The organism is Pseudomonas sp. HMWF021 (genome assembly GCF_003061005.1).
Lineage (GTDB): Bacteria > Pseudomonadota > Gammaproteobacteria > Pseudomonadales > Pseudomonadaceae > Aquipseudomonas.
Window position 1 is genome coordinate 1 of record NZ_QAIK01000094.1, and the last position, 57,564, is coordinate 57,564.

Annotated in this window: 52 protein-coding genes and 4 tRNA genes; 21 read left to right on the plus strand and 35 right to left on the minus strand. The window is 60.1% G+C overall.

Translation table 11 applies throughout. The annotated features are described in order from the left end of the window. The coding region (locus DBR18_RS12210; RefSeq protein ID WP_158275048.1) for an NAD(P)/FAD-dependent oxidoreductase at positions 1-501 on the plus strand (501 nt) is incomplete at its 5' end. Between the two features lie 175 nt (positions 502-676). On the opposite strand, the gene DBR18_RS12220 is transcribed toward DBR18_RS12210, so the two are convergent. The 7 genes from DBR18_RS12220 to rluD all read right to left on the minus strand — a co-directional run bounded on the left by DBR18_RS12220 (position 677) and on the right by rluD (position 5,768). Next, positions 677-753: transfer RNA gene (locus tag DBR18_RS12220), tRNA-Pro, on the minus strand. Positions 754-850: 97 nt separating this feature from the next. Then, positions 851-926: transfer RNA gene (locus tag DBR18_RS12225), tRNA-Lys, on the minus strand. Positions 927-931: 5 nt separating this feature from the next. Next, positions 932-1,008 (minus strand) — tRNA-Pro (locus DBR18_RS12230). A gap of 9 nt (positions 1,009-1,017) precedes the next feature. Beyond that, positions 1,018-1,093 (minus strand) — tRNA-Asn (locus DBR18_RS12235). A gap of 297 nt (positions 1,094-1,390) precedes the next feature. Continuing rightward, positions 1,391-3,955: an ATP-dependent chaperone ClpB gene (gene clpB, locus DBR18_RS12240; RefSeq protein ID WP_108590505.1), complete on the minus strand. Its 2,565-nt coding sequence runs from the start codon at positions 3,953-3,955 to the stop codon at positions 1,391-1,393. A 131-nt stretch (positions 3,956-4,086) separates the two neighbouring features. Further along, the gene (gene pgeF, locus DBR18_RS12245) at positions 4,087-4,809 is read right to left on the minus strand and encodes a peptidoglycan editing factor PgeF (protein WP_108590506.1); all 723 of its coding nucleotides are present in this window, start codon (positions 4,807-4,809) and stop codon (positions 4,087-4,089) included. Next, entirely contained in the window at positions 4,806-5,768 is a 963-nt protein-coding gene (gene rluD / locus DBR18_RS12250) for a 23S rRNA pseudouridine(1911/1915/1917) synthase RluD (RefSeq protein ID WP_007963852.1), read from the minus strand. The genes pgeF and rluD overlap by 4 nt, the downstream gene beginning before the upstream one ends. A 151-nt stretch (positions 5,769-5,919) precedes the next feature. Between rluD and DBR18_RS12255 the strand changes: the two genes are divergently transcribed. The 4 genes from DBR18_RS12255 to DBR18_RS12270 all read left to right on the plus strand — a co-directional run bounded on the left by DBR18_RS12255 (position 5,920) and on the right by DBR18_RS12270 (position 10,221). Further along, positions 5,920-6,939, plus strand: coding sequence for an outer membrane protein assembly factor BamD (locus DBR18_RS12255; RefSeq protein ID WP_108590507.1), 1,020 nt, complete (start codon positions 5,920-5,922; stop codon positions 6,937-6,939). Positions 6,940-7,065: 126 nt separating this feature from the next. Continuing rightward, entirely contained in the window at positions 7,066-7,299 is a 234-nt protein-coding gene (locus DBR18_RS12260) for a PP0621 family protein (RefSeq protein WP_108590508.1), read from the plus strand. Then, positions 7,289-8,878 carry a PAS domain-containing sensor histidine kinase gene (locus DBR18_RS12265; RefSeq protein WP_108590509.1) on the plus strand — a complete coding sequence of 530 codons (1,590 nt, stop codon included), beginning with the start codon at positions 7,289-7,291 and terminating at the stop codon, positions 8,876-8,878. Before DBR18_RS12260 ends, DBR18_RS12265 begins: the two co-directional genes overlap by 11 nt. After that, on the plus strand, positions 8,875-10,221 hold the full coding sequence (locus DBR18_RS12270; RefSeq protein WP_108590510.1) for a sigma-54 dependent transcriptional regulator: 1,347 nt from the start codon (positions 8,875-8,877) through the stop codon (positions 10,219-10,221). The genes DBR18_RS12265 and DBR18_RS12270 overlap by 4 nt, the downstream gene beginning before the upstream one ends. 88 nt (positions 10,222-10,309) lie before the next feature. Here the strand turns inward: DBR18_RS12270 and thiO are convergent, their stop codons facing one another. Genes thiO through DBR18_RS12305 form a run of 7 tightly spaced genes read right to left on the minus strand, consistent with a single transcriptional unit; the run spans position 10,310 to position 17,071 of the window. Beyond that, complete coding sequence (gene thiO / locus DBR18_RS12275) at positions 10,310-11,410, minus strand: glycine oxidase ThiO (RefSeq protein WP_108590511.1); 1,101 nt, start codon at positions 11,408-11,410, stop codon at positions 10,310-10,312. Positions 11,411-11,467: 57 nt separating this feature from the next. Beyond that, positions 11,468-11,869 (minus strand): type IV pilin protein, encoded by a 402-nt coding sequence (locus tag DBR18_RS12280; protein ID WP_108590512.1) that lies wholly within the window; start codon positions 11,867-11,869, stop codon positions 11,468-11,470. A 15-nt stretch (positions 11,870-11,884) separates the two neighbouring features. Continuing rightward, entirely contained in the window at positions 11,885-14,965 is a 3,081-nt protein-coding gene (locus tag DBR18_RS12285) for a pilus assembly protein (protein WP_108590513.1), read from the minus strand. Continuing rightward, positions 14,952-15,431: a PilX N-terminal domain-containing pilus assembly protein gene (locus tag DBR18_RS12290; protein ID WP_108590514.1), complete on the minus strand. Its 480-nt coding sequence runs from the start codon at positions 15,429-15,431 to the stop codon at positions 14,952-14,954. Before DBR18_RS12290 ends, DBR18_RS12285 begins: the two co-directional genes overlap by 14 nt. A gap of 10 nt (positions 15,432-15,441) precedes the next feature. Beyond that, positions 15,442-16,155, minus strand: a complete 714-nt coding sequence (locus tag DBR18_RS12295) for a PilW family protein (protein WP_108590515.1) — start codon at positions 16,153-16,155, stop codon at positions 15,442-15,444. Beyond that, entirely contained in the window at positions 16,152-16,601 is a 450-nt protein-coding gene (gene pilV / locus DBR18_RS12300) for a type IV pilus modification protein PilV (protein ID WP_108590516.1), read from the minus strand. Before pilV ends, DBR18_RS12295 begins: the two co-directional genes overlap by 4 nt. Beyond that, on the minus strand, positions 16,598-17,071 hold the full coding sequence (locus DBR18_RS12305) for a GspH/FimT family pseudopilin (protein WP_108590517.1): 474 nt from the start codon (positions 17,069-17,071) through the stop codon (positions 16,598-16,600). The genes pilV and DBR18_RS12305 overlap by 4 nt, the downstream gene beginning before the upstream one ends. Positions 17,072-17,202: 131 nt before the next feature. On the opposite strand from DBR18_RS12305, the gene DBR18_RS12310 reads away from it, so the two are divergent. Beyond that, positions 17,203-17,772, plus strand: coding sequence for a GspH/FimT family protein (locus tag DBR18_RS12310; RefSeq protein ID WP_108590518.1), 570 nt, complete (start codon positions 17,203-17,205; stop codon positions 17,770-17,772). Here DBR18_RS12310 and ispH read toward each other — a convergent pair. From ispH to murJ, 6 genes are all read right to left on the minus strand, one after another. After that, positions 17,729-18,673, minus strand: coding sequence for a 4-hydroxy-3-methylbut-2-enyl diphosphate reductase (gene ispH, locus DBR18_RS12315; RefSeq protein ID WP_108590519.1), 945 nt, complete (start codon positions 18,671-18,673; stop codon positions 17,729-17,731). The genes DBR18_RS12310 and ispH overlap by 44 nt on opposite strands. Positions 18,674-18,860: 187 nt before the next feature. Then, positions 18,861-19,298 (minus strand): FKBP-type peptidyl-prolyl cis-trans isomerase, encoded by a 438-nt coding sequence (gene fkpB, locus DBR18_RS12320; protein ID WP_177482376.1) that lies wholly within the window; start codon positions 19,296-19,298, stop codon positions 18,861-18,863. A 7-nt stretch (positions 19,299-19,305) separates the two neighbouring features. Next, positions 19,306-19,818: a signal peptidase II gene (lspA, locus tag DBR18_RS12325; RefSeq protein WP_003228341.1), complete on the minus strand. Its 513-nt coding sequence runs from the start codon at positions 19,816-19,818 to the stop codon at positions 19,306-19,308. After that, positions 19,811-22,642, minus strand: a complete 2,832-nt coding sequence (gene ileS / locus DBR18_RS12330; RefSeq protein WP_108590521.1) for an isoleucine--tRNA ligase — start codon at positions 22,640-22,642, stop codon at positions 19,811-19,813. The genes lspA and ileS overlap by 8 nt, the downstream gene beginning before the upstream one ends. A 13-nt stretch (positions 22,643-22,655) precedes the next feature. After that, a complete protein-coding gene (ribF, locus tag DBR18_RS12335; RefSeq protein WP_177482375.1) occupies positions 22,656-23,594 on the minus strand; it encodes a bifunctional riboflavin kinase/FAD synthetase in 939 nt (312 codons plus the stop codon). A gap of 129 nt (positions 23,595-23,723) precedes the next feature. Next, positions 23,724-25,262: a murein biosynthesis integral membrane protein MurJ gene (murJ, locus tag DBR18_RS12340; RefSeq protein WP_108590523.1), complete on the minus strand. Its 1,539-nt coding sequence runs from the start codon at positions 25,260-25,262 to the stop codon at positions 23,724-23,726. A gap of 252 nt (positions 25,263-25,514) precedes the next feature. On the opposite strand from murJ, the gene rpsT reads away from it, so the two are divergent. Further along, positions 25,515-25,787, plus strand: a complete 273-nt coding sequence (rpsT, locus tag DBR18_RS12350) for a 30S ribosomal protein S20 (protein WP_003228351.1) — start codon at positions 25,515-25,517, stop codon at positions 25,785-25,787. A gap of 177 nt (positions 25,788-25,964) precedes the next feature. On the opposite strand, the gene DBR18_RS12355 is transcribed toward rpsT, so the two are convergent. The 5 genes from DBR18_RS12355 to rplU all read right to left on the minus strand — a co-directional run bounded on the left by DBR18_RS12355 (position 25,965) and on the right by rplU (position 29,775). Next, positions 25,965-26,432, minus strand: a complete 468-nt coding sequence (locus DBR18_RS12355) for a CreA family protein (protein WP_003228353.1) — start codon at positions 26,430-26,432, stop codon at positions 25,965-25,967. 13 nt (positions 26,433-26,445) lie between these two features. Beyond that, on the minus strand, positions 26,446-27,564 hold the full coding sequence (gene proB / locus DBR18_RS12360; protein WP_025108783.1) for a glutamate 5-kinase: 1,119 nt from the start codon (positions 27,562-27,564) through the stop codon (positions 26,446-26,448). Positions 27,565-27,754: 190 nt separating this feature from the next. Next, positions 27,755-28,978 (minus strand): Obg family GTPase CgtA, encoded by a 1,224-nt coding sequence (gene cgtA, locus DBR18_RS12365; RefSeq protein WP_108590524.1) that lies wholly within the window; start codon positions 28,976-28,978, stop codon positions 27,755-27,757. 192 nt (positions 28,979-29,170) lie between these two features. Next, the gene (gene rpmA, locus DBR18_RS12370; protein WP_003228360.1) at positions 29,171-29,428 is read right to left on the minus strand and encodes a 50S ribosomal protein L27; all 258 of its coding nucleotides are present in this window, start codon (positions 29,426-29,428) and stop codon (positions 29,171-29,173) included. Between the two features lie 35 nt (positions 29,429-29,463). Continuing rightward, complete coding sequence (gene rplU, locus DBR18_RS12375; protein ID WP_003228361.1) at positions 29,464-29,775, minus strand: 50S ribosomal protein L21; 312 nt, start codon at positions 29,773-29,775, stop codon at positions 29,464-29,466. A gap of 241 nt (positions 29,776-30,016) precedes the next feature. Between rplU and DBR18_RS12380 the strand changes: the two genes are divergently transcribed. From DBR18_RS12380 to DBR18_RS12390, 3 genes are all read left to right on the plus strand, one after another. Continuing rightward, positions 30,017-30,985: a polyprenyl synthetase family protein gene (locus tag DBR18_RS12380; RefSeq protein ID WP_007963807.1), complete on the plus strand. Its 969-nt coding sequence runs from the start codon at positions 30,017-30,019 to the stop codon at positions 30,983-30,985. 159 nt (positions 30,986-31,144) lie between these two features. Beyond that, entirely contained in the window at positions 31,145-31,486 is a 342-nt protein-coding gene (locus DBR18_RS12385; protein WP_003228364.1) for a zinc ribbon domain-containing protein YjdM, read from the plus strand. Positions 31,487-31,691: 205 nt separating this feature from the next. Then, on the plus strand, positions 31,692-31,949 hold the full coding sequence (locus DBR18_RS12390; RefSeq protein ID WP_105708368.1) for a hypothetical protein: 258 nt from the start codon (positions 31,692-31,694) through the stop codon (positions 31,947-31,949). 136 nt (positions 31,950-32,085) lie between these two features. Here the strand turns inward: DBR18_RS12390 and DBR18_RS12400 are convergent, their stop codons facing one another. The 3 genes from DBR18_RS12400 to DBR18_RS12410 all read right to left on the minus strand — a co-directional run bounded on the left by DBR18_RS12400 (position 32,086) and on the right by DBR18_RS12410 (position 33,756). Continuing rightward, the gene (locus DBR18_RS12400; RefSeq protein ID WP_007963802.1) at positions 32,086-32,703 is read right to left on the minus strand and encodes an FKBP-type peptidyl-prolyl cis-trans isomerase; all 618 of its coding nucleotides are present in this window, start codon (positions 32,701-32,703) and stop codon (positions 32,086-32,088) included. Between the two features lie 122 nt (positions 32,704-32,825). Then, entirely contained in the window at positions 32,826-33,131 is a 306-nt protein-coding gene (locus DBR18_RS12405; RefSeq protein ID WP_108590526.1) for a DUF6482 family protein, read from the minus strand. 136 nt (positions 33,132-33,267) lie between these two features. Next, positions 33,268-33,756, minus strand: coding sequence for a TIGR00645 family protein (locus DBR18_RS12410; protein WP_007963798.1), 489 nt, complete (start codon positions 33,754-33,756; stop codon positions 33,268-33,270). A gap of 174 nt (positions 33,757-33,930) precedes the next feature. Here DBR18_RS12410 and DBR18_RS12415 point away from each other — a divergent pair, with 174 nt between their 5' ends. Further along, a complete protein-coding gene (locus DBR18_RS12415; protein WP_108590527.1) occupies positions 33,931-35,763 on the plus strand; it encodes a hypothetical protein in 1,833 nt (610 codons plus the stop codon). A 6-nt stretch (positions 35,764-35,769) separates the two neighbouring features. On the opposite strand, the gene DBR18_RS12420 is transcribed toward DBR18_RS12415, so the two are convergent. Further along, positions 35,770-36,099 carry a hypothetical protein gene (locus tag DBR18_RS12420; protein WP_007963794.1) on the minus strand — a complete coding sequence of 110 codons (330 nt, stop codon included), beginning with the start codon at positions 36,097-36,099 and terminating at the stop codon, positions 35,770-35,772. A 325-nt stretch (positions 36,100-36,424) separates the two neighbouring features. Then, a complete protein-coding gene (locus DBR18_RS12425) occupies positions 36,425-38,863 on the minus strand; it encodes a Lon protease family protein (RefSeq protein WP_108590528.1) in 2,439 nt (812 codons plus the stop codon). Between the two features lie 300 nt (positions 38,864-39,163). Here DBR18_RS12425 and DBR18_RS12430 point away from each other — a divergent pair, with 300 nt between their 5' ends. The 4 genes from DBR18_RS12430 to DBR18_RS12450 all read left to right on the plus strand — a co-directional run bounded on the left by DBR18_RS12430 (position 39,164) and on the right by DBR18_RS12450 (position 42,903). Next, positions 39,164-39,652 carry a DUF3015 domain-containing protein gene (locus tag DBR18_RS12430; protein ID WP_007909797.1) on the plus strand — a complete coding sequence of 163 codons (489 nt, stop codon included), beginning with the start codon at positions 39,164-39,166 and terminating at the stop codon, positions 39,650-39,652. A 264-nt stretch (positions 39,653-39,916) separates the two neighbouring features. Further along, positions 39,917-41,770 (plus strand): DUF4105 domain-containing protein, encoded by a 1,854-nt coding sequence (locus DBR18_RS12435; protein ID WP_108590529.1) that lies wholly within the window; start codon positions 39,917-39,919, stop codon positions 41,768-41,770. Between the two features lie 211 nt (positions 41,771-41,981). Continuing rightward, complete coding sequence (locus DBR18_RS12445; RefSeq protein ID WP_108590530.1) at positions 41,982-42,338, plus strand: hypothetical protein; 357 nt, start codon at positions 41,982-41,984, stop codon at positions 42,336-42,338. Between the two features lie 70 nt (positions 42,339-42,408). After that, positions 42,409-42,903, plus strand: a complete 495-nt coding sequence (locus DBR18_RS12450; RefSeq protein WP_108590531.1) for a GreA/GreB family elongation factor — start codon at positions 42,409-42,411, stop codon at positions 42,901-42,903. Here DBR18_RS12450 and gdhA read toward each other — a convergent pair. Together gdhA and ettA are read right to left on the minus strand one after the other, a co-directional pair. Continuing rightward, positions 42,900-44,237, minus strand: coding sequence for an NADP-specific glutamate dehydrogenase (gene gdhA / locus DBR18_RS12455; protein ID WP_108590532.1), 1,338 nt, complete (start codon positions 44,235-44,237; stop codon positions 42,900-42,902). The genes DBR18_RS12450 and gdhA overlap by 4 nt on opposite strands. Positions 44,238-44,614: 377 nt before the next feature. Beyond that, positions 44,615-46,279 carry an energy-dependent translational throttle protein EttA gene (gene ettA / locus DBR18_RS12465; RefSeq protein ID WP_108590534.1) on the minus strand — a complete coding sequence of 555 codons (1,665 nt, stop codon included), beginning with the start codon at positions 46,277-46,279 and terminating at the stop codon, positions 44,615-44,617. Positions 46,280-46,705: 426 nt separating this feature from the next. Between ettA and morA the strand changes: the two genes are divergently transcribed. The 6 genes from morA to DBR18_RS12495 all read left to right on the plus strand — a co-directional run bounded on the left by morA (position 46,706) and on the right by DBR18_RS12495 (position 55,979). Further along, positions 46,706-50,554 (plus strand): cyclic di-GMP receptor MorA, encoded by a 3,849-nt coding sequence (gene morA / locus DBR18_RS12470; RefSeq protein ID WP_108590535.1) that lies wholly within the window; start codon positions 46,706-46,708, stop codon positions 50,552-50,554. A gap of 236 nt (positions 50,555-50,790) precedes the next feature. Next, positions 50,791-52,044 (plus strand): serine hydroxymethyltransferase, encoded by a 1,254-nt coding sequence (gene glyA / locus DBR18_RS12475; protein ID WP_007963781.1) that lies wholly within the window; start codon positions 50,791-50,793, stop codon positions 52,042-52,044. A 229-nt stretch (positions 52,045-52,273) separates the two neighbouring features. Further along, a complete protein-coding gene (locus DBR18_RS12480; RefSeq protein WP_108590536.1) occupies positions 52,274-52,804 on the plus strand; it encodes a hypothetical protein in 531 nt (176 codons plus the stop codon). A gap of 365 nt (positions 52,805-53,169) precedes the next feature. Further along, the gene (locus DBR18_RS12485) at positions 53,170-54,483 is read left to right on the plus strand and encodes a C4-dicarboxylate transporter DctA (protein WP_108590537.1); all 1,314 of its coding nucleotides are present in this window, start codon (positions 53,170-53,172) and stop codon (positions 54,481-54,483) included. 84 nt (positions 54,484-54,567) lie between these two features. Beyond that, positions 54,568-55,272 carry a FadR/GntR family transcriptional regulator gene (locus DBR18_RS12490; RefSeq protein ID WP_108590538.1) on the plus strand — a complete coding sequence of 235 codons (705 nt, stop codon included), beginning with the start codon at positions 54,568-54,570 and terminating at the stop codon, positions 55,270-55,272. Positions 55,273-55,295: 23 nt separating this feature from the next. After that, positions 55,296-55,979 (plus strand): GntR family transcriptional regulator, encoded by a 684-nt coding sequence (locus DBR18_RS12495; RefSeq protein ID WP_108590539.1) that lies wholly within the window; start codon positions 55,296-55,298, stop codon positions 55,977-55,979. Between the two features lie 148 nt (positions 55,980-56,127). Here the strand turns inward: DBR18_RS12495 and yjiA are convergent, their stop codons facing one another. The 3 genes from yjiA to DBR18_RS30285 form a co-directional block, all read right to left on the minus strand. Next, a complete protein-coding gene (yjiA, locus tag DBR18_RS12500; RefSeq protein WP_108590540.1) occupies positions 56,128-57,099 on the minus strand; it encodes a GTPase in 972 nt (323 codons plus the stop codon). A 163-nt stretch (positions 57,100-57,262) separates the two neighbouring features. Further along, positions 57,263-57,460: a YbdD/YjiX family protein gene (locus tag DBR18_RS12505; protein WP_003228401.1), complete on the minus strand. Its 198-nt coding sequence runs from the start codon at positions 57,458-57,460 to the stop codon at positions 57,263-57,265. Between the two features lie 15 nt (positions 57,461-57,475). Further along, positions 57,476-57,564, minus strand: an 89-nt coding sequence (locus DBR18_RS30285; protein ID WP_371921091.1) for a hypothetical protein, incomplete at its 5' end; no start/stop codon positions are given.

Sequence of the window (57,564 nt, forward strand, 5' to 3'; positions counted from 1 at the left end):
CTGAAAGTCTGGGCAGCGGGTATTCGCGCACCGGGTTTCCTCAAGGACATCGACGGTCTGGAAACCAACCGCATCAATCAGCTGCAAGTGTTGCCGACGCTGCAGACCACCCGCGATGAAAACATCTTCGCCTTCGGCGATTGCGCGGCGTGCCCGCAGCCCGGCTCGGATCGCAACGTGCCGCCCCGTGCACAAGCGGCGCACCAACAGGCATCGCTGCTGGCCAAATCGCTGAAACTGCGCATCGAGGGCAAGACCCTGCCGGAGTACAAGTACACCGACTACGGCTCGCTGATCTCGCTGTCGCGCTTCTCGGCTGTGGGTAACTTGATGGGCAACCTGACCGGCAGCGTAATGCTGGAGGGCTGGCTGGCGCGGATGTTCTACGTGTCGCTGTACCGCATGCACCAGATGGCGCTGTACGGTGCGTTCCGCACGGCGATGCTGATGCTGGGCAGCAAGATCGGTCGCGGCACCGAGCCACGCTTGAAGCTGCATTGATTTAAAAACGGTGGGAGCGGGCTTGCTCGCGAAGGGGTCGTATCATTCAACATTCATGTCGACTGATACACCGCTTTCGCGAGCAAGCTCGCTCCCACATTTTTTTCTGCGGTGCGGCGAGGTTTTTCGCAGGCAAAAAAAATCCCCGTATCTTGCGATACGAGGATTTTCAATATGGTCGGGGTAAGGGGATTCGAACTCCTGACATCCTGCTCCCAAAGCAGGCGCGCTACCGGACTGCGCTATACCCCGGTAAAAAAAAGGCGATCTTTCAAAGATCGCCTTCTTCGATCAGCGCTTTTGGCCTCTGATCTTAAGATTCGATCCCAGCGTTAACTGGTTTCAAAAATGGTGGGTCGTGTGGGATTCGAACCTACGACCAATTGGTTAAAAGCCAACTGCTCTACCAACTGAGCTAACGACCCAAAAATGGTCGGGGTAAGGGGATTCGAACTCCTGACATCCTGCTCCCAAAGCAGGCGCGCTACCGGACTGCGCTATACCCCGGCTTGAAATTGGCTCCGTGACCAGGACTCGAACCTGGGACCCAATGATTAACAGTCATTTGCTCTACCGACTGAGCTATCACGGAACTACATATTTCAATTTAAAACGGTGAAACTTGAAGCTTCTCGACATCGTTTTCGCATCGCTGCGTTCGTGTGTCTGAGGCGCGCTATTCTACAACCTAGAACACCTCTGTCAACCCCCTAAATTGCTTTCAAGTTAATGATTTGCAACTTATTTCAGTTTTCAACCCAGTGGGTTGAAACGCTGCCGGTGACTGACTGCGGGGCGCACTTTACAAGCCTTTTCCTTAGAGTTCAACAGCCTAACGAAAAAAAGGCCTCGCAAAGCGAGGCCTTCCTTATTTCATTGGCTTTGCAGCTCAGTCGAAAACGATTTCCTCGTTCACCACTTTGCCGGTTGCCGTGTCGCCTGGCAGGAAATGCCCCGACAGGATCAACTGCGCCAACGGGTTTTCGATCCAGCGCTGGATCGCACGTTTGAGTGGACGTGCGCCATAGACCGGGTCGTAACCAACGGCAATCAACTTGTCCATCGCTTCCGGGCTCAGTTCCAGCTTCAGCTCGCGCTCGGCCAGACGAGTGCGCAGACGGCCCAGCTGGATCTCGGTGATGCCCGCGATCTGATCCCGCGCCAATGGCTCGAAGATCACCACTTCGTCGACCCGGTTGATGAACTCCGGACGGAAGTGACTGGTCAGCGCGTCCATCACCGCTGCACGTTGCGCCTCACGGTCACCCACCAGCTCCTGGATCTGCGACGAACCGAGGTTCGAGGTCATGACGATCACGGTATTGCGGAAATCCACTGTGCGCCCGTGACTGTCGGTCAGACGGCCATCCTCCAGCACTTGCAGCAGGATGTTGAACACATCCGGGTGCGCCTTCTCCACCTCGTCCAGCAGGATCACCGAGTAAGGCTTGCGGCGTACCGCTTCGGTCAGGTAACCGCCCTCCTCGTAGCCCACGTAGCCTGGTGGTGCACCGATCAGCCGTGCCACGGAATGTTTCTCCATGAACTCGGACATATCGATCCGCACCATCGCCTCTTCAGTATCAAAGAGGAATTCGGCCAATGCCTTGCAAAGCTCGGTTTTACCGACACCGGTCGGGCCGAGGAACATGAACGAGCCGCTCGGACGATTCGGATCCGCCAGCCCGGCACGGGAGCGACGTACCGCGTTAGCCACAGCCACCACCGCCTCGTCCTGACCGATCACACGTTGATGCAACAGGCTTTCCATCTTCATCAGCTTGTCGCGCTCGCCTTCAAGCATTTTCGAAACCGGAATACCGGTCCACTTCGAAACGACTTCGGCAATTTCCTCTTCGGTCACCTTGCTGCGCAGCAACTGGTTTTCGCTCTTGCCGTGCTGGTCGACCATCTGCAGGCTGCGTTCCAGATCCGGGATCACCCCGTACTGCAATTCGGCCATGCGGTTGAGATCGCCTTTACGGCGCGCCGCTTCCAGTTCCTGACGCGACTGTTCGATCTTTTGCTGAATCTGCGCCGAACCCTGTACCTCGGCTTTTTCCGAGTTCCAGATTTCTTCCAGATCCGAGTATTCACGCTCGAGTCGGACGATTTCTTCCTGGAGTTTTTCCAGGCGTTTCATCGCCGCTTCATCGCTTTCTTTCTTCAGCGCCTGGGATTCCACCTTCAACTGAATCAGGCGACGTTCCAGACGATCCAGCACTTCCGGCTTGGAGTCGATCTCCATGCGGATACGGCTGGCGGCCTCGTCGATCAGGTCGATGGCCTTGTCCGGCAACTGCCGGTCAGTGATGTAGCGATGGCTGAGCTTGGCCGCAGCGATGATCGCGCCGTCGGTGATCGCCACTTTGTGGTGAACCTCGTAACGCTCCTTGAGGCCACGCAGGATGGCGATGGTGTCTTCTTCGCTCGGCTCGTCCACCAGTACTTTCTGGAAGCGCCGCTCAAGCGCCGCATCCTTCTCTATATATTGGCGGTACTCATTGAGCGTGGTTGCGCCGACGCAGTGCAGTTCACCGCGCGCCAGTGCCGGTTTGAGCATGTTGCCGGCATCCATCGAGCCTTCGCCTTTACCGGCGCCGACCATGGTGTGCAGTTCGTCGATGAACAGAATGATCTGCCCTTCCTGCTTCGACAGCTCGTTGAGCAGCGCTTTCAGGCGTTCTTCGAACTCACCGCGATACTTGGCACCGGCAATCAGTGCGCCCATGTCCAGCGACAGCAGACGCTTGCCCTTGAGGCCGTCCGGCACTTCGCCGTTGATGATGCGCTGGGCCAGACCTTCGGCAATCGCGGTTTTACCCACGCCAGGCTCACCGATCAGCACCGGGTTGTTCTTGGTGCGACGTTGCAGTACCTGAATGGTGCGGCGAATTTCGTCGTCACGGCCGATAACAGGGTCGAGCTTGCCGTCTTCGGCACGTTTGGTCAGGTCGACGGTGTATTTGTCCAGCGCCTGACGCGACTCTTCGTGGTTGGCGTCATTCACCGCCTCACCACCGCGCAGGTTGTTGATGGCGTTCTCCAGGGCTTTCTTGCTCACACCCTGGCCAAGCAGCAGCTTGCCGAGCTTGCTGTTCTCGTCCATTGCGGCGAGCAGCACCAGCTCACTGGAAATGAACTGGTCACCCTTCTGCTGGGCCAGACGATCTGCCTGATTGAGCAGACGCGCCAGATCCTGCGACATGTTGACGTCGCCGGTCGGGTTCTGGATTTTCGGTAATTGGTCGAGCTCTTTGGTCAGCTCTTTACGCAGGCTGTTGACGTCGAAGCCTACCTGCATCAGCAGAGGCTTGATCGAACCACCCTGCTGTTCAAGCATGGCTTGCATCAAGTGTGCCGGCTCGATGGCCGGATGATCGTGGCCGACGGCCAGGGATTGGGCGTCGGACAACGCCAATTGAAGCTTGCTGGTTAAACGGTCTATACGCATGGGGTCACCTTCCTTTTGAGCAGGCCGGACCTGAAAACCATCCTGAATAAAGAAACCTGCCAGATACCACTGTAGATGCGGTCGATTCTGGAAGATTCAAGCGTCGGAGCGTTGATGCAAGTCAGACAAGTCTAGCGGGTGAGCCAGACCAGGGAGGCGAATCGACCAGTGCGCGACGCACGGCGATAAGAAAAGAAGCGCGGGTCGGTCACCGTGCAGAAACCGCCGCCATAAACAGCAGTGACACCGCGTTCAGCCAGACGCAGGCGCGCCAGCAGATAGATGTCGGCCATGAACTTGCCAGCATTGTGGCTGGGGACGAAGGCGGATGCCGCCTCGGGGAGTTGATTGACGAAGACTTCCCGTACTTCCGGGCCGACTTCGAAGGCTTTCGGGCCGATGGCCGGGCCGAGCCAGACCAGTACGTCCGCCGCAGCGGTGTCGAGATGGTCGAGGGTGGCTTCCAGTACGCCCGCCGCCAACCCGCGCCAACCGGCGTGAGCCGCCGCGACGCGAGTACCGGCACGGTTGCAGAACAATGCCGGCAGACAATCCGCGGTCATCGCCGTGCAGGCAATGCCGGGAGTCGTCGTCCAACTGGCGTCAGCGGTGGCAACCACGCCCGGATCAGCATGGGCCACGGCAATTCCGTGCACTTGCTGCAACCAGGCAGGCTTTATCGAGAAGTGTTCGGTCAGACGCCGACGATTCTCGGCGACTGCTTCCGGGCGATCATCGACATGATCACCCAGATTGAGGCTGTCGAACGGCGCCTCGCTGACACCACCCTCGCGGGTGGTGACACAGGCCCTGACGCTGGCCGGCGCAGGCCAGTCCGGCGTCAGCCAGTTCATCCGACGAAGGCCTCGCGATCCTGCTTGAGCAGGGTCAGCAGCCAGACGAAATCTTCTGGCAGCGGCGATTCCCAGCTCATGCGCTCACCGGTGGTCGGATGATCCAGCTCAAGGAAGCGCGCGTGCAGGGCCTGACGCGGGAAGTGCTTGAGCGACTCGACCATGGTCGGGTTCGCGGCAGGCGGAATGCGGAAACGCCCGCCGTACGCCGGGTCGCCGACCAACGGGAAGTTGATGTGCGACATGTGCACACGGATCTGGTGGGTGCGGCCGGTTTCCAGTTTGACCCGCACATGCGTGTGGGAACGGAAACGCTCCAGCACGCGGTAGTGACTGACGGCGGGCTTGCCACCCTCCATCACTGCCATGCGCTGACGCTGCTGGCCGTGGCGACCGATCGGGGCGTTGATCTTGCCCCCGGCAGTCACCACGCCGATCACGATGCACTCGTAGATCCGGCTGACGCTGCGGCTTTGCAGCTGGGCAACGAGCTTGGTCTGCGCCTGAATGGTCTTGGCCACGACCATCAGACCGGTGGTGTCCTTGTCCAGACGATGCACGATACCGGCGCGCGGGACATTGATGATGTCCGGCACGTGGTGCAGCAAGGCGTTGAGCAAGGTGCCATCGGCGTGGCCGGCAGCCGGGTGCACCACCAGGCCCGCAGGCTTGTTGATCACCAGGATGTCGTCGTCTTCATAGACGATGTCGAGCTCGATGTCCTGGGCGATCCACTCGCCCTGGGCTTCCTGCTCGGCAGTCAGCTCAAGGATGGCACCGCCGTGCACGATGTCGCGCGGGCGGATGACCGCCCCGTCCACAGTCAGGCGACCTTCTTTGATCCAGGCGGAAAGGCGCGAGCGTGAGTGCTCAGCGAAGAGTTGGGCGGCGACTTGATCGAGGCGTTGGCCGCCCAAATCGGACGGCACCTCTGCGCGAAGTTCAATTTTATCGGACATGCTCTGACTGGGCGTCGGCACAGCCTTTGGTTTCGGCTGCGCGCTTGTGGTTAAATACGGCGTCTTTTGCCCCGAGGCTTTTCAACGGGGCGCTCATCATAACAGGACGGCCCCGCCCAAGACAGCGGCCGTCATAGGGACGCAAGCCGCCATGCAAGTGAAACACCTGCTGCTGATCGCCATCCTCGCATTGACCGCTGCTTGCTCATCGAAGGAAGTCGTAGACGAAAACCTCAGCGAAGCCGAGCTGTATCAGCAGGCTCAGACTGACCTGGACAACAACAGCTACACCAGCGCCACAGCCAAGCTGAAGGCCCTGGAGTCGCGTTATCCGTTCGGTCGCTACGCCGATCAGGCGCAGCTGGAGCTGATCTACGCCAACTACAAGAACGCCGAGCCGGAAGCTGCAAAGTCCGCCGCCGAGCGTTTCATTCGTTTGCATCCGCAGCATCCGAACGTGGATTACGCGTACTACTTGAAAGGTCTGACCTCTTTCGACCAGGACGTCGGCCTGCTGGCGCGCTTCCTGCCGCTGGACATGACCAAGCGTGACCCGGGTGCTGCCCGCGACTCCTACAACGAGTTCGCCCAGCTGACCAGCCGTTACCCGAACAGCCGCTACGCGCCGGACGCCAAGCAGCGCATGATCTACCTGCGCAACCTGCTGGCGGCCTACGAAATCCACGTGGCCGACTACTACCTGACCCGTCAGGCGTACGTTGCTGCTGCCAACCGTGGCCGTTACGTGGTGGAAAACTTCCAGGAAACCCCATCGGTCGGCGACGGCCTGGCGGTGATGACCGAGGCTTACCAGCGTCTGCACCTGGACGAACTGGCCGCCACCAGCCTGGAAACCCTGAAGCTCAACTACCCGAACCACCCAAGCCTGAAGGACGGTCAGTTCGTGCCTTCGGTTGCCGAAGCCGACAACCGTTCGTGGCTGAGCAAGGCCACTCTGGGCCTGATCGAGTCGCGTCCACCGCTGCCGCCGGGAGAAACCCGCGCCAACCAGGACGTGCAGAAGCAGTTCCAGGACGCGAAAGACGCGATCCCGAACGAGCTCAAGCCTAAAGACGAAAACGGCGAAGTGATCGAAGAAACCCACGAAGCCGCCGGCAACAACGACGACCGCTCGTGGTTCAGCTACATGACTTTCGGTATCTTCGACTGATCACACGGGCTGGACAAAAAAGGGAGATCTGCGGATCTCCCTTTTTTATTGCCAGGAATTAATAGTCTGTGCGCCTGCCGACTCCTTGGCTAAACTGCCGGATCATTAGTTGAAAAGCCGCCCATCATGCTTCGTTTACTGTTCTGGATTGTCCTGATTTTTGCTGCGGTGTGGCTGTGGCGTAAATTCAAGGCCCCTGCCTCATCGGCGCAATCGCACCGCGAGCAGGACGCCGCGCCAATGGTGCGTTGTGCCCATTGCGGCGTGCACCTGCCCCGCGACCGCGCGCTGAGCCTCGATAAACAGTGGTATTGCAGCCAGGCTCACCTTGAGCAAGGCCCGGGCAACAGTGATCGCTGAGGCCGCCAGCGCCGACAGCAAACAGGCTCAGCGTCTGCTGCGCCTTTATCATCTCTACCGTTTGAGCGTCGGCATCACCCTGGTGCTGCTGATCTCCAGCAACATGGACAACCGCCTGCTGACGTCGGCCGATGACGAGCTGCTGCGCAGCGGCAGTTGGCTGTATCTGGTACTGAACATTCTGCTGGTAGTGTTTCTGGAAAACACCCGGCGGCCGGCGCAGCTGTTCACGCTGGCTTTGCTCGATGTGCTGTTGCTGTGCAGTGTGTTCTATGCGGCGGGCGGCGTGGCCAGCGCTATCGGCAATCTGTTGATCGTCTCGGTGGCGATCGCCAACACGTTACTGCGCCGACGTATCGGCTTGCTGATTGCCGCCATCGGCGCACTCGGCATTGTCGGCTCAAGCTTTTTGCTGAGCTTCAGCCATCCCCTGAGCGCGAATGACTATCTGCAAGCCGGGACCCTCGGCGCGCTGTGCTTTACCGCATCGCTGCTGGTTCAGGGCCTGGTTCGGCGTCTGGAAGTCAGCGAACACCTCGCCGAACAGCGCGCCAGCGAAGTCACCAGCCTTGAAGCCCTCAACGCCCTGATTCTGCAACGCATGCGCACCGGCATACTGGTGCTCGACGAACAGCTGCGAGTGCAACTGGCCAATCACGGCGCAAAAAACCTGTTGGCCCAGTCGCATCTTGAAGGTCATTTGATCAGTGACCATTCGCCGGCATTGGTCGAGCGTCTGCAACTGTGGCTGAGCAACCCGACCCTGCGCCCCCAGAGTCTGAAGATTCCCGGCAACGGGCTGGAACTGCAACCGAATTTCATCGCCCTCGAACAAAGCCCCAACCAGCAAACCCTGGTGTTTCTCGAAGATCTCGCACAAATCGCCCAGCAGGCCCAGCAACTCAAACTGGCCGCGCTCGGGCGCCTGACCGCTGGCATCTCCCATGAAATCCGCAATCCGCTGGGCGCCATCAGCCACGCTGCGCAGCTGCTGGGCGAGTCCGAGGAACTCGATGGTGCGGATCGGCGTCTGACACAGATCATTCAAGACCACTCCCAGCGCATGAACCGAGTCATCGAAAATGTCCTGCAACTGTCGCGTCGCCAGCAAAGTGCCCCGCAGCGCCTGGATCTCAAGCCGTGGCTGGAACACTTCGTTGCCGAGAGCCGCGAACAGGCCACCGATCGACAGTTGATTCATCTGCGCATCAACTCCGGGGACTTCATCACCCTGATGGATCCCGACCAGCTCACGCAGATTCTCGACAATCTGTTACGCAATGGCTGGCGACACAGCGCCCTGCTGCATGAGCAGGCCGAAGTCTGGCTGGCGCTGTTCATCGATCCTGACAGCCAGCTGGCCGTACTTGAAATTCAGGATAACGGCCCCGGAGTGCCGCCCGATCAGCAGTCGCATCTGTTCGAACCGTTCTTCACCACCAGTAGCCAAGGCACCGGCCTTGGGCTTTATCTGTCCCGTGAGCTGTGCGAAAGCAACCAGGCACGCCTAGACTTCAAACCACGCCAAGGCGGCGGCTGCTTTCGCATCACCTTTGCTCACGGACGGAAACAAAGTTGAACACGAGCCCACGGCAAAAAATCCTCATCGTCGACGACGAGCCGGATATCCGCGAACTCCTGGAAATCACCCTGGGACGGATGAAACTCGACACCTTCAGCGCACGCAATCTTGGCGAAGCGCAAGCGTTGTTACAGCGCAATGCGTTCGACCTGTGCCTGACCGACATGCGCCTGCCCGACGGCACGGGGCTGGACCTGGTGCAGCACATCCAGCAGCGTTATCCACAACTGCCGGTGGCGATGATCACCGCCTACGGCAGCCTGGAAACCGCGATCAACGCCTTGAAGGCCGGAGCTTTCGACTTTCTCACCAAACCGGTGGATCTCGCGCGCCTGCGCGAACTGGTCAGCACCGCATTGCGCATGCCGGCGGTGGGTGGCGCCGGCACGTCGATAGATCGGCGCCTGCTGGGCGACTCGCAGCCCATGCGCGATCTGCGCAAACAGATCGACAAACTCGCGCGCAGCCAGGCACCGGTCTATATCAGCGGCGAATCGGGCAGCGGCAAAGAGCTGGTCGCGCGGCTGATCCACGAACAGGGGCCACGGGCCAGCAAGCCGTTTGTGCCGGTCAACTGCGGGGCGATCCCGTCCGAATTGATGGAAAGCGAATTTTTCGGTCATCGCAAAGGCAGCTTCACCGGTGCGGTCGAGGACAAACCGGGGTTGTTCCAGGCTGCCCACGGCGGCACCCTGTTTCTTGATGAGGTGGCCGATCTGCCGTTGTCGATGCAGGTCAAACTGCTGCGCGCAATTCAGGAAAAAGCCGTGCGCAGCGTCGGTGGCCAGCAGGAAGCGGTGGTCGATGTGCGCATTCTCTGCGCCACCCACAAGGACCTGGAAGCCGAAGTCGCTGCCGAGCGCTTTCGTCAGGATCTGTATTACCGCTTGAACGTGATCGAATTGCGCGTTCCATCCCTGCGCGAGCGGCGCGACGACATCGAAGTACTGGCGGGGCACATGCTCCAGCGGCTGGCCAGCGGCAGCGGCCAACGGGCTGCCCGCCTGCATCCGCAAGCGCTGGATGCGCTGAAGAGTTACCGTTTTCCGGGGAATGTGCGGGAGCTGGAAAACGTCCTTGAACGGGCGCACACGTTGTGTGAAAACCAGTTGATCGAGGCCGCGGACTTACGTCTCAGCGAAGGCAATTGCGCGGTCGAGGGCGGTATTGCCGACCTGACGCAGATCGACAATCTTGAGGACTATCTGGAGAACGTCGAGCGCAAGCTGATCCTGCAGGCGCTGGAGGAAACCCGCTGGAATCGTACGGCGGCGGCGCAGCGGTTGAGTCTGTCGTTTCGGTCGATGCGTTATCGGCTGAAAAAACTCGGTTTGGATTGAGTCTTAAAAGATCGCAGCCTGCGGCAGCTCCTACATTGGAATGCGATTCCTGTAGGAGCTGCCGCAGGCTGCGATCTTTTGCTTTTGCTTAGATGCGCCCCTCTGGCGCATAAGGCGCCGGATCAATAATCGGCGCCCGCCCCAGCATCACATCGACAAACAACTGACACGACGCCGGCGCCAGCACCAGGCCGTTGCGGTAATGCCCGCAGTTCAGCCACAAACCCTCAAACCCCGGCACCCGGCCGATATACGGAATCCCTTCGGGCGACCCCGGACGCAAACCCGCCCAATGCCCTACCACCTCGGCATCCGCCAGCGCCGGCAACAGCTCGACCGCCGAAGCCTTGAGACTCTCCAGCGCCACATCGGTCGGGGTCTTGTCGAAGCCTTCATGCTCCAGCGTACTGCCGATCAGGATGTGCCCGTCGCGACGCGGAATCGCATAACGCCCCTTGGCCAACACCATGCTCGGCAGAAAATCCGCCGCACACTTGTAGAGAATCATCTGCCCCTTGACCGGCTCCACCGGCAGCGTCAGGTCCAGGGTCTTGAGCAAATCACCGCTCCAGGCCCCGGCTGTCAGCACCACCTGATCGCCGCTGATCAAGCCCTTGGACGTCTCGACGCCCACTACCCGCTCGCCTTCGCGAACGAACCCGCTGACTTCACATTGCTCGTGAAGGGTCACGTTCGGCAGCGCCAGCAGAGCGGCTTTCAACGATTTGACCAGGCGCGGGTTACGCACGTTGGCCACATCGGCCATGTAGATCGCCCGTGAGAAACCGCCGCCCAACACCGGCACCGCGTCGTGCGCCGCCGAGATATCCACAGCCCGCAGCGGGCGGTTCTCCCGCGCAGCCCAGGCCAGTGCCTCGGCTTCATCGTCCAGATCCAGCCAGTACAGGCCGGTGGTGTGCACTTCGGGATCAACGCCGGTATCAGCAAACAGCCGCTCACCGAGCTGTGGATAAAAATCCTGCGACCAATGCGCCAGCGCGGTGACCGCCGGGCTGTAGCGCCACGGGTACAGCGGCGAAACGATACCGCCGCCGGCCCAGGACGACTCCTGGCCGACATTCGAGCGATCCAGCAGCACCACGCTGCGAACTTCGGAGGCGAGGTTGTAGGCGGTCAGCAGGCCAATCACCCCGCCACCGACAATCACCACTTGCTGTTGCCTGGTCATGTTTGATCCAACCGTAAAAAAGACAGTGGGCGCAAAAGGCGCCCTGAAGAAAGTACCTCAGCGGCCCCAGCAATCCTTGGTGGTCAGCCCGGTGGTAGCGTTGTTCATGCTCCTGACGCCAGTGTTGGTCAGGGTGAAATCCCCGCACTTGTCGGTCGCCATGGTGGTGCCGGCCTTGCGCGTGGCGGTCAGCAGAAAGGTCTGGTCGGCGATCGTCGGGGTGATGGTGTAGAAATCATTGCCCGTGCTCAGCCCGGTGATACCGGTGTAGACATTGTTTTTGGTGTAGAAGCGCTCGAGGATCTGCGCCTGCTCCGAGAGCAGCGACACCACTTCGCCGCGCCGGCCCTTTTTCAGGTATTCGGTGTAGCTCGGTGCGGCGATAGTGATGATGATCCCGATGATCGCAATCACGATCATGATTTCGATCAGGGTGAAGCCCCGGTTGACTCTGCGCATGCCTCAAACTCTCACTTACTGTATTTGTCGCCACATGATACGACGGCTGCCGCCGCCGGATTTTTCCACCAGCGTGGTCACGGTGCCACTGGAATCGTTGACGATCTTGCGCGTCGCACCGTTGACGATGGCGTTCAGGGTCGGAATCCCGCCGGTGAACACCACGCCGCTGGAAATCGTGTCGTTGCTGTCGACCACACCATCGGCGTTGGTATCGAGCACCGCATAGTTGAGCATCTTACCGCTGAACGCATCGAGTTCGACCAGTTTACCGGTGCCGAAACTGGCGCACGGGTCGGTGGTGTCGACACTGGCGGTGGTAAATACGATACGCCCAAGCACCAGGCTCGCCTGATTGATCACCCGTTCACCGGTCAGCACGTTGTTGTACACCAGCGGCAGATACCAGCCCTTCTCCCCCGGATAAGTCGTGTCGTTCTGGCTGGTGGTGATGAACTGCCCGGTGCTGCCGGAGAATACCCCGGTCACTGCCTGAGCCTGCAGACTGCTGACGGTCAACTGCCCGGAACCGCCGTCGGCATCCCATACCGAGTAGAACGCCTGCAAATCCTTGTTGGTCTTGTCGGCGGTCTCGTTGAATTTGCCGGTGCCGACGAAGATCTGTTTGCCCCCCAGCGAATTGTCCGCCAGCAGCGGCTGCGCGGTGATCGGCTGGGTCGCCCCGCCCGCCGTGGTAAACAGTGGCTTGCCGGAGAACGCTACACCCCAGCTGTCAGTCGACGTCGCGCTGAGGTCGAATTTCCACAGACGCCCTTTCAGATCACCGCCATAAGCGGCCTGCACCACGTTCGACGAATTGACCTTGAGCTTCACCGACGACAGGCCATTGATGGTTTCAGTGCTGTCGATCACGATTTTCTTGATCAGCGAGCCGTCACGCACATCCAGTACATACAACGCCGCCACACCGGAGTTGCTGCCATAGCCATTGGCGATGAACGCCGCCCAGCGACCATCGGCCAAGCGTGCCACTTCCGGCCGCGCATAGGCGTAACCCAGATCATTGAATGCGTTGGCGGTGTTCGCCGTGGCGGGCGCGCTGACTTCCCACAAGGCATTGAGCACATTGCCTGCGGACGCGTCGAACAGTTGCAGCGCGTAGAACGTTTTGCCGCCGGCACCGGTGCCGCCGATGGCCAGGGTTTTCCAGGCACTGTTGAGTTGCGCGTCATATACGCCAACCTGGCCGTCCACCAGAAACTTGTGGCTGACGCCATTGATGTAAGCCGGATCCGCAATCAGCCGCAGCGACGGCAACACGCTGGACGGCATGTAGGCATAGCGCCGGGTGCCGTTGGCCGAGTTGATCACGTTGACGAAACCGTCGTTGGCATTCACCACCAGACTCGAATTCATGTTCGCCGCTTTGGTGGTCAGGTACGTGGTGTAAGTGGTGTCACCCGAGAGGTCGGAAGCGGTTTTATCGCTGGGCGAAGCCAACACCAGCGGCGAGTTGATGATGTCGCCAAGCAATACGCTGCGCACTTTGAGCCCGGTCTTGTTGGTGCCCTTGCTCCACTCCACCAGATCGCTGCCGCTGATCCCCGTGGGCAGGCTCTGGCTCAGCGTGGTCTGCTGGGCTGCGGAAAAGTTGCCATAGGCCAGGGTGACCGCGGCGTTGCTGGTGGTGTTCCACGATTGATAGGTTGGAGCAGTGGCGCCCGGAACTATGGTGGTGTCGGTGGTCCACAGGGCTGTCGAAGTATTCACCGCGCCGGCCGAGGTGAAGCCGAAGGATTTGATCGTGCCGCGCCAGTCCTTGGGGTCGTAGCTGGTCTGGAAATAACTGGTGCCACTGGCCAGCGTGGTGCCGCTGGTGACCCCGCTGCCCCCGGAGCCGGCCTTGGAGGTGATGTCGCTCAAGGCCGAGGACAACGCGGTGTTGAGACCGGCGCTGTCGGTGGCCTGGTAATACTTGCCTTGTCCGTACGCAGCAGCATCCGAAAGCATGTCGTTGTCGGCAGTGAAACCGACGGTGTAGGTATTCATGTTCTGCTTGGGAAAATCCACGGCGTTCCAGCTTTTGCCTGCGGCGTCAGTCCCCGTCGAACGCATGTCGATATCGAAGGCGAATTTGGCAATGTCGTCCAGGTACAACGTGTCCCCTTCGTTGTCGCCATTGAGGTTGTTGCCGTCATTGTTGATGCCATCCCAGTTCGGCAACCGACTGCCGCCCAGCGGATCGTTGGTCGGGAAGGTGCGATCGTAGGTCGGCAGACCGTCGGTGATCACCACGCCGTAGTTCTTCTGGCAGCGGTACTGGATCGGGCTGGTATAGGTGGCCGGTGTGCTGTTGTAGTACGGCGCCATCCCGCGCATGTAGCGGGTGATTTCGTAGTAGGTTTCTGCCAGCGGCGTGTTGGCCACGGCGCCCAGGGCGTTGATCGAGGAAATCAGTGCGTTGTAGTTGGCGTCGGCCTGCGCCTGGGTCACGCTGCCGGACACCGGCGACAGGTCGCTGATGGCGCGGGCGATGTAACCGCCGTTGCCGGGGTTGTTGTTGGTGACCGGATTGAAGGTCGACAGCCCCATGCGCAAGGTACGGTTGCTGGTGACCAGCGCGGTGGATACGTTGCGCGCCACGTTGATCCGGTAGTCGTTGGGGATGGATCCGGTGGTGAAGTCGCGGTTGCTGCCGTTCGCCAGCCCCACCAGATAAGCGATGTAGTCTCCGGTGTAGCGGGTATTGCCATTGCCGACCGGGTCCGGCAGCTTCAGGCATTGCGGCACCAGGCTGTTGTTGTAGAACGCAAAGGCACCGCCGGAGCAACCGGCAGTCGGCAGGTTTGACAGAAACACCGGATCGCCGGTGATCGCTGTCGAACTCAGGCACAGCCCGAGCAACGCATTACACTGCCGGGCCGGTGTGCGCGTGACGCTCGGATCGAAGCCCGCCGCATAAATGATGCTGTTCATGCTGCCCGAATCATCGATCAGCAGCATCACGTTGGGCGGCACCGCTGCCGCGCTCAGCAGTGGCGAATCGGACGGCGTGAACGCATACGCCGGCGCTGCCAGATACAAACCCAGCAGCATCCCCGTCAATAGCGTCCGGCAGCGCTCAATACTTCGCATAGACGCTCTCCACCACGCTGCGCGAAGTGCCGGCGATACCGACTGCGGTCACTCGATACAGGGTCGCCGAGGTGTTGCTCGGCACGTTGACTGCGGTCAGGGTGGTGCCGATGTTCTGCACTCCATAAAAACCGTTGCCGGCGGCGATCCAGGTCACCCCCGAGGTCGAGTTGAGCCCCGCCGCGCTGACCACCAAAGACTCCGCCGGCGGCGCGCACTGGGTGGTGCTCGCGCACACGGCCAGCGAATAGCTGTCGAGCTGCACCGCACTCTCGCCAATGCGCAATGCCGCTTCGGCAGTCTGGAATGACTGATTGCGCAGACTGACACTGCCGGCCATTTTTTCCTGCAGGTTGGCGCTCTGCATCGACGACAGTCCGACCAGTGTCAGCACCAACAGAAACACCAGACTGACCAGCAACACCATGCCGCGCTGGGTTTGCCTCTGGTTGAACGTGATCCTCATCGGCCGGCCCTCACTGCAAGCGGTTGCGCAAAGCGGCAACCACGTTGAAGGTTTGATTGGCCACCCGGTTGTTCGGGTCGGCAAGGGTCAGGCTCAGTCGCACACTGCGGATGCGCGCCGGATCGCTGGGATTGGCGCTGTAGGAGGACGCCGCGACATCGGTGGCGGACGTCGCCAGGCCAAACATCACGGTGAACGCACTGACGTTGTTCACCAACACCTGTTGGGTCGGCGTGCCGCTGCCGGTGCCCATGAGAATCTGGTTGTTGCTGAAGCTGTAGATCAACCGACGGATCGGAAAGGCGATCTGCCCGCTCGCCGCAGCGCGCGACCCGGTGTAAGCCGTGGCGCTGTTGCGACAATCGGAAACCACCGTCCAGGTCGGTGTGCCGCCACTGCCGCCGACGTCGGCGGTAACCAGCGTCAGCTTGAGGTTGCTGTTGTCCCAACTGATCGGGGTGATCTGCGCCGCATTGAAATCCCCTGCCGAGCTCGCGTCGGTAATCGTGCCCAGACAGCCGAACATGCCAACCATGCGCAGCTCCTGAATCATCTTGCTCAGGACGAAGCGCGCGTCTTCCTGCATGGCTGCAGCGGTGTTCTGACTGACGTAAGTGTTTTTTGCGGCCAGAAATGTCTGCACCACTCCAAGTACGATGATCAGCCCCAGTGCCAGGGCGATGAGCATTTCGATCAGGCCGAAACCACGGCTGTAATGCTTCATGGCGTGGCCACCGGATCGACTGTGGCGCGACTGCTCAGGACAAAATTGCGCGTGGTGCCGGTGGCATTCGCCGCCCGCGAGTCATTCCAGTTGATGGTGATGGTGTACACCCGCTGATTGAGGGTGATCGTGCCGGTGGCGGTCGGCCCGCCAAAATTGACGATGTTGGTGGTGAAATCGTAGAGGTCCTGATCGCGGGCGACACTGAGGTTGCCCGAAGTCGGCGGCGTCACCGTGTAATCGGCAGCGGAATTGGCGCGGATGCGGTCCATCATGTCGTAGGCGATGAAACTCGCCTGACTGGTCATCCGCGAGCTGTCGGTATATTTCAGTGCATTCACCTGAACGGCTGCCGCGCCCAATATGCCGACGGTCAGAATCAGCAACGCGACCAATACCTCGATCAGCGACATGCCCTCCTGTGCCTGTTTGCTCCCTGCCCTCATCCGCAACTTCCACCCGATTGAATTCGTCCGTTCAGACACACGTTCAGCGTCCTGCTTTGCGTTCCCAGCACGTAACTGATGACCACCGCCGTCGACGGCGCCGCCAGCCCCCCCAGATTATTGAAATCCAGTGCGCTCACTCCTGAGGGTAGCGTCAGAGTCGCGCCGCTGCTCATTGCTGGAACAACCCGCAATACATTCGCCGAAGTGCCAGTACCGTCGTAAACCGACAACTCGCCGGTCCACACGCTGCCACCGGCGCTGGGGCGCAAGCGTGTGGTCACGCCGCGATCAATCGCCTCCAGCCGCGCATAGTTGATGGCGCGTTGCAGGTCGCCCATTTCGGTGTCGGCCTTGCTGCTCTGGATCGAGCGGGTGAACCCCGGCACTGCCAGGGTGATGAGGATCACCAGCACGGCGACCGCGGCCAGCAGTTCGGGCAGCGTGAAACCTTTTGTACGATGATCCATCGATGCCCTCCGTTGCCGTCGGCTATACCTGCTTCTACAAACTAGAACATTCAACCGGCCTGCGTCGGTTGATTTGCCCTGCCCGGCGAAAAGGATCGCGCCGGGCTTCATGCTCCACGGAGGGAGTTGTCATGCCGCAACAGGGTTTCAGCCTGATCGAATTGCTTATGGGACTGGCGATCGGCGCGATTGTTCTATCGCTGGTCAGTCCGGCGTTCGCCGCCTTCACCGAGTCGGCTCATCGCGATCTGGCGGCGCGGTCACTGCTCGAGGGCATTCGCAACGCGCGCACCCAAGCCATCACGCGCAATCAGAGCGTGGTGATCCATGGCATCGAGGGCGACTGGAGTCAGGGTTGGCGGATCATTCTGGATATCAGCGGCAAAGGGGTGCAGGACAGCAGTAATCCTGTACTGATGGAGCATTCCAGCGACGGGCGGACACCGATCGTCGGCAACTGGCTGGTCAGTCGTTATGTGCGATTCAGCAGTCTGGGACAACCACTGATGCCCGGGCGGGCGTTTCAGGCAGGGACGTTACATGTCTGCTCGGCACGCGAGCCGGTCAGCCAGCTGCAGGTGGTGCTGGCGGCAACCGGTCGGGTACGCCTGACCAGCGCAAAGGCTGAGCAGGCGTTGTGCCTGAAGACGAAGAACGTCAGATCGAACGCACGCGCAGCTCTTTCGGCATCGAGAACGTGATGTTCTCTTCGCGGCCGGCCAGCTCATCGGCACCGGTCGCGCCCCACGCCTGCAACTGCTGGATCACGCCGCGCACCAGCACTTCCGGCGCGGAGGCCCCGGCGGTGATGCCGATGCGCTCGACACCGTCGAACCAGCTCTTCTGCAGGTCTTCGGCGCCGTCGATCAGGTAGGCCGGCGTGGACATGCGCTCGGCCAGTTCCCGCAGGCGATTGGAGTTGGAGCTGTTCGGGCTGCCCACCACCAATACCACGTCGCATTCGTCAGCCAGTTGCTTGACCGCGTCCTGACGGTTCTGCGTGGCGTAGCAGATGTCGTCCTTGCGCGGGCCACCGATGGCCGGGAAACGTGTGCGCAGGGCATCGATCACACGACTGGTGTCGTCCATCGACAGGGTGGTCTGGGTCACGAACGCCAGTTTTTCCGGGTTACGCACCTGCAGTTCGGCCACGTCTTTCTCGTCTTCGACGAGGTAGATCGCGCCGCCATTGCTGGCATCGTACTGGCCCATGGTGCCTTCGACTTCCGGGTGACCGGCGTGGCCGATCAGGATGCACTCACGGCCGTCGCGGCTGTATTTGGCGACTTCGATGTGCACCTTGGTGACCAGCGGACAAGTGGCGTCGAAGACCTTCAGGCCGCGGCCTGCGGCTTCGCTGCGCACGGCCTGGGATACGCCGTGGGCACTGAAGATAACGATGACGTCGTCCGGCACCTGATCCAGTTCCTCGACGAAGATCGCGCCACGACTGCGCAGGTCTTCGACCACGAACTTGTTGTGCACCACTTCATGACGCACGTAGATCGGCGGCCCGAAGACTTCCAGGGCGCGGTTGACGATTTCGATCGCCCGGTCCACGCCGGCGCAGAAGCCACGGGGGTTGGCGAGTTTGATTTGCATGCTGTGCCTCGTGTCTTGCGCGCGAAATAAATTTACGTCCTGCTGATCGAGCACATTGCTCAAATACAGCAAAAATCCAATGTGGGAGCGGGCTTGCTCGCGAAAGCAGTGTGTCAGACAACGTCTATGTTGAATGTCAGTCAGCATTCGCGAGCAAGCCCGCTCCCACCATTGTTCTGCGATGTACTCAGATCGCTTTGACGCTGATGATCTCGACGTCAAAGGTCAGCGTCTTGCCAGCCAGCGGATGATTGAAGTCGACGGTCACTTGCGCGTCGTCGAACGCTTTCACCACACCCGGCAACTCAGTATTGGCCGCATCGTTGAAGATCACCAGCAGACCCGGCGACAGTTCCATGTCGGCAAACTGCGAGCGCGGGATGATCTGTACGTTTTGCGGGTTCGGCTGGCCGAAGGCGTTTTCCGGCTCGACGGTCAGCGTACGCTTGTCGCCGGCCTTGAAGCCGAACAGTGCCGCTTCGAAACCCGGCAGCAGGTTGCCGTCGCCGACCTTGAAGGTCGCCGGGGCCTTGTCGAAGGTGCTGTCGACGGTGTCGCCGTTCTCCAGGCGCAATGCAAAGTGCAAAGTGACTTCCGTGTTCTGGCCGATGCGTTGCTCAGCCAATAACTGTTCAGTCATGAACGGCTTCTCCGGTTTTCTTCGATTTGAACATGTCCAGTGCCAGCATCACCGCACCAACGGTGATGGCGCTGTCGGCGAAGTTGAACGCCGGGAAATACCAGCGGTTCTGCCAGTGCACCAGAATGAAGTCGATCACATGGCCCAAGGCAATGCGGTCATACAGATTGCCCAGCGCGCCGCCCAGCACCAGCGCCAGCGCGACGGCCAGCCAGGTTTCGTTACGGCCCAGACGTTTGAGCCAGACCACCAGCACCGCACTGACCACGATCGCGATCAGGGCGAACAGCCAGCGCTGCCAGCCGGAGCTGTCAGCCAGGAAGCTGAAGGCAGCGCCGGTGTTGTAGGCCAGCGTCCAGCTGAAGTAATCGGGAATGATCACGATCTGCTGGAACATTTCGAGCTTGTTTTCGAAGTAGAACTTGCTGGCCTGGTCGATGACCAGAACCAGCAAACTCAACCAGAGCCAGCTCAACCGTCCGAAACGGCCAACGGCGTTAGGCATAGTGACGAACCTCGCCGGCGCCATCGATGTTGTCCACGCAACGGCCGCAGATTTCCGGATGCTCCGGGTTCACGCCGACGTCTTCGCGGCAGTGCCAGCAACGGGCGCACTTCGGGAAGGCCGACTTGACGATCTTCAGTTTCAGGCCGCTGACTTCGGTGGCTACCGCGTCCGCAGGGGCTTGAACGAAAGGCGCCACGCTGGCAGTCGACGTGATCAAGACAAAGCGCAGCTCGTTGCTCAGCCTGGCCAGGTCGGCGCTCAGCGCCTCCTCGGCGAACAGCGTCACTTCGGCTTGCAGGTTGCCACCGACGGCTTTGGCCGCACGCTGGATTTCCATCTCTTTGTTGACCGCAACCTTCACTTCCATGATGCGATCCCAGTACTCGCGACCCAGCTCAAAGCCTTCCGGCAGCTCGGTCAGACCTTCGTACCAGGTGTTGAGCATCACCGATTCGTTGCGCTCGCCCGGCAGGTACTGCCACAGCTCGTCAGCGGTGAAGGCGAGGATCGGCGCGATCCAGCGCACCAGCGCTTCGGAGATGTGGAACAGCGCGGTCTGGCACGAGCGACGGGCCTTGCTGTCGGCGCCGGTGGTGTACTGGCGGTCCTTGATGATGTCGAGGTAGAAACCACCCAGCTCCTGCACGCAGAAGTTGTGGATCTTCGAATAGACGTTCCAGAAACGGTATTCGCCGTAGTGCTCTTGCAACTCGCGCTGCAGCAGCAGGGTACGGTCAACGGCCCAGCGATCCAGCGCCAGCATGTCTTCAGCCGGCAGCAGGTCGGTGGCCGGGTTGAAACCGGTCAGGTTGGAAAGCAGGAAGCGCGCAGTGTTACGGATGCGACGATAGGCGTCCGCGCTGCGTTGCAGGATCTGCTCGGACACGGCCATCTCGCCGGAATAGTCGGTCGAAGCGACCCACAGACGCATGATGTCGGCGCCCAGGGTGTCGTTGACTTTCTGCGGCGCGATCACGTTGCCCAGGGATTTGGACATCTTGCGGCCGGACTCGTCGACGGTGAAGCCGTGGGTCAGCAGCTCGCGGTATGGCGCATGGTTGTCGATGGCGCAACCGGTCAGCAAGGACGAGTGGAACCAGCCACGGTGCTGGTCGGAGCCTTCCAGGTACAGGTCGGCACGCGGGCCGGTCTCGTGGCCCATCGGGTGCGAACCGCGCAGCACATGCCAGTGGGTGGTGCCCGAGTCGAACCAGACGTCGAGGGTGTCGCTGATCTTGTCGTACAGCGGCGCTTCGTCGCCCAGCAGTTCGGCGGCGTCGAGCTTGAACCAGGCTTCGATGCCTTCGACTTCCACGCGCTTGGCGACTTCCTCCATCAGCTCAACGGTGCGTGGGTGCAGCTCGCCGCTTTCCTTGTTCAGGAAGAACGGGATCGGCACGCCCCAGTTGCGCTGACGGGAGATGCACCAGTCCGGACGGTTGGCGATCATCGAGTGCAGGCGCGCCTGGCCCCAGGCCGGAACGAACTTGGTGTCTTCGATGGCTTTGAGCGAGCGTACGCGCAAGGTGTCGCCGCTGACCGGCTCCTTGTCCATGCCGATGAACCACTGCGCGGTGGCGCGGTAGATCAGCGGGGTCTTGTGACGCCAGCAGTGCATGTAGCTGTGTTCGATGACGGTGGTGTGCATCAGCGCACCGACTTCGGTCAGTTTTTCGACGATGGCCGGGTTGGCCTTCCAGATGAACTGGCCGCCGAAGAATTCCAGCGACGGCACGTACACACCGTTGCTCTGTACCGGGTTGAGGATGTCATCGTTGACCATGCCGTACTTCTTGCAGGTCACGAAGTCGTCCACGCCGTAGGCCGGGGCAGAGTGAACCACACCGGTGCCGGCGCCCAGTTCCACATAGTCGGCCAGGTAAACCGGCGACAGACGGTCGTAGAACGGGTGGCGGAAGTTGATCAGTTCCAGCGCCGAACCTGGCGCGGTGGCCAGTACGGTGCCTTCAACGCCGTAACGGGTAAGGCAGGATTCAACCAGCTCTTCAGCCAGGACCAGCAGCTTGTCGCCGATATCGACCAGCGCGTAGTTGAATTCCGGGTGCACGTTCAGCGCCTGGTTGGCCGGAATGGTCCACGGGGTGGTGGTCCAGATCACGATCGAGGCAGGTTTGCCCAGCGACGGCAGACCGAACGCGGCGGCCAGTTTGGCTTCGTCGGCGATCGGGAAGGCCACGTCGATGGTCGAGGACTTCTTGTTCTCGTACTCGACTTCGGCTTCGGCCAGGGCCGAACCGCAATCGAAGCACCAGTTCACAGGCTTGAGGCCCTTGAACACGAAACCGCCCTTGACGATTTCGGCGAGGGCGCGGATTTCCCCGGCCTCGTTTTTGAAGTCCATGGTCTTGTACGGGTTGGCGAAGTCGCCCAGCACGCCGAGACGGATGAATTCGGTCTTCTGCCCTTCGATCTGCTCGGTGGCGTAGGCACGGCACAGCTCGCGGGTCTTGTCCGCGCCCAGGTTCTTGCCGTGGGTCACTTCAACCTTGTGCTCGATCGGCAGGCCGTGGCAGTCCCAACCCGGAACATACGGCGCGTCGAAACCCGACAGGGTCTTCGAGCGGATGATCATGTCCTTGAGAATCTTGTTCAGTGCGTGACCGATGTGGATCGTGCCGTTGGCGTACGGAGGGCCGTCGTGCAGGACGAACTTCGGACGATCCTTGCCAATCTCGCGCAACTTTCCGTACAGGCCAATACTGTCCCAGCGCTGCAGGATCTGCGGTTCGCGCTGTGGCAGGCCGGCCTTCATTGGGAAGGCGGTGTCCGGAAGGTTTAGCGTGGCTTTATAGTCGGTCATTTAAGGCTCTTCATTAGCGATGGGCGCTAGGTGCGGCTAGTGCACGGGCGGCGGCGACATCCGCGTTGATCGCCGTTTTCAGTGCCTCCAGAGAGGCGAAACGCTGCTCTTCACGCAGCTTTTGGTGGAAAACCACCGTCAGACGCCGGTCATACAGATCGCCGGCAAAATCCAGTAGATGAACTTCAAGGTGGGCTTTGCCATCACCTTGGACCGTGGGCCGCACGCCGATATTGGCGACACCGGGCCAGGTCTTGCCGTCGATGTTCACGTCCACCAGATACACCCCGGTGAACGGTACGCGACGACGCTTGAGTTGAATGTTGGCAGTGGGCGTACCCAGTTGCCGGGCCAGTTTCTGGCCGTGCAGCACGCGACCGGCGATCCGGTACGGGCGGCCGAGCAGGCGTTCGGCCAGGGCAAAATCGGCGGCGGCCAACGCGTTGCGCACCTGCGTGCTGCTGACGCGAATGCCGTCCAGCTCGACGGTTTGCGCGGCTTCTACGGTAAAACCGTGAACCTGACCGGCCTGCAGCAGAAAGTCGAAATCGCCGAGGCGGTCACAGCCAAAGCGGAAATCGTCACCGACTTCCAGATGCTGCACGCCCAGGCCATCCACCAGGATGGTATCGACGAACTCACTGGCGCTGAGCTTGCTCAGACGCTGGTTGAACGCCAGGCACAACACCCGGTCGACGCCTTCGGCGGCCAGCAGTTGCAGCTTGTCGCGCAAGCGGGCCAGACGCGCCGGCGCGGTCTCCGGGGCGAAAAATTCCCGCGGCTGCGGCTCGAAAATCACCACGCAGCTGGGTACGCCCAACTCGAGCGCACGCTCACGCAGCCGGGCCAGGATAGCCTGGTGACCACGGTGAACACCGTCAAAGTTGCCAATAGTGGCGACGCAGCCCCGATGCTGGGGGCGCAAGTTGTGGAGGCCTCGAACCAGCTGCATAACGCGCTTCTTGCTCATAAAGTGGTCGATTATAACCACACCCGACGGTCGACGACAGGCAACACCGTAACGCAAAGTGATCGAGCCGACAAAACCGCCGGCCCGAGCCCGTTTATAAAGGGTGAAACCTCAGCTCAACGCCTTGCGATTGAAGTCGCGCAGGCGGAACCCGAGCAGCAGAAGCATACCGAAATACGCCACAACCCCCGCGACCACCAAAGCACCCAGTCGCAGGAAGCGCTCCAGCATGTGCCCCTGATCCCAGGCCGGCATGAAGTGCATCCCCAGCAGCAACACTGCCGACATTACCGCCACCGCCACCACAAGCTTGAAGCCGAACAGGTACCAGCCCGGTTGCGGCTGATACATCTTTTGCTTGCGCAGTTGATAGAACAAGAGCCCGGCATTGAGGCAGGCACCGGCACTGATCGCCAGCGCGAGGCCGGCGTGAGCCAGCGGGCCGATCAATACCAGGTTGAACAATTGCGTGCAGACGAGGGTAAAGATCGCGATTTTTACCGGAGTCCGGATGTTCTGTTGCGCATAGAAGCCCGGCGCCAGCACTTTGATCACGATAATCCCGAGCAGACCGACAGAATAGGCAATCAACGCACGCTGGGTCATGGAGGCATCAAACGCACTGAACTGACCGTACTGGAACAGGGAGACGGTCAGCGGCTCAGCGAGAATCCCCAGCGCCAATGCACATGGCAGCACCAGCACGAAGCACAGACGCAGACCCCAGTCGAGGATTCGCGAATATTCATGGCGATCCTTGCTCGCGTAGGTCTTGGCCAGGGTCGGCAGCAAAATGGTGCCCAGTGCCACACCGAGCACGCCGGACGGCAGCTCCATCAAACGGTCGGCGTAATACATCCACGACACTGAACCGGCTACAAGGAACGAGGCAAAAATGGTGTTGATGATCAGCGAAATCTGGCTGACCGAGACACCGATGATCGCCGGCAGCATTTGCTTCATCACCCGCCAGACCCCGGTATCACGCAGGTTCAGGCGTGGCAGCACGAGCATGCCGATCTTTTTCAGGTGTGGCAGTTGGTAAAGCAATTGCGCCAGACCACCGGCCAGCACCGCCCACCCAAGGGCCATGACCGGAGGATCGAAATACGGCGTCAGGAACAGTGAAAACACGATCATGCTGACGTTAAGCAGAGTCGGCACGAAGGCCGGCACCGAAAAACGGTTCCAGGTGTTGAGAATCGCCCCGGCCAGCGAGGACAGGGAAATCAGCAATATATAAGGGAACGTCACCCGCAGCAGGTCGGACGTAAGCTGGAATTTTTCCGGCGTGTCGGCAAACCCCGGCGCCGTGGCCCAGATCACCCACGGTGCGGCGATCATGCCCAGCGCGGTAACCAGCGCCAGCACCAGTGTCAGCAGACCGGACACATAAGCGATGAAGGTACGGGTCGCCTCTTCACCCTTCTGGCTTTTGTATTCCGCCAGAATCGGCACGAAGGCCTGCGAGAACGCACCTTCGGCGAAGATGCGTCGCAGCAGATTGGGCAGTTTGAAGGCAATGAAGAAGGCGTCCGTCGCCATGCCGGCGCCGAATGTGCGAGCGATGAGCGTGTCACGGACAAACCCCAGAATCCGGGAAAGCATCGTGATAGAGCTGACAGCGGCCAACGATTTGAGCAGATTCATTGAAGGAATTTGTGCCTGTCGATAAACAGCAGGCGAACAATGCGCCCACTTGTGCGATACTCCGCGCCGCAACAGCACAGAGCCAAAGCTCGCGAGTTTACAGGTCAAGCGCCGGAAATAAATATCCCGCCTCTTTATACCTACCACTTAGCGGAACGTTTCAAGCGCCCTTGACAAGACATCTCTTCATCGGCATGATTCGCGGCCTATTTTGTTTGCTATTTCCTAAAAAGTCTTTCGAGGAGCTCGACGGTGGCCAACTCACCTTCCGCCAAAAAACGTGCAAAACAGGCTGAGAAGCGTCGCAGCCACAACGCCAGCCTGCGTTCCATGGTTCGTACCTACATCAAGAATGTAGTTAAGGCCATCGACGCAAAAGACGCTGAAAAAGCTCAAGCTGCATACGTTCTGGCTGTGCCAGTTATCGACCGTATGGCCGATAAAGGCATCATCCACAAGAACAAGGCTGCTCGTCATAAGAGCCGTCTGAATGGCCACGTCAAGGCACTGAAAGAAGCTGCTTAATCGACGTAGTCATTAAAAAACCGACCTTAGGGTCGGTTTTTTATTGCCTGCGATTTGGTGAGCACGACAAAAAGTGGGAGCGGGCTTGCTCGCGAATGCAATCTGTCAGCCGACATCACTTGCGACTGACACGACCCTTTCGCGAGCAAGCCCGCTCCCACATCTGGATTTGCTGTGTTATTGCTGGACAGGCACCCACGGCACAATCGGAATCGCGGTGACCGCATTCTGCGGGCTACCCTCAATCACGCGATCGCTGTAGACCAGGTACACCAGCGTATTGCGCTTCTTGTCGAGGAAGCGCACCACCTGCATGGTCTTGAACACCAGCGAAGTGCGCTCCTTGAACACCTCATCACCATCCTTCAGCTCGCCCTTGAACTTGATCGGGCCGACCTGACGGCAGGCAATCGACGCCTCGGCGCGATCCTCGGCCAAACCCAGCCCACCCTTCACCCCACCCGTTTTGGCGCGAGACAGGTAGCAGGTCACGCCATCGACCTTCGGATCATCGAAAGCCTCGACTACGATCCGGTCATTCGGACCGACGAACTTGAATACCGTCGACACCTGACCGATTTCCTCGGCCGAGGCCAGCAATGGCAACGCCATCAGCAGACCCAACAATCCTTTTGCCATGCGCATCGCGTTTTTTTCCTTAGACCAGAATCAGGTTGTCACGGTGAACCAGCTCCGGCTCAGCCATGTAGCCCAGCACGCCGACAATCGCATCCGACGACTGACCGATGATTTTTTGCGCCTCAAGCGCACTGTAGTTGGCCAGGCCACGGGCGATCTCACGTCCATCCGGCGCCACGCAAACCACCATCTCGCCACGGCGGAAGCTGCCCTGCACCAGCTTGACACCAACCGGCAGCAAACTCTTGTTGCCCTGGGACAACGCCGACACCGCCCCCTCGTCCAGCACCAGTGTGCCCCGAGTCTGCAGATGCCCGGCCAGCCATTGCTTGCGCGCCGCCAGCATGCCGCGCTCAGGCGACAGCAAGGTGCCAATGCGCTCGCCAGCCTTCAGGCGATCGAGCACTCGCTCCAGACGACCGCCGACGATGATCGTGTGCGCCCCGGAGCGGGCCGCCAGACGCGCCGCACGCAACTTGGTCTGCATGCCGCCGCGTCCCAGCGCACCGCCCGTACCGCCCGCCACCGCATCAAGGGCCGGATCATCGGCGCGCGCTTCGTAGATCAGCTGCGCATCAGGGTTATTGCGCGGATCAGCATCGAACATGCCGTCGCGATCGGTGAGGATCACCAACAGATCCGCCTCGACCAGGTTGGCCACCAGCGCCGCCAGCGTGTCGTTGTCACCAAAACGGATTTCGTCGGTGACCACAGTGTCATTTTCGTTGATCACCGGGATGACTTTCAGCTCGACCAAAGCGCGCAGCGTACTGCGGGCATTCAGATAGCGCTTGCGGTCGGACAGGTCGTCGTGGGTCAGGAGAATCTGCGCAGTGTGCCGGCCATGCTCGGCAAAGCTCGACTCCCAGGCCTGCACCAGCCCCATCTGGCCGATTGCAGCAGCAGCCTGGAGTTCATGCATCGCACTGGGTCGTGCGGTCCAGCCCAGTCGGCTCATGCCGGCAGCCACTGCACCGGAAGACACCAGCACCAGCTCGACACCCGCCTCATGCAGGGCAACCATCTGCTCAACCCAGACACCCATTGCCTTGCGATCCAGCCCCTTGCCGTCCGCCGTCAGCAAAGCGCTGCCGATCTTCACGACCCAACGCTGCGCACCTGTCACCTTGCTCCGCATCATCTTCAACCTTGGCTTGAGGGCAGCGCGACCTGGCACTGCCCGTGACGTTATTCGTGGCTACCAATCTCCAGATACCAAAACGCCGCTCGATTGAGCGGCGCCTTTGTAGCCGGCGTGCGAAGGATCATAACACCGCACCCCGACCGCGATCCTCAGCACAGCAAAAGATCGCAGCCTGCGGCAGGAATCAGTCACGCACGTAAATGATTTCCGGACCGTCTTCGTCGTCCACATCTTCTTCGTCCCAGTCATCGTCGCCGATGTCGTGGACCGATTTCACGCCGCTGCGACGCAGGGCACGCTTGTCATCCAGCGCCTGCAACTGGGCACGGGCTTCGTCTTCGATGCGCTGATCGAGATCGGCCAGCTCTTCCTTGTACGCCGGGTCGTTGGCCAGGCGATCGGCACGATCTTCCAGATAACGCATGATGTCGCGCGTCAGACGCTCAGTGCCTTCTTTGGCGATGGCCGAGATCACGTAGACCGGGCCTTCCCACTGCAGGCGATCAACGATCTCCTTGACGCGCTCTTCGTGCTCTTCCTCAAGGATCTGGTCGCACTTGTTCAGCACCAGCCAGCGATCACGCTCAGCCAGCGACGGGCTGAATTTGACCAGTTCGTTGACGATCACTTCGGCTGCGTCCGGTGCGCTGGTGTCATCCAGCGGCGCCATGTCGACGAGGTGCAACAGCAGACGCGTACGCGCCAAGTGCTTGAGGAAGCGAATACCCAGGCCAGCACCGTCGGAAGCGCCTTCGATCAGACCCGGGATGTCGGCAATGACGAAGCTCTTCCAGCGGTCGACACTGACCACACCGAGGTTCGGCACCAGCGTGGTGAACGGGTAGTCGGCAACTTTCGGCTTGGCCGCCGACACCGAACGGATAAAGGTACTTTTACCAGCGTTCGGCAAGCCCAGCAGACCAACGTCAGCCAGCACTTTCATTTCCAGTTTCAGGTCACGCTGCTCACCCGGCTTGCCCGGCGTGGTCTGGCGTGGCGCACGGTTGGTACTGGATTTGAAACGGGTGTTACCCAGCCCGTGCCAGCCGCCCTGCACGACCATCAGTTTCTGGCCGGCCTTGGTCAGGTCGCCGATCACTTCCTGGGTGGCCGAGTCGATCACGGTGGTGCCGACCGGCACACGCAGGATCAGGTCTTCACCCTTCTTGCCGGTGCAGTCGGTGCTGCCACCATTGGAGCCACGTTCAGCATCGAAGTGCCGGGTGTAACGGTAATCGACCAGGGTGTTGAGGTTTTCGTCGGCCATCATGTAGATGGAACCGCCGTCACCGCCATCACCGCCGTTCGGACCACCGTTCTCGATGAACTTTTCCCGACGGAAACTCATGGCGCCATTGCCGCCATCACCAGCCTTTACGCGAATCGATACTTCATCAACAAACTTCATAACCAACGCCTCTCGCCATACGGACGAGCCGAAAAACAATCAAGACATAAGACTCTTGCAAAAATGAGCGCAGCGACCCCAAACACGACCCGCATCGCACGCCGACAGCCCATACAAACAGTTTTGCAAGAGACTCACCCCACAAACGAAAAAGCCCCGTCGCAAGACAGGGCTCTTCCAGCGATCTCGCGATTAAGCCGCGACAACGCTCACGTAACGACGACCGAAGGCGCCTTTTACTTCAAACTTGATCACGCCTTCGATTTTGGCGAAGAGAGTGTGATCTTTACCCATGCCAACGCCGTAGCCAGCGTGGAATTGGGTGCCGCGCTGACGCACGATGATGTTGCCGGCCTTGATGACCTGGCCGCCATACATCTTCACGCCAAGGCGTTTGGCTTCTGAGTCGCGACCGTTACGGGTACTACCACCAGCTTTTTTGTGTGCCATGAGTTCAATTCTCCTAGTGAGGAATTAGGCTGTAATTAAGCCTGAATACCGGTGATTTTGATCTCGGTGAACCACTGGCGGTGGCCCATACGCTTCATGTGGTGCTTACGGCGACGGAACTTGATGATACGGACTTTATCGTGACGACCTTGGGAGATCACTTCAGCCTTGACGGTTGCGCCAGCAACAACAGGTGCGCCGATGTTCACGTCGTCGCCATTGGCGACCAGCAGAACGCGGTCAAAAGTCACGGATTCGCCAGTGGCGACTTCCAGTTTTTCGATCTTCAGGTATTCACCTTCAGCGACCTTGTATTGCTTACCGCCGGTAACGATTACTGCGTACATGGTATTTCTCCGATAATCCTGCTCACCCAGCTCTTTATAAGAAGAGGTATTGGCTGGCATGGCTGCATGGGGCTGGAACGGCCCAAGTGCAATTGCGTAAGGCAGGTGCTGCCCAGGAAGTTCAGGGTGCGCGATTGTACGCAAGCCGCGAGAGTCACGCAAGTGGCCGTCCATCGCGCCTTGACAGGCCCCGGTGTGGGTCCTAGCATGCCGCGCAACCCTTCTGGAGCAACTGTCGCTGATGCAACCCCAAGCTTTCTACCGCGCGGTGGCGGACGATTTTAGCGCCGTCGACGGCATCATCAAGAAGCAGCTGACTTCCCGAGTGCCGCTGGTATCGAAAATCGGCGATTACATCACCTCGGCCGGCGGTAAACGCCTGCGTCCTTTATTGGTGTTGCTGTGTGGCAAAGCCCTGGGCCGCGAAGGCGATGACCTGCGTCTGCTCGCCGCCACCATCGAATTCCTGCATACCGCGACCCTGCTGCATGACGACGTGGTCGACATGTCCGGCATGCGCCGTGGCCGTTCGACCGCCAACGCCATGTGGGGCAATGCCCCGAGCGTGCTGGTCGGCGACTTCCTGTACTCGCGCTCGTTCGAAATGATGGTCGAGCTGGGTTCGATGCCGGTGATGAAGATCCTGTCCCAGGCCACCCGCATCATCGCCGAAGGCGAAGTGTTGCAGCTGTCCAAAGTGCGCGACGCCAGCACCACCGAAGAAACCTACATGGAAGTCATCCGCGGCAAGACCGCGATGCTCTTCGAAGCCTCTACCCACAGCGCTGCCGCACTGGCCGGTGCCACTGCCGAGCAGAGCGAAGCCCTGCGTACCTTCGGTGATCACCTGGGCGTGGCGTTCCAGCTGGTCGACGACCTGCTGGATTACAAGGGCGACGCCGAGACTTTGGGCAAGAACGTCGGCGACGACCTGGCCGAAGGCAAGCCGACCCTGCCATTGATCTACACCATGCGCGAAGGCACGCCGGAACAGGCTGCACTGGTGCGCCAGGCGATCCAGAAAGGCGGGATCGAAGACCTGGAAAGCATCCGCATCGCCGTGGAGGCTTCGGGCTCGCTGGAATACACCGCACAACTGGCTCGCGATTACGTGGCCCGTGCAATCAAGTGCCTCGACGCGCTGCCGGCCAGCGAATACCGCGATGCGCTGGTGGAACTGAGCGAGTTTGCGGTCGCCCGTACGCACTGATACCGCTGAAGCAAGATCAAAAGATCGCAGCCTTCGGCAGCTCCTGCACAATCATCGGTAGGAGCTGCCGAAGGCTGCGATCTTTTGCTTTTGGCTCCATCAAAGGCTAAAACCCTATACAATGTGCGACTTTTAGCGATCCCCTACCAAGGAGCCTTAGTGAGCACGTTGCCACCCTGCCCGAAATGCAATTCCGAATACACCTACGAAGACGGTGCCCAACTGATCTGCCCTGAGTGCGCCCACGAGTGGTCGGCCAATGGCGAAGCCGAAGTGGCGTCCGATGATGCCGTGAAGAAAGATTCGGTCGGCAATGTGCTGCAGGACGGCGACACCATCACCGTGATCAAGGACCTGAAAGTCAAGGGCACCTCGCTGGTGGTCAAGGTCGGCACCAAGGTCAAGAACATCCGCCTGTGCGATGGCGACCACGACATCGACTGCAAGATCGATGGCATCGGCCCGATGAAGCTCAAATCCGAGTTCGTCAGAAAAGTCTGATCCCGCCGTCATCCATCCCGCGCTCGGCGTGGGATGGAGCTTCGCCCTCCCCGTTTTGCTCCCGCACATTCGCGTAATAGCCAGACGCCAGCCGATTTGACCTTACGCAATCTTTACCCACAAAAAATCGCAATCCGCCAATAGGCGCTTGCTATTTGACGAATAAGAATTATTCTCATTGAAACCTTTCAAGGAGATGAGAACCATGACTTATTTGATCGACGCCTGGCTGGATCGTCCACACCCGTACCTCAGAATCCTGCATCGGGAAACCGGGGAAGTCTGCGCGGTACTGGAGGAAGAAGCCCTGCACGAGTTGCAGGATCAAGGCGATCTGGACGTCAGCAGCCTGAATTCCAGCGAGCCACTGGTGCTCAAGGAGCTGGTGCGCAATCTGTTCCTGTTCTGCTATGCCCGGGCCTTGCGCCCGACCAGTGAACTGCATCACAAGATCGAAATATGAGTAGCGCGGTAAAACTGTGGGAGCCAGCCTGCTGGCGAAAGCGGTGTGTCAGGAAACGAATGGATTGCCTGAAAGGACGCCTTCGCGAGCAAGCCCGCTCCCACATTATTGACCTGTCACAGGGACAGGCCGGGCATTACAGAACGTCCAGCAGCTCGACGTCGAATACCAGAACGCTGTGCGGCGGAATGCTGCCAACGCCTTGAGCGCCGTAAGCCAATTCGCTCGGCACGTACAGGCGCCATTTGCTGCCGGCATTCATCAGTTGCAGGGCTTCGGTCCAGCCGGCGATCACGCCGCCTACCGGGAATTCTGCTGGCTGGCCGCGATCGTAGGAGCTGTCGAACACAGTGCCGTCGATCAGCATGCCGTGGTAGTGAGTACGCACGGTGTCTTCACGGGATGGCTTGGCGCCTTCGCCCTGGGTCAGCACTTCGAATTGCAGACCGGAAGCCAGGGTGGTGATGCCTTCTTTCTTGGCGTTTTCAGCCAGGAACGCACGGCCTTCGCCGGCGGCGGCTTCAGCCTTGGCAGCGGCTTCGGCTTGCATGATCTCGCGGATCACCTTGAAGCTGGCGGACATTTCTTCCTGGCCAACACGGCTTTCCTTACCGGCGAATGCGTCGGTCAGGCCGGCCAGGATAGCGTCCAGGCTGACACCCGGTGGCGGGTTGTCGCGCAGCTGGTCACCCAGCTGACGGCCGATGCCGTAGCTGACGCGGGTTTCGTCGGTGGACAGATTTACTTCGGACATGACACTGCTCCGCTGTGCGGACGGCCACAAGACTTGCCGTGCGTGCACAGCGCGTCCCGGCGCGCCCGGAACCTAAAAGGGCGAGCAGACTAGCACAGATGCCCAGCGATGGCGCGCAACGCCTACAGGGCCGAACGCCAGGCCAGCGGCACTTTCAGGCTTTCCTCGCCACTGGCGCCCAGGCCACACATTTCATCGTGTACCGAGGTGTGGACGAGGTTGAACGGCAGCACCGGAAAGTTATGCAGCAAATCCCGCGCATGCTCCACCGAACGCAGCTTAAGCATCTCGCCCTTGGGGTCACTCAACGGATACGCCGCCCCGTGCATCCGCGCTTCGAGCAGGTAGATCCCGCCCTCCATGGAGATCAGGTTCAGCTCATCGACCTTTCTGGCAATGGCAAACGCATTCAGCTCTTGCAGGTTCATGAACGCACCTCATGCGGTGGCGAGCGAAGAGATTTACAGGGATATGCCCGCGCGCACCAAAGCACAAGCCACAAACGACACCGCCCGTCTGTTTTGCAACAGCCGGGCGGTGTTTTTTGCAGCGTTCAGTCAATGATCAGTGCTTGGTGAGCTTGTCCAGATAGCCCATGGCAAACGCCGAGATCACGAAGGTCATGTGGATGATCACGTACCACATCAGGTGCTCGGGATCGACGTTCTTGGCGTCCATGAAGATGCGCAGCAGGTGGATCGAGGAAATCGCCACGATCGACGCCGCCACTTTCATCTTCAGCGACGAGGAGTCCATGGTGCCCAGCCAGCTGAGCTTCTCTTTGCCTTCGTCGATGTTCAGCTCGGACACGAAGTTTTCGTAGCCGGAAATCATCACCATCACCAGCAGGCCGCCCACCAGCGCCATGTCGATCAGCGACAGCAGCACCAGGATCAGATCCGACTCGGCCATCGAGAACACGTTGGGAATGACGTGAAACACTTCCTGGAAGAATTTCAATGCCAGCGCCAGCAGCCCTAGGGACAGCCCGATGTAGATCGGCGCCAGCAGCCAGCGCGTGGCGTACATTGCATTTTCGATAAAGCGTTCCATTGACTCTCACACGATAAGGATTGAAATCGGCGGCGAGTATACCAGCCGCCCGTGACAGCCAGAAACCGCCCGGCTCGCACCGCCAATCACCGCCACCTGCGTGTGTATGTGATTTTTTTTCTGCTACTGTCCAAACCATTGACCGCCTAGCGAAAGTGGACAGGACGACTGGAAATGGATGTGCGATTGCCGATGATGACTGCCGGAATTTGCCTCGCTCTATTGCTGGGCGGCTGCTCTCCCGGCGATGAGAAAAAGCCTTCGGTAAGCCTTGAAGCAAAAACGGCAACCTTCGAACATTCGCTGGATGCCATCGCCGACCCGAAACTCAAGGATGCCGTGTCCGAGTTGGGCGGTTCGCTGTTGCTGCTCGAACGCGCGCAGCTCAAACTCGACAGCACACCGCTGAAAACCGTCTACGGCGAAGACACCCTCGGCATCCTCAAGCACTACCCTTCCCCGCAGGCGCTGGTCGATACCTTTATCAACGGGCTGTTCGTGCTGCACAAGGACGCCAGTTCCGACTACCTCACTGACCTGCAACCGGTGTTCCCCTTCAACCTCAACATTCCCGGCGGTTTCCTGTTCCCGCATGGCGTGGAATGGCAGTCGGTGACGCTGAGCAACAAACGGGTGATCGCCTATCAGCCGGAGTGGTCGGAAACCGACCCCGGCATCCAGTTGAGCCCATCCAGCTCCAACGTCACCAACCCCGACGACCTGACCGTGACCTACCCGTTCATCGAGGGTCTGGATGTGGACAGGAAGAGCCAGCCGCAACCGGTGAGCCTGCAAGGCAAAGTGGAAGTCATCGCGCCGCGCCGCCTGTTCAGCTTCAACCTGAGCCAGAAGGACGTCGGCCAGACCCGCACCGACGACAACCTCAGCGTCACCCTGCTGAAGCTTGCAAAAAACTACGCCGAAGTCGAATTCAGCAATAGCCAGCCACTGGCTCCAGAGGTCGAAGGCGCGCAACTCAATCCGCTGATCGTTCAGGCCCGCGACACCAGCGGGCAATACCTGGTGCGCGCCGGTTCGATCAATGAGAGCCCGGCGCAAGTCGACTTCTACGAAAAACAACTGGCGAAACTGCAACAACAGAAAACCTGGAACGAGGCCCTCGAAAAACAGTTGGAGGACGATCAGCACGCCTTCGAGCAACAGCACCCGCGCCGTTACAACAAGGTCTACTTCAATGGCCCGATCGATACCCTGGAAGTCAGCGTGCTCGATTTCTCATCAGCGACCGTCACCCGCAAGGCGCTGGATCTGCCGGTACGCACGTTCAGCCAGCACACCACGGAAAAAACCGTCCAGCCGCTGGATCCGGCGGTGGTGGTCTATGACGATCTGGCGCCCAACTGGCTCAAGGGTGCAGACCTCACCGAGGAAGAATTGAAGGCCGGCATCCGCATTCATCAATCCGTGGAGGACCCCAGCGCAGCGCGCATCGAGTTTTCCCACCGGCGCACCTTCAACGATGAACTGCTGGGCGATGACTTCAACCCGGGCGACAGTCCGGTCACGTTCTTCACCGAAAAACGCAGCGGCAAACTCGACGAGCCGATCGAACTGCCACCCGAGGCGTATCAGGTCGATCCGCTGCAGGCGACCATCACTTACGATTTGAACCTGTTCCCGGAAACCCCGGCAATTGCCGTGGGCTCGATGCCGTTGTTTCTCGCAACCGTGGACAAGAAAACCTACGACGCCAAATCCCTGCCCAAAGGCCTGGAGATCAGGAACAACATGTTGGTGGTGGATCTGAAACTGTTCCCGGCCAACGCCTGGCGATTCTTCGTCAAGGACGACAGCGGCAACTACCTGAAACAGATCCTCTCGGTCAGTCATGACGCGAGTGGGCAAGGCCCGGCGCTGTTCGGCGTGCATTACTTCTATGGCCGTCCAACGCAGGTGGAGACCTATCAGCGAACCGACCTCAATACCGTGCAATACGGCTTTGAGGTCAAGCTCGACAAGGCGCAGATGCCCGACACGGAGCCGTGATGGCGCCTAGTGGTCGAACACGCCGACCGTACGCCCACGCCCGCCGTTGATCTGGCGCAGCTGGGCTTGCAGGTGCAGGCTCCAGATCTGCGGATCGTCGGCCAGTTCGTAGCCGTGCATCGTCAGGCTTTCAACAATGGTGTCGAGAATCGACTCGGCGGCGACCGGCCCATGAAACGGGCCCTGAGCCTTGATGGCGGAAGGTTGTTCACCGGCCATGCCGGCGGCGAAGAGCAAGGTCCACATGCCGTTATCGCCGGCCAACGGCTTGATGGCGCATTCGATGCGGGTGACAAGACCCAGGCATTGACGGGTGAGGCAGAGGTTGCGCGACATGGCGGCGACCCTCGGTAAAGCCTGTATTCAGCCTTCACGCGAAGGCTGTTTCGATCCAGTGATACTGTCGATGTCCTTGAGCTGAGAATAGAAGAAAAGTCCGCCGCGCAAGCCGGATGGAACCAGAAGGCGCCGAATGGTCATTGTGTGAATATTGACGCCAGAGTAGTGGCACTTTTCACGGAGTTCACCGCAAAACCCAATATGGAAAACAACTGTGGGAGGGGGCTTGCTCCCGAAGACGGCAGATCAATCAGCTAATGTGTCGATTGATCCACCGTCTTCGGGAGCAAGCCCCCTCCCACAATTTTTACCGGGTTAAGGTTCAGGCCGGTTTGGCCTCGGCCAACGCCTCCTGCGCCAGTTCCTTCTCGGCCTCTTTCAGATCGTCTTCGCTGATCATCTCGGCAATCACCCGCAGACGTTCCACCACCCGTGCGTTGACACTGCCTTCGGGGAATTCGCCTTCGGCATTCGGCTCACCAGCCGGCTCGCCGACCAGCAGGCTCAACGCCTCATCAGCCTGACGCACCGCGTACACGTGGAATTGCCCGGCACGCACCGCCGCCAGCACCTTCTCGTCGAGCATCAGCGTGGCGACGTTGGCCTGCGGAATGATCGCGCCCTGCTCGCCGGTCAGCCCGCGGGCTTCGCAGAGGCGGAAGAAACCTTCGATCTTCTCGTTGACCCCGCCGACCGCCTGCACTTCGCCGAACTGGTTGATGGAACCGGTGATCGCAAAGCACTGCTTGAGCGGGGTTTTCGACAGCGCCGAAATCAGCGTGCACGCCTCGCCCAGCGACGCGCTGTCGCCATCGACGTAACCGTAGGACTGCTCCAGCGCGATGCTCGCGGAAATCGCCAGCGGAAATTCCTGGGCGTAACGGCTGCCCAGATACCCGGTAAGGATCATCACGCCCTTGGAGTGGATCGGCTGCCCGAGGTTGACCTCGCGCTCGATGTCGACGATGCCACTGCCGCCCGGGTACACCGTGGCAGAAATCCGTGCCGGCACACCAAACGCCGAATCGCCGACTTCCAGCACGGTCAGCCCGTTGCACTTGCCGACCGCCGCGCCGTCGGTGTCGATCAGGATGATTCCGGCAAGCATGTCGTCGAGAATCCTTGCCGACACGCGGCCGGTGCGGGTGGCCTTGGCTTTCAGCGCCCGCTCGATGTGCCCGGCATCGGTCATTTCATCACCGGCCAGATGGCGGATGAAATCCGCCTCGCTGACCAGTTGAAACAGATCACCGATCCGCGCCGACAAGCGCCCCTGATGCTCGGCCAACCGTGCGCTGTAGGTCGCCAGACGCGCCACCGCATCGGCGGTCAGCGGCGCCATGCCTTCTTCCGAAGTGCGGGTTTTCAGCAACTGGGCGAACTGCTCCAGGCTTTCGTCGACCATCGGAATGTCTTCGTCGAAGTCGACCAGCACGCGGAACATCTCCTGGAAGTCCGGATCCAGGTCCTGCAGCGTGTAATACAGCTGCCGCGCGCCGATGATGATGACTTTGACCTGCAACGGGATGTGTTGCGGGTTGAGGGTCACGGTGGCGAAACGGCCCATCTCGCCCAGCGGTGATTCCATCTTCAGTTTGCGCGATTGCAGGGCGCGCTTCAGCGCATCCCACACGAATGGCTCGCTGAGCATTTTTTCCGCTTCAAGGATCAGGAAGCCGCCGTTGGCGCGATGCAGTGCACCCGGGCGCAACTGGCGGTAAGTGGTGTAGAGCGCTCCCTGATCGGTGGTGTATTCGATGCGGCCGAACAGATTCTCGTAAGTCGGGTGCGGCTCGAACACCACCGGCGCACCGCCGCTGGCCGGATGCCCGACCACCAGACTCGGCGCGTATTGCTCTTCCAGCAGTTTGCGCGCCACGGCGTCGGTCTTGCTGTCGTCGACCAGTTGCTCGACCACGGTTTTGAGCAGGTACACCTGCATCGCCTGCAGGTAACCGCAGACCGCAGCGTTCTCGGCGTACTTCTCGGACAGCGGCGACAGCAACGGCTGCAACGCCAGGGTGATGGTTTCTTCGTTGAGCTGACGCAGCTGATTGTTCGACTCGCGCTTCCACTGCGGCAGGCTGGCGAGTTCTTCGTTCAGGCGTTCTTCGAGGCCGGAGATGTCCTCGTGGAAACGCTCACGATCGGCTTCCGGCAATTGCGAGAACTCGGCTTCGTCCAGCGCCTTGCCTTCGAGCATCGGCGTGAAGGCGATATTGCTGCTGTCGCGATACAGGGCGACGTCTTTTTCCAGGGCCAGACGTTCGATGACGTCCAGCGCCTTGTCATAGCGCTGGTTGAAAGCGCGGTCGATGGCGCTTTTCTTTTGCTGGTAGGACGGGTGTTCGAATACCGCCGGGAACGTCGCCAGCAAGTTGTCGATCAAGCCGTTGATGTCGCCAATGAAGGCGCCGGCGGTGCCGGACGGCAATTCCAGTGCACGAGGCTCGCGCGGCTCATCGAAATTGTTGACGTAGACCCAGTCCGCCGGGGTCTGCAGGCGCTTGCCTTCGGCCTTCAGGTAGCGTTTGACGAACGAGAAGCGACCGGTGCCCGGTTCGCCCATGACAAAGACGTTGTAACCGGGGCGCGGCATGGCCACACCGAACTGCAAGGCTTCGACCGCACGTTCCTGGCCAAGCACACCGCGAAAGGGCTCCAGATCATTGGTGGTAGTGAAGCTGAACTGTTCAGCGGAAAACGGACGGGTCAGCGCTTCGGGCGCTAGACGCAAGCTGGCAGCAACAGGATCAGGCATCGGGCTTCCTTAACAATCAGGCGGGGCAGATAGCGGCATTCTGGCGCTGCCCGTGCCCCACTGGCAAGGCGCGCCACACGACAAAGCATAGACAACCGGCCAACCCCGAACCGTCCCCCGTGAAACCGGGGTTATCGCCAAATCTTTTGTAAAAAATCACGGAACCCCCGGAACCTGCCTAAACTCCAAACTGCGCGGCTGGAACTAATACCGGCCCACTGGCGCTTTAAGGGTCTGTGATAGCAGAGCTTGGGGGGCCAGAACCCTGTCCATTGGTATGCACACAAAGAGAACAAAGCTATGAAACGGATTCTTCTCGGTACTCTCTTCACCGCTGTTTCCATCAACGCCATGGCGCAAGCCCCGGGTGGCCCGGATTGCGGTTGGGGCAACATGCTGTTCGAAGGTCAGCGTGGCACCCCGGCACACTTCCTGGCATCCACCACTAACGGCACCTCCGGTAACGCTACGTTCGGCATGACTTCCGGCACCAACGGTTGCTCGACCAACGCGTCGCTGACCTACGGCGGTAAATCCTGGTTCGCCATGAATGGCATGATGAACGAGCTGTCCGAAGACATGGCCAAGGGCAACGGCGAAGCGCTGACGACCTATGCCGTGGTACTGGGCGTGGCGCCGGAAGATCGCGCGCACTTCGCTGCTGTCACTCACGAGCACTTCCAGCAGATCTTCAGCAAGGCTGACGTAACCGCTGAAGACGTGCATACCAACACCCTGGCCGTGCTGAAATCAGACCCACGTCTGGCCAAGTACGCGACTCAGGCATAAGCTCGACCCCACCCGCTTCTTTCGGGAAGCGGGTTTTGTTTTGAGTGCAATCACTCGAATGTGACGCTGAACCTGTGGTGAGGGGATTTATCCCCGATCGGCTGCGGAGCAGTCGTGAAACCATTCAATTCGGTGTATCTGATACACCGAGTTTTGCAGGTATGAGGGCCGCTTCGCAGCCCATCGGGGATAAATCCCCTCGCCACAGGGGAGTGATCGCAGCCCGATCCGGGTTTTATTTTCTTTCGACTTAAGTTGCCACTTATGCTCAAACGCCTTGCCTGGCTGGCGCTCTGTGTCTGCGCCCCGCTGTCCGCCGCGCCTCACATCGATCCTCAACGTTTGCAGCAACTGGCCAACGACCGCTTCTGGATTTCCCTCGGTCACTACGAAACTGCCAAGCTCGGCGGCTGGCGCAGCTATGTCAGCGACAAGAAATTCTTTCTGGCGCCCGATGGCAACGAACACCCCGACCATGAACTGGCCGCCACCGTGCAGGCAATGTATGCCCCGGCCAGCCTCGGCGAGCAACACGCGCAGTGCGTCTACCCGGCGCGCACCCGCTGGCTGAAAGCGCAGCTCAACCTCACCGACCTGCCCGCCCCCGATTGCGCCGAATTCAAGAAGTGGTTCAAGGACGTCTCGCCGCACAGCGCGGTGATGATCTTCCCGGCGGCCTACCTCAACAGTCCGTCGTCGATGTTCGGCCACACCCTGCTGCGTATCGATCAGGCCGACGTGCAGGCCGACAAGACCTCGCTGCTCAGCTACGCGATCAACTTCGGCGCCTACATCGAAGGCTCCGACAACAGCATTCTTTATGCCTGGAAAGGCTTGATGGGCGGCTATCCGGGGCTGTTTGCGCTGGTGCCCTATCAGGAAAAACTCTCCGAGTACCGCAGCCTGGAAAACCGCGACCTGTGGGAATACCGGCTGAATCTGACGCAAGCAGAAACCGCACGCATGGTCGAGCATGTGTGGGAGCTGAAGCAGATCCAGTTCGACTATTTCTTCTTCGATGAAAACTGCTCCTATCGCCTGCTCGAACTGCTGCAAGTGGCGCGCCCGAGCCTGCGCCTGACTGAGCAATTCCCGCTGACCGCCATCCCCACCGACACGGTCAAAGCGGTGAAGGAAGCCGGGCTGGTGGAAAGCATCGAATATCGCCCGTCCCGCGAGCGTGAGCTGCTCAGCCGTGCCGAGCCGTTGAACAAGGAAGAACAGCAATGGGTGCTGAAAGTCAGCGCCGATCAACAGGTGTTGCAGGAGCCGACCTTCAAGGCCCTGCCCCGGGATCGTCAGGCGCTGATCATCGACGCCGCGTATCGTCTGGAGCGCTACCGCGCCAACGGTCAGGAGCGTGATCCGCAACGCGCACAGCGCAGTTTCGAACTGCTGCGGGCGATCAACAAGAACCCGGCGCCGGAGCTGCAGATCCCGCAACCGGGCCTGCCCGAAGACGGCCACGAATCACGCACCTGGCAGGCCGGCGTCGGCACTCGGGGCGATCGTGCCTTCGGCGAGTACGGTTTGCGCATGGCCTATCACGATCTCAACGACAACGCCGAAAGCTTCCCCCTCGGCGCGCAGATCGAGATCCTGCAGATGAAGTTGCGTCAGTACGAAGGCAACCAGTGGCAGTTCCAGCAACTCGATCTGGCGACCATCCGCTCGCTGACGCCGCGTAATGAGTTGCTGCAACCACTGTCGTGGCAAGTCACCGGCGGCCTCGAGCGCGTACCGGGCAAACACGATGACGAAAACCTGGTCAGCCACGTCAACGGCGGCGGTGGCGGCACCTGGCAGTTGGGCGAAGATACGCTCGGCTTTGCCCTTGGCACGGTGCGCATCGAACACAACAATGACTTCGCCGGGTTCGTCACGCCGGCCGGTGGCTTCAATACCGGCGTGCTGTGGAAAAACCCGCTGGGCAATCTCAGCGTCGAGGCCAAGGGCGATTACTTCACCAACGGCGAAGTGCGCCGCAGCCTGAGCCTGAACCAGCAATGGGAATTGTCGCGCAACCTCGGTTTGCGCCTTACGGCACAGCGTGAGTTCAGTCATGTGGCGACGCCGGAAACCGAAGTGATGCTCGAGGTGAAGTGGTATCACTACTGATCCGGAACCTAGCCCCATGTAGGAGTGAGCCTGCTCGCGATAGCGGTAGGTCAGACACAGCAACAGTGACTGGTAAATTGCTATCGCGAGCAGGCTCACTCCTACAGGGATTTGTGGTGTTCAACGAATTACCTACATGCCTTTCACCAACGTCCGACGAATCACCTTCTAGACTTTCCCCATAAGCCGAGAACCGGCGCGGGAGAGTGCGATGTGGCGGTGTGCGGGGCTGTTGGGTGTTTTGCTGTTGCTCGGGGGTTGCCAGACTACCCACGAAAACTTGATCGCCAAAGGTTATCCACCGGCCTTCGCCGACGGTTTTGACGACGGCTGCGTCAGCGGCCGGCAAGCCGCCGGTTCGATCAGTGGCGAGTTTCGCAAGAACGTGCCGCGCTATCTCAAGGACAAGCAATACGCCGAAGGCTGGACCGACGGTTTTCGTCAGTGTCAGGCGATGCTGGAAAACAAGGATCGCGAAGAGTATCGCAACGAGCACTGGGACGAACGCGAGCGCGCCTGGCAGCAGCAGAAGGATCAGGACGCCGGGCGGGCTTATCGCTCGCAATAGGTCGCTTCCAGACATCCGGTGAAACCAAATGCCTGCGAGCATGGCCCAAACCTCATTCGAGGAGGACACCATGAGCCGCGCTTTCGTCAACGAAGACAATGCCGCTGCGCAAGCCGATCAGCCCGTCGAACGGCAGGTCAGCACGCAGCCCAATTACGTCACACCGCAGGGATTGGCGCAGTTGCAGGCCAAAGTCGCCGAACTGCAAAGCCTGCACGCCGAGCAATCGGCCAAGGGAGAACAGGCCGACAAGCAACGCCAGGCCGATCTCGAAAGGGATTTGCGCTACTTCAACCAGCGCCTCGCCAGCGCACGGGTCGCGGCCCCTGCGACCTCGACCGATAAAGTGCAGATCGGCAGCTGGGTGACCTACGCCGACGAACACGACACCGAAAGTCGGGTGCAACTGGTCGGCGAAGATCAGGCCGACGCCAGCCAAGGCTTGATCAACTGGGCTTCGCCGCTGGGCCGCGCCCTGCTCGGCGCGCGGCTCAATGACGAAGTGCTGTGGCAGCGCCCCGCTGGCGATCAGTTGATCGAAGTGATCCGTATCGAACCGGCTTAAACCACACCTTGGGCCAGCATCGCATCGGCCACTTTGACGAAACCGGCGATGTTCGCACCTTTGACGTAGTTGATCCGCCCGTTCTCTTCGCCGTAATGCACGCAGGCGTGGTGGATCGACTGCATGATCGCGTGCAACTTGCTGTCCACCTCACCCGCCGTCCACAGCAGGCGCATGGCGTTCTGCGACATCTCCAGACCGCTCACCGCCACCCCGCCGGCGTTGGACGCCTTGCCCGGGGCAAACAGAATGCCGGCCTCGATGAAGATATCCACAGCCGCAAGCGTAGTCGGCATGTTCGCGCCTTCGGCCACGCAGATGCAGCCGTTGCGCAGCAGGGTGCGGGCGGACTCGGCGTCGAGTTCGTTCTGCGTTGCGCAGGGCAGCGCGATGTCGCACGGCAGCGACCACGGCAACTGACCGGCACGGAACTCCAGACCGAACGCCGCGGCCAATTCGCTGATGCGCCCGCGTTTGACGTTCTTCAACTCCAGCAGCGCCAACCACTGCTCTTCGCTCAAGCCGGACTCGCAGTACAGCGTGCCTTCGGAGTCGGACAGGGAAATCACCTTGCCACCCAGATCCATGACCTTGCGCGCCGCGTACTGGGCGACGTTGCCGGAACCGGAGATCGCCACGCGCTTGCCTTCGACGGTCTGCTCGCGGCGCTTGAGCATTTCTTCGGCGAAATACACGCAACCGAAACCGGTGGCTTCCGGCCGAATCAGGCTGCCGCCGTAGGTCATGCCCTTGCCGGTCAATACGCTGGTGAACTGGTTGCTCAGGCGTTTGTACTGGCCGAACAGGAAGCCGATCTCCCGCGCGCCGACACCGATGTCACCAGCCGGTACGTCAACATCGGCGCCGATGTGGCGGTACAGCTCGCTCATGAACGCCTGGCAGAAACGCATGACTTCGGCGTCGCTCTTGCCCTTCGGATCGAAGTCCGAACCGCCCTTGCCGCCGCCCATGGGCAACGAGGTCAGGGAGTTCTTGAACGTCTGTTCGAAGGCGAGAAACTTCAGCACGCCCAGGTTCACCGAAGGATGGAAGCGCAAGCCGCCCTTGTACGGGCCGATGGCGCTGTTCATCTGGATGCGGAAACCGCGATTGACCTGAACCTTGCCCTGATCGTCGACCCACGACACGCGGAACACCACCGCCCGCTCCGGCTCGCAGATGCGCTCCAGAATGCCCGAGGTCAGGTAATGCGGATTGGCTTCGAGAAACGGCCACAGGCTGCGCAGGACTTCTTCGACGGCCTGGTGGAATTCGGGTTGATCCGGATCGCGTTTTTTCAGGCGGGCGAGGAAGGATTCGACGGATTCGATCATGGGAAAAGTCTCGGCAAATTTATTGTCGTTGGAAGAGATTGAGCCGGACTGTAACAAACGAATTGCGCACAGGAACAGCGCAAAATGTCGCAGTTATGAAATTAAATGGTGCACAGGATATAAATCAGATGGTTTTTTGAGCGGGTTTTGCACCTGAATGGGGAGTCTGAATTCAAGCAATGCACCAACAGTTACACCGCTATCGCTGGCAAGCCAGCTCCCACAGTTTTCGTGGCGTTCACACATTTCAAGTACAACAAAAATCCCTGTGGGAGCTGGCTTGCCAGCGATGAATTCAACTCGGTATTGCCGAAAAAACCAGGCAAAAAAAAACGGAGCCCGAAGGCTCCGCTCTTTTTCATGCAACCAGCCTGATATCAGGCCAGCTTCTTGTGGCGTACCCGGTGTGGCTGGGCCGCCGCTTCGCCGAGACGCTTTTTACGGTCGGCTTCGTACTCGGTGTAGTTGCCTTCGAAGAACACTGCTTGCGAGTCGTCTTCGTACGCCAGGATGTGAGTCGCGACGCGGTCCAGGAACCAGCGATCGTGAGAGATCACAATGGCGGCGCCCGGGAAGTCCAGCAGGGCTTCTTCCAGGGAACGCAGGGTTTCAACGTCGAGGTCGTTGGACGGTTCGTCGAGCAGCAGGACGTTGCCGCCCTCCTTCAGGGTCAGCGCCAGGTGCAGACGACCGCGCTCACCACCGGACAGGTCCTTGACGAACTTCTGCTGGTCGCCGCCCTTGAAGTTGAAGCGACCGACGTAAGTGCGCGACGGGATCTCGTAGTTACCGATACGGATCTGGTCGGAACCGTCGGAGATCTGCTGGAACACGGTCTTGCTGCCGTCGAGGTCTTCGCGGCTCTGGTCAACGCAGGCCAGTTGCACGGTTTCGCCGACTTCGATGGTGCCGGAATCCGGCGTTTCCTTGCCCATCAGCATGCGGAACAGGGTCGATTTACCGGCACCGTTACCGCCGATCACGCCGACGATGGCGCCTTTCGGCATAGAGAACGACAGGTTGTCGATCAGGACGCGATCGCCGTAGCCCTTGGTGACGTTCTTGAATTCGATGACCTTGTCGCCCAGACGCGGACCGGCCGGGATGTAGATCTCGTTGGTTTCCGAACGCTTCTGGAATTCCTGCGACTGCATTTCTTCGAAGCGTTGCAGACGTGCCTTGGATTTCGACTGACGGGCTTTCGCGCCTTTGCGCACCCACTCCAGTTCTTCCTTCATGGCTTTTTCGTGAGCCGATTGCTGCTTGGATTCCTGGGCCAGACGATCGGACTTGGCTTCCAGCCAGCCCGAATAGTTGCCCTCGTAAGGAATGCCCGCGCCGCGGTCGAGTTCGAGGATCCAGCCGGCAACGTTATCCAGGAAGTAACGGTCGTGCGTGATCGCAACCACGGTGCCCGGGAAGTCGTGCAGGAAGTGCTCCAGCCACGCCACCGAATCAGCGTCCAGGTGGTTGGTCGGTTCGTCGAGCAGCAGCATGTCCGGTGCGGACAGCAGCAGACGGCACAGGGCCACACGACGCTTCTCACCACCGGACAGGTGTTCGACCTTGGCGTCCCAGGCCGGCAGACGCAGCGCATCGGCGGCGACTTCCAGTTGGCGCTCAAGGTTGTGACCATCGCTGGCCTGCAGGATCGCTTCGAGCTTGGCCTGTTCGGCAGCCAGCTTGTCGAAGTCGGCGTCCGGATCAGCGTAGGCGGCGTAGACCTCGTCCAGACGCGCTTGCGCATCCTTGATCACGCTGACCGCTTCCTCGACCACTTCACGCACGGTCTTGGTCGGATCAAGTTGTGGCTCTTGCGGCAGATAACCGATGTTCAGGTCCGGCATCGGACGGGCTTCGCCCTCGAACTCGGTGTCGACGCCGGCCATGATTTTCAGCAGCGTGGATTTACCCGAACCGTTGAGGCCGAGTACGCCGATCTTGGCGCCGGGGAAGAACGACAGCGAAATGTTTTTCAGGATTTCCCGCTTCGGCGGAACAACTTTGCCCAGCCGATGCATGGTGAAGACGTATTGAGCCATGGAGAACCTTGGGTCAGTGACAGATGAATGATTGGAGCGCAGGCGATGCCCGGCCAGACCGATGCGCGTCGTTCACTTGATGGTCATCAATGCGTGCGCGCTGAAAAAGTCTGAGTCTAGGAGCTGGGCCAGACGCTGTTAAAACGTAACGAGCGAAGGAAAGACAAGGCGGAAACAGGCGAGGACGCGGAGTTTACGGGTTGTAAATGAGCAGTCCGAGCCTGTTTTCAACGCAGTATTTCCGAGCGCAGTAGTTTTAACAGTGTCTGGGCTCCCGCGTAACCGGCAAAGCTACCTTAATGACCGGTGGCAGTCCAGCCGAGTGGGGCTGGCACTTCGCCACAACTCAAGGCATGCTAGCCGCCCTTCGGGCGTCCGGCTTATAGTGCACGTCGCGCCAGTCCAGCCAAACCGCAGGATTACAGCTTGTCCAACGTTACCCCGCCAGCTTCTGTGAGCGCGTCCAATCCGGGGACCGGTTCGCCCCTGCGCGGAACATTGAAGGGTGCCTTGGCGACGCTGGTACTTTTGCTGCTGGCCTTGCTGTTCTGGCAACTGCTCGATCAACTGCGCGAGACCCAGAAAAACCAGCGCCAGTACACCATCGACTACACCGCCGACCTCGCCTCGCAGGTCAGCCTGAACATGTCGCTGAATGCGCAAATCGCCCTCAACCTGCTACCGATCGTCGAACAGCCGCAGTCGTCCGACGAACAGCAGGCGCTGCTGCGCAAGCTCCAGCAATCGCTGCCCGAACTGCGCAGCCTGGCCCTGCTCAGCCCTTCCGGCAAAATCATCAGCGACAGCGCCGGTGACAGCCACGACGCCGACTACCTGGGCGAACTGGTACGTCGCAGCCGTGCCCAGGCACATTACTTCAGCAACGCCGACGACGGCTCGGTGGTGCATCTGTTGCTGCATCAGGCCAGCGGCAGCACGCGCGGCTACTGGGCTCTGCGCCTGACCCCGACCTTCTTCGACTCGCTGACCAAGCAGGGCGAAACCGGCATTCGCCCGTTGTGGCTGGTGGAAAACCGCCTCAACCATCAGATCATCAGTCGCGACGAAGCGCTGTCTTCAGCCCGGCCCGGCGTGCTGAGCCCGGACGACATGGCCAACACCGTACTCACCGTGCCGCTGAGCAGCAGCGACTGGCAGTTGCGCGGATTGTTCGACCGCCAGCGCGTACTCGAAGAACTGCTGCCGGCGTTCATCGGCAAATGCCTGCTGGGCCTGGCGTTCTCGATGTTGCCGGTGATCGCGCTACTGAACATGCGCCGCCGTCAGCGCCAGTTGCATGAAGGTCGCCGGCGTTATCAGGACATTTTCGAAGGCACCGGCGTGGCGTTGTGCGTACTGGATCTGTCGGGCCTCAAGCAGGTGTTCGACAAGGCGCAGATCCAGACCAGCGACCAGCTCAAGGCCTGGCTCGACCAACCGGCCCAGCGCCAGCAACTGCTGCAGGAGCTGCGCGTCACCGAGGTCAATCAGGTGGCGCTGCAACTGCTCAACGTCAATTCCTGCGAGCATGCGTGGCAGTTGTTGATCGACGGTCATCCGCACCAGCAGTGCGCCATCGGCAACCAGGTGCTGGATGCGGTTCTGCAGCAGCAAAAGCAGCTGGAACTGGAAATCAGATTGCCGGACATCAACGGTCGCGATCAGCACCTGTGGATGGTGCTGCGTCTGCCGCAGGAGCAGCACGACTATAAAGCGGTGATCCTCAGCATCAACGACATCACCAGCCGCAAGCTGATCGAACTGTCGCTGCTGGAGCGCGAAGGCTTCTGGTCGGACGTGGTGCGCACCGTGCCGGATCATCTGTATGTGCAGGACGTGATCAGCCAGCGGATGATTTTCAGCAACCACCACCTCGGCCAGACCCTCGGCTACAACCGCACCGAGCTGCATCAGATGGGCGAATACTTCTGGGAAATCCTCCTGCACCCCGAAGACGCCGACTATTACCATCGCTCGCGGCAGATGCAGCGACACGCCGGTTACAGCCAGTTGCTGCAATGCCAGCTGCGCTTCCGTCATCGCGACGGCAAGTGGCGGCGTTTCGATATTCGGGAGCAGGCGCTGGCCCGGGACAAGCACGATCAGGTCACGCGGATCATCGGCGTGGCCAAGGACATCACCGAGCAGATTGAGGCCAGCGAATCGCTGCGCGACAGCGAGCAGCGCTACCGCATGCTCGCCGAAAGCATCAGCGACGTGATCTTCTCCACCGACAGCAAGCTGTCGTTGAACTACGTCAGCCCGTCGGTGCAGGCGGTGCTGGGTTACGACGCCGAGTGGATTTTCCAGAACGGCTGGCAATCGACCATCGCCAACCCGCAGCAGCTATCGGGCATCTACACCCTGATGGACCGGGTCAGCAAAGCGTTGGACAAGCCGGAGCAACTCGCGCAATTGCGCAGCCAGGTGCAGACCCAGATGTTCCTGTTCGACTGCCTGCGCGCCGACGGTCGCAAGATTCCGATCGAGTTGCGTCTGGTGCTGGTGTGGGACGAACACGGCGCCTTCGAAGGCGTGCTCGGCGTTGGCCGCGACATCAGTCAGCAGCGTCGCGCCGAGAAAGACCTGCGCATGGCCGCCACAGTATTCGAGCACTCGACTTCGGCAATCCTGATCACCGACCCGGCCGGTTACATCGTGCAGGCCAACGAAGCCTTCAGCCGGGTCAGCGGCTATGCCGTCTCCGAAGTCCTCGACCAATTGCCGAACATGCTTACTGTCGACGAACAGCAGGATGCGCACCTGCGCTACGTGCTCAAGCAATTGCATCAGCACAGCACCTGGGAAGGCGAAGTCTGGCTCAAGCGCCGTAACGGCGAGCATTACCCGGCGTGGGTCGGCATCACCGCGGTACTCGACGATGAAGGCGACCTGGCCAGTTACGTGTGTTTCTTCAGCGACATCAGCGAGCGCAAGGCCAGCGAGCAGCGCATCCACCGCCTCGCCTACTACGACGCCCTGACTCATCTGCCGAACCGCACGCTGTTCCAGGATCGCCTGCACACCGCGCTGCAATCGGCCGAAAGGCAAAAGTCGTGGGTGGTGCTGATGTTCCTCGACCTCGACCGCTTCAAGCCGATCAACGACTCCCTTGGCCATGCCGCCGGCGACCGCATGTTGAAAGACATGGCCACGCGCCTGTTGGCCTGCGTCGACGATGACGACACCGTGGCGCGCATGGGCGGTGACGAGTTCACTTTGCTCCTGCAGCACCGCTCCAGCCGCGAAATGGCGCTGAACCGGGCGATTCATGTGGCCGAGCAGATCCTCGCCAGTCTGGTGCGACCATTCGTGCTCGAAGGTCGCGAGTTCTTCGTCACCGCCAGTATCGGTATCGCCCTGAGTCCGCAGGATGGCAACGAGCTCAGCCAGTTGATGAAGAACGCTGACACCGCGATGTACCACGCCAAGGAGCGCGGCAAGAACAACTTCCAGTTCTACCAGGCCGACATGAACGCCAGTGCGCTGGAGCGTCTGGAGCTGGAAAGCGACCTGCGTCACGCACTTGAGCAGAACGAATTCGTGCTGTATTACCAGCCGCAATTCAGCGGCGACGGCAAACGCCTGACTGGCGCCGAGGCGCTGCTGCGCTGGCGTCATCCGCGGCGCGGGCTGGTGCCCCCGGGGGATTTCATTCCGGTGCTGGAAGAGCTCGGTCTGGTGGTGGACGTTGGCGACTGGGTGATCAGCGAAGCCTGCCGCCAGCTCAAGACCTGGCACCAGAACCGGGTGCGTGTGCCGAAGGTCTCGGTGAACATTTCCGCGCGGCAGTTCTCCGATGGCCAGCTCGGTACGCGCATCGCCACGATCCTGCGCGAAACCGGCCTGCCACCGGCGTGTCTGGAGCTGGAGCTGACCGAAAGTATCCTGATGCGCGAAGTCAGCGAAGCGATGCAGATTCTCGCCGGGCTGAAGAACCTCGGCCTGAGCATTGCCGTCGACGACTTCGGCACCGGTTATTCATCGCTGAACTACCTCAAGCAATTCCCGATCGACGTGCTGAAGATCGACCGCACTTTCGTCGACGGCCTGCCGTCCGGCGAGCAGGATGCGCAGATCGCTCGCGCAATCATCGCCATGGCCCACAGCCTCAATCTGGCGGTAATCGCCGAGGGCGTGGAGACCCATGAGCAACTGGACTTCCTGCGCGAGCACGGTTGCGATGAAGTACAGGGCTATCTGTTCGGGCGACCGATGCCGGCGAGCCGCTTCGAGGCGCAGTTCAGTAACGACGCCCTCTTCATGTTCGACTGAAGAAAAGATCGCAGCCTTCGGCAGCTCCTACAGGGATTGATGTCGGTCACAGTCTTCGGAATCAGCCCCGATTACTGTAGGAGCTGCCGAAGGCTGCGATCTTTTCAGGCCAGCAAAAGCACCGCACATCTGGCATGAACGCCACTTGTCTGCGACATGATGTCGTTTCATATGCCATCCAAAACCCATTGGGTTAGAATGCCCCCCTTTTCTGCCCCCGATCCTTGAGGACCGCCATGTTCAGCCGTGATTTGACTATTGCCAAGTACGACGCCGATCTCTTTGCCGCCATGGAGCAAGAAGCTCAGCGCCAGGAAGAGCACATTGAGCTGATCGCTTCGGAAAACTACACCAGCCCTGCGGTGATGGAAGCTCAAGGCTCGGTACTGACCAACAAATACGCCGAAGGCTACCCGGGCAAGCGCTACTACGGTGGTTGCGAGTACGTCGACGTGGTTGAGCAACTGGCCATCGACCGCGCCAAAGAGCTGTTCGGCGCTGATTACGCCAACGTTCAGCCGCACGCCGGTTCGCAAGCCAACGCCGCTGTCTACCTGGCCCTGCTGCAAGGTGGCGACACCATTCTGGGCATGAGCCTGGCCCACGGTGGTCACCTGACCCACGGTGCCAGCGTTTCCTCCTCCGGCAAGCTGTACAACGCCGTGCAGTACGGCATCGACGCCAACGGCCTGATCGATTACGACGAAGTCGAGCGTCTGGCGGTCGAGCACAAGCCGAAAATGATCGTGGCCGGTTTCTCCGCCTACTCGCAGATTCTGGACTTCCCGCGCTTCCGCGCCATCGCTGACAAGGTCGGTGCCTACCTGTTCGTCGACATGGCGCACGTGGCTGGTCTGGTCGCCGCTGGCGTCTACCCGAACCCGGTACCATTCGCTGACGTCGTGACTACCACCACGCACAAGACCCTGCGCGGTCCACGTGGCGGTCTGATCCTGGCGCGCGCCAACGCCGAAATCGAGAAGAAGCTGAACTCCGCGGTATTCCCGGGCGCCCAGGGTGGCCCGCTGGAGCACGTGATCGCCGCCAAGGCGATCTGCTTCAAGGAAGCGCTGCAGCCTGAGTTCAAGGCTTACCAGGAACAAGTGGTGAAGAACGCCCAGGCCATGGCTGAGGTGTTCATCGAGCGCGGTTTCGACGTGGTTTCCGGTGGCACCAAGAACCACCTGTTCCTGCTGTCGCTGATCAAGCAGGACATCTCCGGTAAAGACGCCGACGCTGCTTTGGGCAAAGCGTTCATCACCGTGAACAAGAACTCCGTACCAAACGACCCACGCTCGCCGTTCGTCACTTCCGGCCTGCGCTTCGGCACACCGGCTGTGACCACTCGTGGCTTCAAGCAAGCAGAGTGCAAAGAGCTGGCCGGCTGGATCTGCGACATCCTGGCTGACCTGAACAACGAAGCGGTGATCGACGCCGTTCGTGAGAAAGTCAAAGCCATCTGCAAGAAGCTGCCGGTTTACGGCGCTTGATCGTTAGCGCATGAACCAAGAAACCCGGCCTGATGGCCGGGTTTTTTTTGCCTGAAATATCATTAAAAAAATAAAAACCGACCATAACAAAACAATAAACAACGCCCCTCGAAAAATACGGAAACAGCCTATAACTTACAAGAACCACAAACACTGCTAAGTTCTCTCCACCGCAACATCGCGGCTTCGATCAAAACGTCAGACCTCTAAGCCAAGGATGGACTTAGCCATGCCCACGAATCTGGAAAAATCCTTTACTGCACAATTGCATACTCAATACGGCAACTTGCACTTGCCACGCATTACCTATGGACAGAAGACTTTCATTAAACGCTGGTATTACGAAGCCTTCACTTTCGATGTACACGTCGATGTCTCCAGCACCCTGTGCGTACATCCGCAAGCGCAGCCTGACCAGCTCGGATTCTATTTCCGCTGCGTTGACGATTATTACTCCATCTACCTGCTGACCGGCAGCCACTACGACAATCACGCCTTGAGCAACGAGCACCGGAATCTGATCAGCGCCTTCCCGCACGACGATGATCAAACTACTTACAACTTACTGGACGCCAACAACCGAGTCGTCACACTTGATCAACTCGAAGGAAACACGCACAACCTGAAAATTCAAACCCGTGGTGGTCGTAAACTCTGTGTTCGGGAAAACGCCAAAGTTGGAGGACTGGTGTGCACCGGCAAAGAAGGCAGCCAGGTACTCGAATTCGGATTCGATATCACCAAACGCGGCGCACGATAATTTTTAAATATTTCTTTCTTTAAATTTGATTAAACACTCACCGGGAAAAGCATGTGCTGCTGAACCGGTGGGTGTGGCGCCCACACCGTCCTCGACAATGAATTCGCCCCGCCAACACCAAACCCGATTTCTGCACCGCTGTTCGTCGGCTAAAAATAAATTCCACCGCCAACCGCTCAAGCGTGGGGGCTGTCCGCCAACTGGTCAGACCGGTCATGCCGATTCGTCACTTTTCACTTGCAGACTGCAAAAAGGCACGCCTACACTGCGCCTGCACTGGACATACCGGTAAGACCACAATAATTAAGTCCTGAATCTGATGTGCTCCGCACACGGCAGCCAGGACACCGACCAGGATTCCTCCCATGCTCAGATGGTGCTCGCGTTCAATCTTCCTCCAAGTGGTTCTCGGACTGGTGCTCGGCATCGTCTGCGGGCTGACCCTTCCCGAATACTCTGCTCAGCTCAAACCGCTGGGCGACGGCTTCATCAAACTGATCAAGATGCTCATCGGCCTGATCGTGTTCTGCGTGGTGGTCAGCGGCATCAGTGGCGCGGGCGACCTGAAGAAGGTCGGGCGCATCGGCCTAAAGTCAGTGATCTACTTTGAAGTGCTGACCACCATCGCACTGGTGATCGGACTGGTGTTCGCCTTCAGCACCGGGATCGGCAGCGGCGCGAATATCCATCTGGAGCAATTGTCTGCAGCCGACATGGGCGACATCGCCGAACGCGGCCAGCACATGCACACCACCACGCAATTTCTGATGGACCTGATCCCGACTTCGGTGCTCGGCGCTTTCGCCGACAACAACATCCTGCAAGTGCTGCTGTTCTCGGTGCTGTTCGGCAGCGCACTGAATCTGGTGGGCGAAGCGGCTTCCGGGATTTCCCGGCTGATCAACGAACTGAGCCATGTGATCTTCCGGATCATGGGCATGATCGTGCGTCTGGCGCCGATCGGCGTGTTCGGTGCCATCGCTTTCACCACCAGCAAGTACGGCCTCGATTCGCTGCAACACCTGGGCAGTCTGGTGGGTTTGTTCTACCTGACCTGCATGGCCTTCGTCAGCGTGATCCTCGGCGTGGTGATGCGCGCCTCGGGCCTGCGCCTGTGGCCGCTGCTCAAGTACCTGCGCGAAGAATTGCTGATCGTCATGGGCACCGCATCCTCCGACGCCGTGCTGCCGCAGATCATGCGCAAGCTCGAACATCTGGGCATCGGCAGCTCGACGGTCGGTCTGGTGATTCCCACCGGCTACTCGTTCAACCTCGACGGTTTCTCGATCTACCTGACCCTGGCCATCGTGTTCATCGCCAACGCTACCGGTACGCCACTGGCGATGACCGATCTGCTGACGATTCTGCTGGTATCGCTGATCACCTCCAAGGGCGCCCACGGCATTCCGGGGTCGGCGCTGGTGATTCTGGCGGCGACGCTGACGGCCATTCCGGCGATTCCGGTGGTCGGGCTGGTGTTGGTGCTGGCGGTGGACTGGTTCATGGGCATCGGCCGGGCGCTGACCAACCTGATCGGCAACTGCGTCGCCACCGTGGCCATCGCACGCTGGGAAAGGGACATCGATGTACAGCGCGCCAACAAAGTACTCAGCGGTCAGCAGGGCTACACCTTTCAACCGCGTAAAAGCGGAACTCCGGCGCACCAGCAAGAGTTCTGATTTTCAACCCTGTAGGAGCTGCCGCACGCTGCGATCTTTTGATCTTCGCTTGCCGGCTCCTTACGGGCACATGGAGCAAGACCCGTGATAACCACCTCAACCGTCGTCAACTCCGTCGTAGAGAAACTGCGCGCCGCCCTCGCCCGTGGTCAGTGGCGCTCCGGCGACATGCTGCCGGGCCAGCGCGAGCTGGCCGAGCAACTGGGCATCAGTCGCCCGAGCCTGCGCGAAGCAGTGATCGTGCTGGAAACCCTCGGCCTCGTCCGTTCGATGCCGGGCAAAGGCGTGGTGGTGCTCGACGCACAGCTCAGTGACAACCAGAGCCACGACAGCGCGGTCGCCGGCGCCAGCCTCGAAGATGTACTGCAACTGCGCTACACCCTCGAACCGTTCATCGTCGGACTGGTAGCGCAGTCGATCAGCAGCAAGGAGGTCGGGCAACTGCGCCTGACGCTGATGGACATGCGCGAAGCCCTCGAAGCCGGCGACAGCGAAGCCGGAGTCGGCGCCTACATTGCGTTTCATGAAGAGCTGTTCACTCTGACCTCCAATCCGATCTTCCAGAGTGTCGTGCAGCAGACCAGCAATGCCCTCAGGCAAAGCGCTGAAGTGCTGCGCAATTCGCCCGAGCACCTGGCCGAACGCCTGGAAGAAAACGAAGCGGTGGTACGCGCGATCCGCAGCAAGAACAGCGCCCAGGCCAGCGCCGAAATGCGTCGGCACATCCTGCGCGAAGGCCAGCGCATGGGCGTAGAACTGAATATTCCGGAAGACAACCTCAGCCACTGAAGAACTCACACTGGAGACCGGCCATGAACAGTCTTGCCACGTCGCCGCACACTCGTCAGATGTCGGCCCCCCTGCCTTTCTCCCGCCTGCAGGCGCCGGCAGATGATCTGTACCCGCGGCTGTTCGACGCGATTCTGGACCGGCGAATCGACCCGGCCAGCCGCTTCACCGAAGACAGCCTCAAGCAAATGTTTGGCGTCAGCCGCGCCGATGTGCGCCGGGTGCTGACGCAGTTGTCCCATGAACAGGTAATTGTGCTGCGCGCCAACCATCGGCCACGGGTCGCTGCACCGGATGCCGAGCAGACCCGGCAAACCCTGCACGCCCGGCGCCTGACCGAAGCCACGCTGGTGCGCCTGGCTTGTCAGAATGCGTCAGCGGAGAGTTTGAAACGCCTGCGCACGCTGGTCGAGCGCGAACGTCTGGCCGTGACACAGGAACGGCGTGCGGCGGCGATTCGCTTGTCCGGGGAGTTTCATCTGCAGTTGGCACAAATGGCGGGGAATGCACCGTTGGCGCATTTTCTCGGGAGTCTGGTGCCGTTGACGTCGCTGGCGATTGCGCGAAGTGAGTGCCAGACGCATCGCTGTTGCGCATGGCAGGAGCATTTGGCGTTGGTTGAGGCAGTGGAGCTTCGGGATGTTTCCAAAGCAGGCATGCTGATGAATCGGCATCTGGATCATCTTGAGCAGACGCTTCTGGAGTAACCGTCAAGCATTGCGTTGTCGGTTGAATCGCCATCGCGGGCAAGCCCGCTCCCACAGGGTTATTGTCGTTCACAGGTTGTGTGTACACCTATAAACCTGTGGGAGCGGGCTTGCCCGCGATGGCGTCAGCCCTGAAACCGAAGAACCATCAGGCAGCAGTCACCTTGGCAAACCCCGCCCGAATCTTCTCTTCCGGCAAATCATCGGCAATAAACACAATCACACTCTCCCGCGCCTCACCCTCGGCCCATTCGGTGTCCCAGTCGAAACCGTAGAGTTTCAGCACGCCCTGGAACACCAGACGCCGATCCTCACCGGCAATGTTCAGCACGCCCTTGTAGCGCAGCAATTGCTTGCCGTGTTCTTCGAGCAACTCATTCATGAACTCGCTGAGTTGATCGATATCCAGCGGCTGGTCAGTGCGCAGCACCAGACTGGAAATACGATCGATCGACGGCGCCTTGCTCACTGGACGCAGGCTCACCCCGCCACCGAGGTCGGCGTTGAGATTGAAGCCGCGCACATCGAGCAGTTCGGCCAGATCGATGTTGCCGTGCTCGACCACGCGGATCGGTGCGCGCCGGTTGATCCGCGTCAGGCGTTCGCTCAGTGCATTGAACGTGGCCTCATCCACCAGATCGGTCTTGCTCACCAGCAAGCGGTCGGCGAAACCGATCTGCGCCTGGGCGATGGTCTGAGTCAGGTGCTGGTCGGCGTGAGCGGCATCCACCAGGGTGATGATGCCGTCGAGCAGATAACGCTCGCGCAGTTCTTCATCGATGAAAAAGGTCTGCGCCACAGGCGCTGGATCGGCCAGACCGGTGCATTCGATCACCAGCCGGTCGAAGGCGATTTCACCGCTGTCCAGGCGTTCGAGCAGCAGGAACAGCGCTTTGGTCAGATCGGTGTGAATGGTGCAGCAGACGCAGCCGTTGGCCAGGGTCATGACTTGCACCGGTTCGTCGCCGAGCAGCTGAGTGTCGATGCCGGCGTCGCTGAATTCATTTTCGATCACGGCGATTTTCAGGCCGTGCTCGGCTTTCAAGATATGGCGCAGCAAAGTGGTCTTGCCAGCACCGAGGAAACCGCTGAGTACCGTTACGGGTATGGGAGAAGACAAAACAGATCCCCTTCACAAAATGAATGAACAACACAAAAACAACTGTGGGAGCGAGCCTGCTCGCGAAAGCGGTGTGTCAGTCAAATCATTCATCAACTGACACTCCGTATTCGCGAGCAGGCTCGCTCCCACAGGGGGATTACCTCAACCGCAGGCTGTCAGCTCAACAGCACTTCGGCCCACCCTTGCCACCGTAACGCGCTTCCTGACGTTCGCGGAAGAACATCTCATAGCTCATCACCGGTTTGTCCGGGTGTTTGGTTTGCATATGCTCGACGTAGGTGTCGTAGTCGGGCATGCCGACCATCAGGCGCGCGGCCTGACCGAGGTATTTACCGAGGCGACTCAGGTCATTGAACATGGTGCAATCCTCTGGTTACGCATCCGGCAGGGCCTGGAATGGCGATTCTTTATCCGTACGCTCTTTTTTGCCCCAGGCGGCGATGCCAACCTTGAGCGCATAGA

Bases quoted from the DNA above. Each gene is read 5' to 3' on its own strand.
- DBR18_RS12255 (WP_108590507.1), top strand. From the start codon at position 5,920: ATGCAAGTGAAACACCTGCTGCTGATCGCCATCCTCGCATTGACCGCT.
- DBR18_RS12410 (WP_007963798.1), bottom strand. From the start codon at position 33,756: ATGGAACGCTTTATCGAAAATGCAATGTACGCCACGCGCTGGCTGCTG.
- DBR18_RS12380 (WP_007963807.1), top strand. From the start codon at position 30,017: ATGCAACCCCAAGCTTTCTACCGCGCGGTGGCGGACGATTTTAGCGCC.
- DBR18_RS12495 (WP_108590539.1), top strand. From the start codon at position 55,296: ATGAACAGTCTTGCCACGTCGCCGCACACTCGTCAGATGTCGGCCCCC.
- ileS (WP_108590521.1), bottom strand. From the start codon at position 22,642: ATGACCGACTATAAAGCCACGCTAAACCTTCCGGACACCGCCTTCCCA.
- DBR18_RS12285 (WP_108590513.1), bottom strand. From the start codon at position 14,965: ATGCGAAGTATTGAGCGCTGCCGGACGCTATTGACGGGGATGCTGCTG.
- rplU (WP_003228361.1), bottom strand. From the start codon at position 29,775: ATGTACGCAGTAATCGTTACCGGCGGTAAGCAATACAAGGTCGCTGAA.
- DBR18_RS12355 (WP_003228353.1), bottom strand. From the start codon at position 26,432: ATGCGCATGGCAAAAGGATTGTTGGGTCTGCTGATGGCGTTGCCATTG.
- rpmA (WP_003228360.1), bottom strand. From the start codon at position 29,428: ATGGCACACAAAAAAGCTGGTGGTAGTACCCGTAACGGTCGCGACTCA.
- murJ (WP_108590523.1), bottom strand. From the start codon at position 25,262: ATGAATCTGCTCAAATCGTTGGCCGCTGTCAGCTCTATCACGATGCTT.
- DBR18_RS12420 (WP_007963794.1), bottom strand. From the start codon at position 36,099: ATGTCGCGCAACCTCTGCCTCACCCGTCAATGCCTGGGTCTTGTCACC.
- DBR18_RS12430 (WP_007909797.1), top strand. From the start codon at position 39,164: ATGAAACGGATTCTTCTCGGTACTCTCTTCACCGCTGTTTCCATCAAC.
- proB (WP_025108783.1), bottom strand. From the start codon at position 27,564: ATGCGGAGCAAGGTGACAGGTGCGCAGCGTTGGGTCGTGAAGATCGGC.
- DBR18_RS12280 (WP_108590512.1), bottom strand. From the start codon at position 11,869: ATGCGCAGAGTCAACCGGGGCTTCACCCTGATCGAAATCATGATCGTG.
- DBR18_RS12450 (WP_108590531.1), top strand. From the start codon at position 42,409: ATGAGCCGCGCTTTCGTCAACGAAGACAATGCCGCTGCGCAAGCCGAT.
- glyA (WP_007963781.1), top strand. From the start codon at position 50,791: ATGTTCAGCCGTGATTTGACTATTGCCAAGTACGACGCCGATCTCTTT.
- DBR18_RS12390 (WP_105708368.1), top strand. From the start codon at position 31,692: ATGACTTATTTGATCGACGCCTGGCTGGATCGTCCACACCCGTACCTC.
- ribF (WP_177482375.1), bottom strand. From the start codon at position 23,594: ATGCAGCTGGTTCGAGGCCTCCACAACTTGCGCCCCCAGCATCGGGGC.
- DBR18_RS12425 (WP_108590528.1), bottom strand. From the start codon at position 38,863: ATGCCTGATCCTGTTGCTGCCAGCTTGCGTCTAGCGCCCGAAGCGCTG.
- DBR18_RS12305 (WP_108590517.1), bottom strand. From the start codon at position 17,071: ATGGATCATCGTACAAAAGGTTTCACGCTGCCCGAACTGCTGGCCGCG.
- rluD (WP_007963852.1), bottom strand. From the start codon at position 5,768: ATGTCCGATAAAATTGAACTTCGCGCAGAGGTGCCGTCCGATTTGGGC.
- cgtA (WP_108590524.1), bottom strand. From the start codon at position 28,978: ATGAAGTTTGTTGATGAAGTATCGATTCGCGTAAAGGCTGGTGATGGC.
- DBR18_RS12310 (WP_108590518.1), top strand. From the start codon at position 17,203: ATGCCGCAACAGGGTTTCAGCCTGATCGAATTGCTTATGGGACTGGCG.
- DBR18_RS12485 (WP_108590537.1), top strand. From the start codon at position 53,170: ATGCTCAGATGGTGCTCGCGTTCAATCTTCCTCCAAGTGGTTCTCGGA.
- DBR18_RS12290 (WP_108590514.1), bottom strand. From the start codon at position 15,431: ATGAGGATCACGTTCAACCAGAGGCAAACCCAGCGCGGCATGGTGTTG.
- gdhA (WP_108590532.1), bottom strand. From the start codon at position 44,237: ATGATCGAATCCGTCGAATCCTTCCTCGCCCGCCTGAAAAAACGCGAT.
- DBR18_RS12480 (WP_108590536.1), top strand. From the start codon at position 52,274: ATGCCCACGAATCTGGAAAAATCCTTTACTGCACAATTGCATACTCAA.
- DBR18_RS12415 (WP_108590527.1), top strand. From the start codon at position 33,931: ATGGATGTGCGATTGCCGATGATGACTGCCGGAATTTGCCTCGCTCTA.
- thiO (WP_108590511.1), bottom strand. From the start codon at position 11,410: ATGACCAGGCAACAGCAAGTGGTGATTGTCGGTGGCGGGGTGATTGGC.
- clpB (WP_108590505.1), bottom strand. From the start codon at position 3,955: ATGCGTATAGACCGTTTAACCAGCAAGCTTCAATTGGCGTTGTCCGAC.
- ettA (WP_108590534.1), bottom strand. From the start codon at position 46,279: ATGGCTCAATACGTCTTCACCATGCATCGGCTGGGCAAAGTTGTTCCG.
- lspA (WP_003228341.1), bottom strand. From the start codon at position 19,818: ATGCCTAACGCCGTTGGCCGTTTCGGACGGTTGAGCTGGCTCTGGTTG.
- DBR18_RS12445 (WP_108590530.1), top strand. From the start codon at position 41,982: ATGTGGCGGTGTGCGGGGCTGTTGGGTGTTTTGCTGTTGCTCGGGGGT.
- DBR18_RS12400 (WP_007963802.1), bottom strand. From the start codon at position 32,703: ATGTCCGAAGTAAATCTGTCCACCGACGAAACCCGCGTCAGCTACGGC.
- DBR18_RS12295 (WP_108590515.1), bottom strand. From the start codon at position 16,155: ATGAAGCATTACAGCCGTGGTTTCGGCCTGATCGAAATGCTCATCGCC.
- DBR18_RS12405 (WP_108590526.1), bottom strand. From the start codon at position 33,131: ATGAACCTGCAAGAGCTGAATGCGTTTGCCATTGCCAGAAAGGTCGAT.
- DBR18_RS12260 (WP_108590508.1), top strand. From the start codon at position 7,066: ATGCTTCGTTTACTGTTCTGGATTGTCCTGATTTTTGCTGCGGTGTGG.
- pgeF (WP_108590506.1), bottom strand. From the start codon at position 4,809: ATGAACTGGCTGACGCCGGACTGGCCTGCGCCGGCCAGCGTCAGGGCC.
- DBR18_RS12435 (WP_108590529.1), top strand. From the start codon at position 39,917: ATGCTCAAACGCCTTGCCTGGCTGGCGCTCTGTGTCTGCGCCCCGCTG.
- ispH (WP_108590519.1), bottom strand. From the start codon at position 18,673: ATGCAAATCAAACTCGCCAACCCCCGTGGCTTCTGCGCCGGCGTGGAC.
- DBR18_RS12505 (WP_003228401.1), bottom strand. From the start codon at position 57,460: ATGTTCAATGACCTGAGTCGCCTCGGTAAATACCTCGGTCAGGCCGCG.
- pilV (WP_108590516.1), bottom strand. From the start codon at position 16,601: ATGAGGGCAGGGAGCAAACAGGCACAGGAGGGCATGTCGCTGATCGAG.